Below are 57523 nucleotides of genomic sequence, written 5' to 3'. Positions count from 1 at the left end.
CCCGACCCAGGCCAAACCGCTACCCGAATCCGTGCACGCGCTGCGCTCGCTCGCCGCGCTGCCCGCGACCACCACGGCGGTGATCTCCGGTCGTGCGCTGCGCGACCTCGCCACCCTGTCCCGGTTGCCCGCCGAGGTCCACCTCGTCGGCAGCCACGGCTCGGAGTTCGACGTCGGCTTCGTGCACGGGCTCGAACCCGAGGCCACCCAGCTCCGGACCGAGTTGCAGGTCGCCGTGCAGGACATCGTGCGCGGCCAGACCGGCGTGACGCTGGAGGCCAAGCCGGCCAGCGTCGCCGTCCACGTCCGACGCGCCGAGCCCGACGTGGCCGAAACCGTCCTCGACGCCGTCCGCACCGGCCCCGCCCGGTGGGACGGCGTGCAGGTCACCGAGGGCAAGGCCGTCATCGAGCTGGCCGTGGTGCAGACCGACAAGGGCAACGCGCTCGACGCTCTGCGCCACCAGGTCGGCGCCACCGCCGCGATCTTCCTCGGCGACGACGTCACCGACGAGAAGGCCTTCGCCCGCCTCCAGGGCCCCGACCTGGGCATCAAGGTCGGCGAGGGCGAGTCGCTGGCCGCGCACCGGATCAGCAGCACGACCGACGTGGCCACCGTGCTCGCGTTCCTCATGGAGGAGCGGCGCACCTGGCTCTACGGCGAGCAGGCGCCGCCCATCGAGCGGCTGACCATGCTGTCCAACGAGCGCACGATCGCGCTGCTCACCCCGGACGCCCGGGTGACCTGGATGTGCCACCCCGGGCCGGACTCGGCCGCGGTGTTCGCCGACCTGCTCGGCGGCCCGACCGCCGGGCACTTCAGCATCCGCCCGCACGCCGTGGGCAACGGCGGTCAGCGCAGCCCGCTGCCGCTGGGCCAGCGCTACGTGCCCAACACCATGACCGTGGAGACCCGCTGGTCGCGGCTGCTGGTCACCGACTACCTGGCGCACGGCACCGACAGCCACCGCACCGACCTGGTGCGGGTGATCAACGGCAGCACGACGGTGTCGGTGGAGTTCGCGCCGCGGCCGGAGTTCGGCCAGGTGCCGGTGCGGATCACGCCCGAGGCCGGGGGCCTGCGCGTGCAGGGCACCTCCGAGCCGATGGTGCTGCACTCGCCCGGCGTGCAGTGGGAGATCACCTCCGACGGCATGCACCAGTCCGCCAAGGCCGTCCTCGAACTCACCGAGGGCGAGCCGGTGGTGCTGGAGATGCGCGGCGGCACCGAGGACCTCACGCCCACCGACGAGCCCGCCCGCCGGGCCGAGGCCGAGGCGTACTGGTCGGAGTGGATGAAGACGCTGTCGCTCCCGGAGGTCGAGCGCGACCTGGTGGCCCGCTCGGCGCTGACGCTGCGCGGCCTGGTGCACTCCGACACCGGCGCGATCATGGCCGCCGCCACCACCTCGCTCCCCGAGGAGATCGGCGGCGTCCGCAACTGGGACTACCGCTACTGCTGGCTGCGCGACGGCGCGATGACCGCCCAGGCGCTGGTCACGCTCGGCTCGAACGGCGAGGCGGAGGCGTTCCTGGACTGGCTGCACCGGGTGCTGGAGAGCGTGCCGGGGCCGGAGCGGCTGCACCCGCTGTACTCGCTGCAGGGCACCGGCCTCGGCCCGGAGGCCGTCATCGACAGCCTGCCCGGCTACGCCGGTTCGCGTCCGGTGCGCGTCGGCAACCTCGCCGACCAGCAGGTCCAGCTCGACGTGTTCGGTCCGGTCGTGGAGCTGATCGCGCACCTCGCGCAGGCCACCGGCACGGTCCGGGACAGCGACTGGGAGCTGGTCACGGCGATGGCAGACGCGGTCGGCAAGCGCTGGTTCGAGCCCGACCACGGCATCTGGGAGGAGCGCGACGCGCCGCGTCACCACGTCTACTCCAAGGTGATGTGCTGGGTGACGCTGGACCGCGCGGTCAAGATCGCCGAGACCTACGGCCGCGAGCTCGACGAGGCGTGGGTCCCGCTGCGCGACCAGATCGCCGAGGACGTCGTGAAGAACGGCTGGCACCCGGACGTGCAGGCGTTCACCACCGCCTACGAGGGCTCCGACCTCGACGCGGCCTCGCTCTACGTCGGCCTGTCGGGTCTGATCGACCCCTCCGACGAGCGGTTCCGCGCCACCGTCACCGCCATCGAGGCGGAGCTGCGCAGCGGCTCCACCGTCTACCGCTACCGGCGGGACGACGGCCTGCCCGGTGACGAGGGCGGGTTCCACCTGTGCGCGGCGTGGCTGATCGAGGCCTACCTGCTCACCGGTCGCCGCACCGAGGCGGAGGAGCTGTTCCAGCAGATCGTGGACACCGCCGGCCCGACGGGCCTGCTGTCGGAGGAGTACGACCCGATCGCGGAGCGCTCCCTCGGCAACCACCCGCAGGCGTACTCGCACCTGGGCCTGATCCGCTGCGCCCAGCTGCTGTCCGCCTGATCCACCTCCTCGAACGGGCCGCCCACCACCGGTGGGCGGCCCGTTCCGCGTTCCGGTTGGTCACGTTTCGGGTGTTTGGGCCACTCGGGTGATCTCCAGCGGTTAGCCTCAGCGCGACATCGCGTGGAAGGGGGCGTTCCGGAATGACAGCGCTGCTGGTCGTCCTGGTGCTGCTGCTGGTCGTGGTCGCGGTCGTCGCCGTGGTGCTCGGGGTGCGGGCGCGGCGAGGCGAGCGACCGGGGGAGTCGCGGGCGGGAGCGCCGCAGGACCCCTTCGGGACCGGCGACCAGGACTCGTTGCGCGGTGATCCCCGCGCGCTCAAGGCCGGGGACATCGTGGAGATCCGCTCGACCACCTACACCGTGCGCGGGAGCCTGCGCCTCGACGAGGGCGGCTGGAGCTGGTCGGAGCACCTGCTCGACGACTCCCGGGGCACCCAGGTGTGGCTGGCGGTCGAGGAGGACCCGGACCTGGTCCTGACCCTGTGGACGCCGGTGACCGGCGTCGGGGCCCCCGGTGCGCCGACGATCGAGCACGAGGGCCGCACCTACCGCTCGGGCGAGTCCGGTTCGGCGAACTTCCGCAGCGAGGCGACGACGGGCCTGGATGCCCAGGGCACCGTGCGCTACCACGACTACGAGTCCTCCGACGGCGCGCTGCTGGGCTTCGAGTCCTACGGCGGCGCCGCGTGGGAGGCCACCGCGGGCGAGAAGCTCGGCCGCTACGACGTGCTCATCTACCCGACGGCGGGCTGATCGATGAAACCCAGGTACTGGTTCGTCATCGCGGGTGTGACCGTGGTGATCGCGCTCATCGTCGGACTGGTGATGATCTTCGCCGGTGGCGGTGGGGCGCGCGGTTACGTCCAGCAGAACTACACCCGCGCCGCGCACCTCGACATCGCGGGCGACGACGACAACGCGGCCTACACGAGCCCGAAACCGCCGAGGGCCGTCGCCGCCGAGATCACCGCCAAGTGGCGTCCGCAGGCGCAGTCCACCGACGCCTCGGGCGTCTACCTGCGCTACTCCGACGACGCGGTGATCATCCAGCCGCACCGGGCCGGATCGGTCATCCACCTGATGAACGCCGATCGCGCCTACCGGCACTACCACAGCCACGTCGGGCACGTGTGGGGCTGGAGCTCCACGCGCGGCGAGACCTTCCGCGGCGGCGGACCGGGAGTCGGCAAGTGACCAGCGGTTCCGTCACCGCACCTCGACCTCCGCGAGCGGCTCAGGCCGGGCCGCCGCGCTGACGCACCACGACACGGAAGGCACACCACCTTGCTCAACGAACTGCTCGCCGGCCTGTTCGCCGCGGTCGCCTACGGGGTGATCGGCGTGGCGATGATGGCCCTCGGCTACGTGCTCGTCGACCTCGCGACCCCGGGCAAGCTGCGCGACCTGATCTGGGTCAACCGCAACCCGAACGCCGCGCTGCTGCTGGTCTCCGGTCTGCTCGGCGTCGGGATCATCCTCACCACCGCGATCATGGCCAGCGCCAACGACCTGCTGCTCGGCCTGATCGGCACGGTCGCCTACGGCCTGCTCGGGCTGATCCTGATGAGCCTGTCGTTCCTGCTCATCGACGCCATCACGCCCGGCAAGCTCGGCGACGAGCTGGCCTCCCCGGACATGCACCCGGCGACCTGGGTGTCGGCGTCCGCGCACCTGGTGCTCGCGGTGCTGATGGCTGCCGCGATCTACTGATGATCCGGTGACGACGACCGAAGCCGCTCCGGCGCAGGAGGACTCGCCCCCGGCACGGCGGAACCGCGCGGCGCGGTTCGCGGTGCTGGTGGCGGTGTTCGTCTGCGCCGCCTGCGGACTGGTCTACGAGCTCGCGCTGGTCGCGCTCGGCAGCTACCTGATCGGCGACACCATCGGGCAGGCCTCGATCGTGCTGTCGCTGATGGTGTTCGCGATGGGCGTCGGGGCGCTGGCCGCGAAACCGCTCCAGCCGTGGGCGGCGGCGTCCTTCGCCGGGATCGAGCTGCTGCTGGCGCTGCTCGGCGGGCTCAGCGTGCTCGGGCTCTACGCGGCGTTCGCGTGGCTGAGCCTGTACCTGCCCGCGCTGATCGCGACCGCGCTGGTGCTGGGACTGCTCATCGGCGCCGAGATCCCGCTGCTGATGGTGCTGCTGCAGCGCATCCGCAGCCAGGACGCGGGGTCGGCGGTCGCCGACCTGTTCGCCGCGGACTACGTCGGCGGCCTGGTGGGCGGCCTGGCGTTCCCGTTCCTGCTGCTGCCGCTGTTCGGGCAGGTGCAGGGCGCGCTGCTGGTCGGGATGGTCAACGCCGCCGCCGGGCTGGGCCTGGTGCTCACGGTGTTCCGCCGCGAGCTGTCCAAGCGGGCCCGGCTGCTGCTGATCGGCGCGTCGGCCCTGGTGGCGGGTCTGCTGCTGGGTGCCTACGCCTACGCCGACGACTTCGAGGTCACCGCGCGGCAGGCGCTGTACTCCGCCCCCGTGGTGCACGCCGAGCGCACGCCCTACCAGGACGTGGTGCTCACCGAGTCGGCGTCGCTGAGCGGCGTGCGGGACACGCGGCTGTTCCTCAACGGGGACCTGCAGTTCAGCTCGATCGACGAGTACCGGTACCACGAAGCGCTGGTGCACCCGGCGATGAGCGGCCCGCGCGGGCGGGTGCTGGTGCTCGGCGGCGGGGACGGCCTGGCGCTCCGGGAGGTCCTGCGCTACCCGGACGTGCGCGAGGTGACGCTGGTCGACCTCGACCCGGCCGTGCTGGAGCTGGCGCGCAGCGACGAGCGGGTGTCGTCGCTGAACCGCGACGCGTTCCGCGACCCGAGGGTGCGCGCGATCCCGGCGGACGCGTTCAGCTGGCTGCGGGAGAACCGGGACCGCTACGACGTGGTGTTCGTCGACATGCCGGACGCCGACTCGACGGCGACCGCGAAGCTGTACTCCGCCGAGTTCTACGGCCTGGTGGACCACGCCATGACCGACCGGGGGCGGATGGTCGTGCAGGCCGGGTCGCCGTACTTCGCGCCGAAGGCGTACTGGTGCGTCGAGGCGACGCTGCGCTCGCTGGGCCTGGCCACCACGCCCTACGAGGTCTCCGTCCCGGCCTTCGGCGAGTGGGGGTTCCACCTGGTCACCCGGGGTTCGGCGGCTCCGGAACCCCGGCTGCCCGACGACGCCCCGCCGCTGCGCTCCCTCGACGCGGCCACGCTCCGGGCGGCGCAGGCGTTCCCACCGGACCGCGCCCGCCTCCCGGACCTGCAGCCCTCGACGCTGATGCACCCGACGATCCTCGACTACGCCCAGGGCGAGTGGACCAACTACTGACCCGACCCGGTTCCAACGGAACTCGGGGACCCGATTCCCATTGAAATCGGGTCACCCCGGGTCACGGGCCGAACCAGAACTCCTCGCCGGAGCGGGGCGGTCCCGAGGTGGAGCCGGTGATGAGCTGGGTCTCCAGCTGGATGTGGCGGGGGCGGCTGGGCTCGGCGGTCTCCAGCAGGAGGCGACCGGCGGCGCGGCCCTTCTCCAGCCAGGGCTGGCGGACCGTGGTGAGCCCGGCGCGCTCGGCGTCCGGGATGCCGTCGAAGCCGGTGATGGTGAGGTCTTCCGGCACGCGCAGGCCGCGGTTGCGGGCCTCGCGCAGCGCGCCGAGCGCCAGGATGTCCGAGGTGCACACCAGCGCGGTGATCTCCGGGTCGATCTCCAGCGCCTGCGCGGCGGCGGAGGCGCCCGAGTCCAGCGTGTGGTCGAAGCGCTCCACGACCGGCACCGTCGTCCAGTCCACGCCGGCCTCGCTGAACTCCTCGGCGAGCGCGGTCAGGCGGGCCTTCTGCACGTGGAAGCTGGCGTTGGCCTGCCGCTGCACGGTGGCGGGGCCGTCGTTGCGGCCGCGCGCCAGGCGCATGCACAGCACGCCGATCCGCCGGTGGCCGAGCCCGATCAGGTGGTCGGCGACGGCCTTGATGGCCTTGCGGTCGTCCGGGCCGACCCAGTCGAGGTTGTCGAGGCGCGGCTGGTCGCACACCACGACCGGGACGGGCGCTCCAGCACGGCGGCCAGGTGCGGGTCGTCCTCGGGAACGGAGTAGACGACGAAGCCGTCGACGCCGGCGCGGTGCACCGAGGCGACGTCCTCGCGCTCGGGGCTGGCCGGGATGAGCGTCAGCCCCTGCCCGGCGTCCTCGCAGGCCAGCGCGAGTCCCTCCAGGAAGCCGACGGCTCCCGGGTCGCGGAACGCGTAGGAGAGGTTCTCGGTGAGCAGCAGGCCGACCGCACCCGCCTTGCGGGTGCGCAGCGAGCGTGCGACCGGGTCCGGTCCCGGGTACCCGAGCCGCCGCGCCGTCTCCAGGACGCGCTTGCGCAGCTCGGGGGACAGCTGATCCGGACGGTTGTAGGCGTTCGACACCGTCGTCCGGGAGACCCCGAGTTCCGCAGCGAGCGACGCGAGGGTCGCAGGCCGCCGGGCATTCGTTGACCGCGCCATGCAGGAACCGTAACGGTTCAGAACCCGAGGGTGAAGCGAGCATGACCTACGTCCCACTGATGTTCGAACGTCGAACACGGAACGATGTAGGCTGATCACTGTCCGAAATGGTTCCCTCGGGGGAGTGACGGAAACACTTTCGGCGGATAGCGTCCTCTGGACCATTTGTAGTGAAGGGTGTCACATATGGCTGAGGTCGCGTACGTCAACGCCTCGCGCGTCTACCCCGGCAGCCCGCCGGTCAAGGCGGTCGACCAGCTGGAGCTGGACGTCGCCGACGGTGAGTTCCTCGTTCTGGTGGGGCCCTCCGGGTCCGGGAAGTCCACGGCGTTGCGCATGCTGGCCGGGCTCGAGGACATCGACGAGGGCGGTATTTCCATCGGTGGCAGCGATGTCACCAACACCCCGCCGAAGGCGCGGGACATCGCGATGGTCTTCCAGTCCTACGCGCTCTACCCGCACATGACGGTCGCGGAGAACATGGGCTTCGCGCTCAAGCTGCGCAAGACGCCGAAGGCCGTCATCAACGAGAAGGTGACCGAGGCCGCGCGCATGCTCGACCTCGAGAAGTACCTGGACCGCAAGCCGAAGGCGCTGTCCGGCGGTCAGCGCCAGCGGGTCGCGATGGGTCGCGCGATCGTCCGCGAGCCCAGCGTGTTCCTGATGGACGAGCCGCTGTCCAACTTGGACGCCAAGCTGCGCGTGGAGACCCGCGCCAACATCGCCGCACTGCAGAAGCGGCTCGGCACCACGACCATCTACGTCACCCACGACCAGGTCGAGGCGATGACGATGGGCCACCGCGTGGCGGTGCTCAAGGACGGCCTGCTGCAGCAGGTGGCCTCGCCGCGCGAGCTCTACGAGAACCCGGCGAACGCGTTCGTCGCGGGCTTCATCGGCTCCCCGGCCATGAACCTCAAGACGGTGCCGCTGAGCAGCGAGGGCGCGGTGCTCGACGGCACCACGGTCCCGCTTTCCCGCGAGGCGCTGGCCGCTGCCGGCGACCTCAAGGAGGTCACCTTCGGCGTCCGCCCCGAGGCCCTGGAGCTGACCTCCAGCGACTCCGAGGGCCTGGACATGACCGTCGAGCTGGTCGAGGAGCTGGGTGCCGACGCGCTCATCCACGGCTCGATCACGGTCGGCGGCTCCTCGGAGCGCTTCGTCGTCCGCGCCGACGGCCGCACGCCCCCGGCGCTGGGCCAGAACGTCAAGGTCGCCCTCCGCGACGCCGGTGAGGTGCACCTGTTCCACCCCGAAACGGGCGTCCGCCTGGCCGCCTGATCGGTTTCGGTCGCCGCTGTCTCCTGCGGGGTCGGCGATCGCGCCAACGCCCTCGTCCGGTTTCCGGGCGGGGGCGTTGGCGCTGCTTGTGGGGCATGTCGCGTTCGGAAATACGACGGGCTCTAGTGCGTTTGGTTGAAGGGTGCTTAGACTGCAGTTGACAACGGTTTCCGTTACCGTTCGCATCTGGAGTCGCTCGACAGCGTCCTGACCTGATCACCCGGGAGTGCCATCCATGACCGTCCGCAGCCGCACCGCTGTGACCGCTTTAGCCGGATTGACCGTCGGCGCCATCGCGCTGAGCGGCTGCTCGGCGGGGGAGACCGCCGCGCCCGGGCCCGATGACAAGATCAAGATCGTCGCGTCGACAAGCGTCTGGGGCAGCGTCGCGCAGGCCGTCGGCGGCGACGCCGTCGAGGTCGAGTCGATCATCAGCGACGCCGGTGCCGACCCGCACTCGTACGAGAGCAGCCCGCAGGACGCCGCCAAGATCAGCGACGCGAACCTGGTGGTGCTCAACGGCGGTGGCTACGACGAGTTCATGACCCAGGTCCTGGGGCAGAACGCCAAGCCGACCGTGCAGGCCGTCGACTCCGAGCACCCCGAGCCCGCCCCGGCGGAGGGCGAGCACGCGGGCGAGCAGCACGCCGGTGAGCCGCACGCCGGTGAGCCGCACGCCGAGGAACCGCACGCCGGTGAGCCGCACGCGGAGGAGCCCGCCGGTGGTCACGAGGGTCATGACCACTCGGTCAACGAGCACGTCTGGTACGACCTGCACGTCGTGCACGAGGTCGCGGACAAGATCGCCGCGGAGCTCGGCAAGATCCAGCCGGGCAAGGCCCAGCAGTTCGAGGCCAACGCCGCCGGGTTCGAGCAGCAGGTCGCCGGGCTGGAGGGCCGGGTCGGCGAGATCGCCGCAGCGCACCAGGGCAAGCCGGTGATCGTCACCGAGCCGGTGGCGCACTACATGATCGAGTCCGCCAAGCTGAACGACGTGACCCCGCCGTCGTTCGTCAACGCCATCGAGTCCGAGACCGACCCCTCGGCGGCCGCCGTCGCCGACGTGCAGAACGCGATCAACGCGCGTCAGGCCGTCGCCGTCATCTACAACCCGCAGACCGAATCGCCGGTCACCCGCAACGTGCGCACCGCCGCCGACGCGCAGCGGATCCCGGTCGTGGAGATGACCGAGACGCTGCCGGAGGGCGCCGGTTACGTGCAGTGGATGGACGCGCAGATCACCGCATTGCAAGGTGCCCTCAACCGATGACCTCTGAACAGCTCGCGGACACCCCGGAACCGGTGGACGCAGAACCGGTGGACGCAGACCCGGCGGCGGCTCAGGCCGGCGCCGGGTCTCCGGCCGTCTCGCTGCGCGGCGCGACGCTGGCCTACGGCGAGCGGACCCTGTGGTCCGGCCTGGACCTCGACGTCGCGCCGGGCGAGTTCGTGGCCGTGCTCGGCCCGAACGGCTCGGGCAAGACCAGCCTGCTCCGGGTGCTGCTCGGGTTGCAGGAGCTCAACTCCGGGACCGTCCACATCGGAGGGGAATCGGCGCGGCGGGGCAGCGACCGGATCGGCTACATCCCGCAGCAGCGGGCGCTGGAGGCCAACGTCACGGTGCGCGGCAGCGACCTCGTCGGTCTCGGCCTCGACGGTCACCACTGGGGTCTGGGCTTCGGCGGGCGCCGCGAGCGCAAGCGCCGGGTCGCCGACGCGCTGCGCGCGGTCGAGGCCACCGAGTACGCGAGAATGCCGGTCGGCCTGCTCTCCGGCGGTGAGCAGCAGCGGCTGCGGGTGGCGCAGGCGCTGGTCAGCGACCCGTCGGTGCTGCTGTGCGACGAGCCGCTGCTGTCGCTGGACCTCTCGCACCAGCGCAAGGTCTCCCGGCTGATCGCCGAGCAGGCCCGCCGCACCGACGCGGGCGTGCTGTTCGTGACGCACGAGATCAACCCGGTGCTGCCGCTGGTGGACCGGGTGCTGTACCTGGTCGACGGCCGGTTCCGGATCGGCACGCCGGACGAGGTGATGAACTCCGAAACGCTCTCGGAGCTCTACCGGACCGACGTCGAGGTCGCCCGCGTGGGCGGCCGTCTCGTCGTGGCCGGGGCCGAGAACGACGAGCACCACGTGGTGGGGGCGGACGAAGCGTGAACGACGTCGTTGAGTCGCTGAGCAAGGTGCTCGACTTCGACACCATGATCAACCTGCTCGGCTACCCGTTCGTGCAGCAGGCGCTGCTGGCGGCCGCCGCGCTCGGCCTCGTGTCGGGTTGCCTGGCGCCGCTGGTGGTCGCGCGCAAGATGTCCTTCGCCGTGCACGGCACCGCCGAGCTGGCCTTCACCGGTGCCGCCGCGGCGCTGCTGGTCGGGGTGAGCGTCGGCGTCGGCGCGCTGGCCGGTGCGGTCGTGGCGGCGCTGCTGCTGGGCCTGCTGGGCCAGAAGCAGACCGAACGCGACTCGGTGATCGGCGCGATCCTGTCGTTCGGGCTGGGCGTCGGCGTGTTCCTGCTGTGGCTGAACCCGGAGCGCACCGCCAACAAGTTCAGCCTGCTGGTCGGGCAGATCGTCGGCGTGGACTCCTCCGACGTGCTGTTGCTCAGCGGCTGCGCGGTGGTGGTGCTGCTGGTGCTGGCCTTCGTGTACCGGCCACTGCTGTTCGCCAGCGTCGACCCCGACGTCGCCACCGCGCGCGGTGTGCCGACCCGCGTGCTGACCCCGCTGTTCGCGGTCCTGGTCGGCGTCGCCACGGCTCTCGGCGTCTACACCGTCGGTGCGCTGCTGGTGCTGGCCCTGATGGTCACGCCGGGCGCCGCCGCGGCGCGGGTGACCGCGAGCCCGGTCCGCGCGACGGTCCTGGCCGTGGTGTTCGCCGAAGTCGCCGTGCTGGGCGGCATCCTGCTGTCGCTGGCGCCGGGCGCGCCGGTGAGCGCCTTCGTCACGATCATCTCGTTCGTGATCTACCTGGTCTGCCGGGCCATCGGCAGCCGCCGCCTCGCTCGCGCCTCCCGGGCCCCGGTTCCGGCCTGAGGTCTCAGGCCAGTCCGAGGTAGCGGCGCTCGTTGAACGGCTCTCCGGAGCAGGAGGCGCCGAGGTCGTGGCCGATGCGCTCGATGACGTCGGCCAGTTCCAGGCGCGCCAGCCAGTTCCGGGGCAGGACGGCGGTGCCGTGGCGGGCGCCGAGGATGCTGCCGGTGACCGCCGCGGTGGAGTCGCTGTGCCCGGAGTGGTTGACCGCCAAGCGGATCGCGTCGGCGAACTGCTCGGGCTTGGGCAGCGCGAGCGCGCAGTAGACGCCGATGGCCAGCGCTTCCGGGCCGATCCAGCCCTGGCCCAGGCGTTCGACGTGACCGACGCTGGCGCCGAGCCGGGCCAGGGTCGCGGCTTCGGCGAGCGCGTTGGCGGTCTCGAAGTCCTCGCGCAGCACGCGTCCCGCGGCCTGGTCGACGGCCGCGGGCAACCGGCGCTGCTGCACGGCGACCAGGTGCACGATCAGCGCCAGCGCACCCGCCGAGGACCAGCCGCCGACTCCGCCGTGCGTGAGAGCCGCGCACTGGCAGGCCAGCTGGTAGGCCATCTCGGAGGTGGGGGAGAAGCCGATGGGGGTGCTGCGGTCCAGGCCGCCGCAGCCCTTGGAGGTGTTGCGCGGCCGGTCCGGCGTGCCGAGCTCGGGTTCCTCCAGCGCGCGCAGGCTGGTCAGGCCGGGCGCGCGGCTCACGTAGAGCTCGGGTTCGGCGAGCAGGCCGGTGGCGCCGGGCGCGGGCTTGTCCTCCTGCTGGGTCAGCAGCCAGCGGCGCAGCGCAGCGGCGGTGGATTCGACGGGCCGCCACTGGCCACCGCTGTTGCCCGTGGTCCACGCGTGCAGGTAGCCCTCGCCGGCGAACAGCGCCATCTGGGTGGCGTCGCCGAGCATCGCCTGCGGGGCGGGTTCGGTGAGTCCGTCCGGTCCGAACTCGGCGCGGATGTCCTCCAGCGGCGAGTACTCCACCAGGGTGCCGAGCGAGTCGCCGAGGGCGCCGCCCAGCAGGCAACCCACCGCCCGATCGACCACTGTGGACGTCGTCGGCACGGGTGGTGCTCCTTCCGCGGCGTCCTGCTGCGCCACTCGTTCGGGTGATCGACGTACTCAGACTTTACTTGCCCGCTCCGGCGGCCGGGAGACGTTCACCTGAGACGAAAGCGGAGACAGATGTTCCGCCTGGTGAATCGGGCATACTCCATTGGTGTGAGCGGTGTGAACGCCTCGGTCTCGACTCCGTCTCGGATCGCTACCGTGTGTCGGTCACGCCAGACGTAGGCCGGAAGTCGGATTTGGGTGAAGATGACGCCGCTGGGCAGCTTAGGGGGGACCGCGGGCTTCGAATTCCGCCTGCTCGGTCCTCTCGAGGTGCGCCTCGACGGCGTTCCGCTGGAAGTCGGTCGCACGCCGGTGCGCGCGCTGCTGGCCTGCCTGCTGCTGGAGCCCAACCAGGTCGTGCCGATGGACCGGCTGATCGACACCCTGTGGGACGACGAACCCCCGGCCAGCGCCCGCACCATCATCCAGGGCTACGTCTCCCGGCTGCGGAAGTTCTTCGGCACCAGCGGTCCTGAGATCATCACCCGCGCGCCCGGCTACCTGCTGCGCGTCGACGGGGAGCGCATCGACGCGCACCGCGCGCGCAGCCTCATCAGCCGGGCGCACGGACTCGAACCCGCCGAGCGATCGCGCCTGCTCACCGAGGCCCTGGAGCTGTGGAGCGGTTCGGTGCTCGCCGACATCGCGGGCAGCAGGCTGCACCGGATGGTCGCGCCCAACCTCGACGAGCTCCGGCTGCTGGCGCTGGAGGAGCGCATCGCCGCCGACCTCGAACTCGGCAGGCACCACCAGCTCATCGCCGAACTGTCCACACTGGTCGACCAGCACCCGATCCGGGAGCGGCTGGCCGGGCAGCTGATGCTGGCCAACTACCGCGCCGGGCACCGCGCCGAGGCGCAGGCCCGCTACCACGAGTTGCGGCACCGGCTGTCCCACGAGCTCGGCATCGACCCCGGCCCCGAACTGCGCGAGCTCTACGAGAAGCTGCTGCGCGACGACCCGGCGCTGCGCAACCACCCCAGCCGCGCCGAACCCGGCCTCGGCATCCGGCGCCCCGTCCCGGCCGAACTCCCGCCCGCACCGGCCGGTTTCGTCGGCCGGCGGCTGGAGTTCGCGACGCTGAACGCGATGCTGGAGACCCGCGAGAAGGGCTCCAGCCTGATCACCGTGCTCACCGGCACCGCCGGTGTCGGCAAGAGCGCACTGGCGCTGACCTGGTCGCACCGGGTCGCCGAGGAGTTCCCCGACGGCCAGCTCTACGCCTCGCTGCGCGGTTTCGACTCCGAGCACCAGCCGCTCACCCCCGGTGAGGCGCTGACCAGCATGCTCAAGACGCTCGGCGTCGCCTCCGACGCGATCCCGGTCGAGCTCGACGACCGCACCGCGCTCTACCGGTCGCTGCTGGCGAAGCGGAAGGTGCTGGTGCTGCTGGACAACGCCCGCGACTCCGACCAGGTGCTGCCGCTGCTGCCGGGCAGCGCGGCCTCGCTGGTCGTGGTCACCAGCAGGCGCAGGCTCGACGGGCTCGTGGTGCGCTCGGGCGCGCGGGTGCTGCCGCTGGAGACGCTGCCCACCGAGAGCGCCATCGAACTGCTCGACCGCGCAGGGGTTCCCGGCAAGTCCGCCGCCGAACCCGACGCGGCCGCCGAGCTCGCCGAGCTGTGCGGCGGGCTGCCGCTGGCGCTGCGCATCGCCGCCGCCCGGCTGGCCGCCAACCCGGCGCGCGGCGTCTCCGACCTGGTGCACGAGCTCACCGACGAGCGAAACCGGTTGCAGGCGCTGGACATCGACGACGACGCCGACACCAGCGTGCGCCGCGCCTTCGACATCTCCTACCGCAGCCTGCCGCCGGTGCACGCCGAGACCTTCCGGATGCTCGGCCTGATCCCCGGCCAGACCTTCACCGCTCACGCGGTGGCCGCGCTGTGCGACACCGATCCGGCCTCCGCGCAGCGCAGGCTGCGGGCGCTGGCCCTGGCGCACCTGGTCACCGAGCCGGAACCGGACCGGTTCGGCATGCACGACCTGCTGCGCGCCTACGCCCGCGAACTCCCCGCCGGGGCCGACGACTCCGCGGCGCTGCGCCGACTGCTGGGGCACTACCTGTGCGCCGCCGATCACGCCCGCCGCTTCCTGCGGCCGACCCGCGACGAGCTCGACTTCTGCGCGCAGGGCGACCACCGGCCGGAGGTCGGGTCCCGCTCGCAGGCCCTGGAGTGGTTCGACGCCGAGTGGCCGAACCTCGTCGCCGCGGTCCGCGCCGCCAAGCTCGCCGGGATGCACGACATGGCCTGGCCGTTGGCCCGGCTGCAGTTCAACTACCTCATGGTCCGCTGCCCGTGGGAGGACTGGCTCCGCGTCTACACCGACGGCGCCGAATCCGCCCGCGCCGTGGGAGATCCCGTCGGCAAGGTGCTCATGTCCGCGGGTCTCGGCGTCGCCTGCGCCCGCTCCGGCAAGCTCGACGAGGCGCTGGCGCACTACGAGGAGTCCTACCGGGTCGCCGTCCAGACCGGCGACTCCGAGCGGCTCGCGATGACCCAGGTCAACCTCTCCAGCGCGCTGTTCCGGCTGGGCCGCTACGAAGAGGCCAAGATCCACTCCAAGGACGCGCTCAAGGTCTACCGCTCGCTCGGCGACCGCTACTTCGTGGCCGGGGCGCTCAACAACCTCGCGATGGTCGAGCAGGTCAACGGCGAGCTGGAGGCCGCGCTGCGGCACCTGCGCGAGGCCGAGGGCCTCTACCGCGAGGCCGACGACCTGGAAACCCTGGCGATGGTGCTCAACAACTGCGGCGAGGTCAGCGTCGAGCTCGGCAACCTCGACGACGGTGAGCGCTTCCACCACGAGGCCCTCGAAGTGGCCCGGCAGTGCGGTTCGGCGGTCCGGCAGGCCTCGGCCAACCTCGGTCTCGGGGACGTCGCGCGGCTCCGCGGCGACGTCCCCGTCGCCTGCACCCGTTGGGAAACCGCGCTGTCGATCTTCGAGGCCGAGGGATCTCCGCAGGTCAGAGAGGTTCGACAGCGGCTCGACGAGGCCGGTTGAGGATCGTTTAGCGCGCGTTTAGCGGACGTGTAGGGCCGACTGGGAACTTGATCGTGCGGATCGATCCGTGCTTGATCCGCGCACGGGCGGCTCTGGGGGGAGTCCAAGGGGGGATTGTCGCCCCGGTCGTCCCGGTCGTTCGCGGCCGGGACGACCGCAGGGGGTGCAGGGCATCCGGGAAGCCGGGTGTGGGGGTGTGACGAGCGCTCGGACGGTTCGGGGGAGCCGCCCGAGCGCTCGTCTTTTCTATTGCTTTGTCCCTTGGTCCCCTTGCTCAGCGGTGCGGGTGGGGGAACCTGAGCGGCTCCGTGGACTCCGCGCGCCACTCCTGATGTATGCCAATACACGGCGTCGCGGCGTGCTCGCCACGAAGCCGCTCAGAACCCCCGGCGGTGCGGGCTGCTCAGGTGGTGAAAGAGCAAGCGCCTTCGGCGCTTACCCGCAGTTCGTGGGCATTTTTTCCAGGCAGGGGCGCTTGGCTGTGCGGCCGTCTCCGCTGGAGACTCCTCGGAGGCGGCGGCTGATCCAGGGGGCGAGGTACTCGCGGGCCCACTTGATGTCCTCGGCGGCCTGCTCCTGCCAGCTGCGCTCGTCCAGGTCCGGCCAGGGCTCGTTCCAGTCCTCGGTGGTGGGCACTCCCAGCGCCGAGCAGGCGCGCAGCGCGACGCGGCGGTGGCCGTCGGCGGACAGGTGCAGCCGGTCCTCGCACCAGGCGCGCGGGTCCTTGAGGACCTGCATCGACCACAGGTCCATGACGTAGCAGCCGTGCCGGTCGGCGATCGAGCGCAGGTGCGAGTTGTAGGTGCCGACCTTGCCGCGCACGTGCTTGAGGACCGGGGTGCGCGCGGTGTCGAAGCCGGTGCCGATGAGCACGTCGGCTCCGGTCGCGCGGATCCGGGCGACCGCGTCGTCGAAGAGCGCGGCCACCAGGTCCGGGTCGCTGCCCGGCCGGATGATGTCGTTGCCGCCCGCGGTCAGCGCGACCAGCGAGGGTTCGAGCGCGATGGCCTGCGGGACCTGGTCGGTGACGATCTGCCGGATCAGCTTGCCGCGCACCGCCAGGTTGGCGTAGCGCAGATCCGGGTTCTGCTCGGTGAGATGCGCGGCGAGCCGGTCGGCCCAGCCGCGGTAGACGTCGTGCTCCTCAGTGGCATCGGCCAGACCTTCGGTGAAGCTGTCTCCCAGCGCGACGAAGCTGTCCCAGCGCCCCGATCCCATGTCGACCCGTCCTCCCTGCTCTTCCCACCCTCGTGTTGGTGCGGAATCAACAGTGGCCCTCCGGAACGTACCTACGCCACCGAAGGTTCCCGGCGAGTGACTAACGGCACTGGGCAGTCTAGAAATTATGTCCGTTTGGTCGGTTGACTTGATCGAAACGATGCTCTTCCTTGACGTGCGGTGCATCAGCTCGTCCGGCGGCAGGGGGCGGGATCTTGGCGGGAAACACCGATACGGATGAACGTCAGCTGCTAATGTCCTTCGGCGGTAACAGAAGTGACAAGGGGGCTCACGATGACGCGATCGCTGCAGGTCACAGCTCGACGCGCGTCCGCTCGCAGGACGCCGGAGCAGCCGTTGCGCGCTCTCGCCGTCGTGGCCGGTTGATGGGGAACGACGACATGGGGCAGTGCGTCGATTCCGTTGTGGGCGTCGGTTCCGTTGTGGGCGTCGATCCCATTGTGGCCGCGATTCCGATCGCCGGTCTCCGCAACCGTCCTCTACAGCTGGGGGAATCGTGACGGCACCGCAGAATCCGGCGTCCGCGCCGGGGCCGGCGGGCTTCGAGGCGCCGAACCGGCGAGGTGGTCCCGAGACCGGTGGCCGGCGCCGAGCAGAACCACCGCTGCGCGGATCGCTCAGCGACGCCGGGCCCGCTGGCCCGCCGCCCGCACCTCCCGCGCGCCCGGGCCCGCCCGCGCCGCGCCCGGGACGCCTCGACGTGCGCGCCGAGCTGGCCGCGCTCGCCGGTGAGGCGCACCCGTTCGCCTTCTGGCAGCGCGCCGAACAGCTCCCGGATCGCTTCGAGCAGGAGCAGCGCGGAGCGGGTTCCGCTCCGCCGAACCGCCCCGCCGAGCCCTCGCGCCCGTCCACCGGCGGTCTCCCGTCGCTCTCCGGCGATCTCGGCGGAGGCGGTTCCGCGCCGCCGCCGGAGCCTCCGGTGGCCGAGCCCGCCGACTTACCCGGGCCCGCTGACCTGCCCGGTTCCGCCGACTTGCCTGGTTCTGCTGGACTGCCCGGATCTGCTGGATTGTCGGGTTCCCTGGCGGAGCCGGACGAACCGCGTCACGGGCGCCCGGAAGGCGCCAGCCTGAGCGGATCGCTGCTCCCACCGCCCGAAAACCGCCGCCCCGCACCGCCTTCGGAGCCTGGTCCGGCTCCGGCGCCCACGTCGACGCCCGCTCCGGTGCCCGCGCCGGAGAGCGGACCGCAGGTGCGCGACGGCGTGCTGCGCGGCCCGCTGGCGGACGGGCCCACGAGCGGGCCGATCCCGCAGGCGCCCGGTCCTCGGCCTTTGGACGCCGCACCTGCACCTGAACCCGACGTTCCGCCGGGTGGGGACGCCGTCACGAGGACTTCGCCACCACCGCAGAACAGGCCCCAGTCGGGCCCCCAGTCGGGCCCCCAGTCGGGCCCCCAGTCGGGTCCGCGACCGATGGGGCCTCCGCCGGGGCCGCCGAGCGGACCGATGCCGCAGGTCGGGCCGCCTCCCGGGGCGCCGAGTCAGCAGCCGTCGGGGCCCCAGCAGCCGTCGGGGCCGCAGCAGCCGCCCCCGTCCCCGCCCGCGGGCACCCCTGGGGTTCCGAACGGTGGTCCGCCCCGTCCGCAGGGGCCGCCGCCGATGGCGCCGCCTCCGCCGCGACCGGCCGGACCACCGATGCCGCCGCCGCAGGCGGAGCAGCCGGTGGAACCGCCGGTCGGCCCGCAGCCGCCCGCGCCCCAATCTCCGGCACCCCAGCCTCCGGCACCGCAACCCGCTGCCCAGCACTCGGCTGCACCCCAGCCGCCCGCGCCGCAGCCGCCGGGACCGCAGCAGCCCGCACCGCCGGTGCCGCAGGCGCCTGCCCAGCAGCCGCCCCCACCCCCGGCACCCGGACCGCAGCGACCTGCCCAGCCGCCCGCGCAGCAGCCGCCTCCCGCGCAGCCGCCGCCGCGGCCTGAGACGTCGCGGGCTCCGGAGGCTCCCGAGCAGCGGCCGGAGCAGCAGCGGCCGAAGACGCGGACGGTCCGGACGCCGAAGGTCACCGAGCGCCCCGACGGCGGGTTCGGCCCGATGGGCTCGGCAGGTTCCTGGTCGAGCGGCTCGGGTCGTCCCGGTTACGGGCGCAACACCTCGTGGTCGGCCGACGACTTCAAGGAGGAGCGCCGCGAGGGCGGTGACGACCTGCGCGCCGGGGCCGGCTACAAGCCGGGCGAGTCCGGCAGCGGAGCCGTGCCGCAGTTCCTCATCGAGGCCGACGAGCTGTGGGACGACGATGACGGCGGCCGGCTCGTGGCGCCGCCGGTGCTCGGTGAGTCCCCGGCGAGCTTCCGGGACTTCTGACGGGCCGGTGAACCCCGGGCGGGTCCCGCCCGGGTCGAAGCGCGCCCGAGAGAACCGACCACTGATAACACTGGGTACCGCCAACGCGAAATGTGAGCTGTGATGGTTGAGACGATCACCCTGTCGGCCCCCGCGGTCGACCTGCTCGGTGAGCAGCTGAACCTCGCCGTCCGGCAGTACCCGTTCGAGCTGCCGCGCATCGCCGAGCTGCCCGAGGACCGTAACCAGGTCGCCCAGCGCGTCTGGCAGGAGCTGGAGTCCACCGGCCTGGCGCGCAACGGCCGCCCGGAACCCGAGGTCGAGGACGCCCTCTACCTGCTGTGCAGCTCGGAGGTGTCGATCGCGGCGTCCGGTCTGCTCGACGTCCGCGCCGGTCACCGGCTCGCGGCCAGGGTGGTGGCGACCGGCGAGGTCGGGGTGCTCGGCGTCTTCGACGGCCGGGGGATGCGGATGACGTTCCTGTCGCCGAGCGCTCTGCCGCGCACCGCCGCCGACCTGCTCCCGGACGCGCCCGTCGGCGCCGGTCCGGCGCTGCGCGCGGTGGCCGACCGTCGCGGCGGAATGCCCGCCGACGCCGACATCGAGGGCCTTCCCGAGCTGCGCGCCGTCACCTCGCGGCCCAAGTTCCGCTTCGGCCACTTCGTCGTCGCGGGCGGCCGCCGGGCGCGGGTGCCCAACCTGATCTGGTTCGACACCGACCGGGGTCGCTACGCGATGCAGGGGGAGCGGGTCGATGGCCAGGACGCGGTCGCGTGCCAGCCCGCGGACAAGCCGACCATCGCCGCCGAGATCGCGACCCTGGTGGAACGCGCCCGCCAACTCGGGTAGAGCTGGAGACCGGGATCGGACATTTTGGTTCGGCCGGAACTTAGGGCAGGCTTAGTGTCGTGACGCAGGAGACGGACATCGAGCGGGACGACCGCGATTCGTTCATGCGGTTGCTCGGCGGCCGCGGGAGTGCGATCGACGCGAGCCTCCCGCCCATCGCCTTCGGCGCCGGCTGGTTCTTCGGCGGCGAGTCGATCGTGATCGGCAGCGCCGCCGCGGTTGTGGTCGGAGCCCTCATCGGCGGCTACCGCCTGCGCAAGGGCGCTCGGCCGCTGGCGGTCCTGATCAGCCTGCTGGCGGTGATGCTGGGCGCGCTCATCGCGATCCGCACCGGCGACGCCGCCGACTTCTTCCTGCCCCGCCTGGCCAGCAACGCGCTGAGCGCGCTGGCCTGGATGACCAGCATCGCGATCCGCTGGCCGCTGCTCGGCGTCGTCGTCGGCGTCGCCCTCGGACAAGGCCGCAAGTGGCGTCAGGACCCCGACCTGGTGCGCGGCTACAGCCGGGCCAGCTGGGTGTGGGTCGGGCAGTACGCGGTGCGGCTGGTGGTGTTCATCCCGCTGTGGCTGGCCGGGGCGACCGGGCCGTTGACGATCGCGCAGGTCGTGCTGACCTGGCCGCTGGTGGCGGTGTGCGTGGCGGTGAGCTGGTGGGTGCTGCGCCGGTCGCTGCCGGGGGATCACCCGGGCATGCGTCACCCGCGGGAACCCGCGACGTGACACCTCCGGGGCGCGGGCGCACAATGCGCACATGTCTCTCGGCAGCGTGATCACCGCGATCGTGACCCCGTTCGACGACCGGCAGAAGGTCGACGAAGAAGCCTTCCTGAACCTGTTCCGCCACCTGCTGGACAACGGCTCCGACGGTGTCGTCGTGTGCGGGACGACCGGCGAGGCGCCGACGCTGTCGGACGCCGAGCACCTGCGGCTGGTCGAGCTCGCCGTCGGCGAGCGTCCCGAGGGCGTCACGGTGATCGCCTCGACCGGTTCGAACAACACCGCGCACGCCTGCTGGATGACCGAGCGCGTCACCGAGATCGGCGCGGACGGGATCCTGTCGGTGACCCCGTACTACAACAAGCCGAACCGGCGCGGTCTGGTGCGGCACTTCACCGAGATCGGCAAGGCCACCGACAAGCCGGTGGTGCTCTACAACGTCCCGTCGCGGATCGGGTTGTCGCTGGACCACGACCTGCTGCGCGAGCTCGGCCAGGTCGACAACCTCGACTACGTCAAGCAGGCGGACAACGACGCGCTCGCCCAGATCGACGGCCTCGGTCTCTACGCGGGCAACGACGACGGCTTCGCCCAGGCCCTGGACCTCGGCGCGCTCGGCGGCATCCTGGTGGCCAGCCACCTGGTGGGGCCGCAGATGAAGCAGATGGTCACCGACCCGGCGCGCCGCGCCGAGATCGACGCGAGCCTCAAGCCCCTCTACTCGGCCCTCGGCGTCACCACGAACCCGATCCCGGTCAAGGCGGCCCTCAACCTCCTCGGTCACCACGTCGGCACGCCCCGTCTGCCCCTGGTCGAGGCGGACGAAGCCGAGCTCCAGGTCATCCGAGGCGCCCTCACCGAAGTCGGCCTCCTCTGACAACACCTGACCCAGCGTCGAAAACCGCTGTTTTCGCGCGACGAAAACCGCTGTTTTCAACGCGCGAAAACAGCGGTTTTCGTTCTGGGGTCAGGTGGAGCGGAGGATTCGGGCGAGGTCGGTGTGGCCGTCTCGTTCGGCGTGCTGGAGGGCGGTGACGCCGTCCCGGTCGGGGATCGAGGGGTCGGCGCCGCCGTCGAGGAGGGCTTGCACGGCCTGCTGGTGGCGGGGGCCTCCGTCGCCGAGGACGACGGCCTCCAGCAGCGCCGTCCAGCCCAGGTCGTTGACGTGGTCGACGTCGATGCCGGTGCGCACCGCGGCGCGGAGGTACTCGACGTGGGCGTGCTCGCCCGCGGGGATCAGCGCGGTGCCGCCGTAGCGGTTGGTGAGGGCGAGGTCGGGGTCGGCGGGCAGCAGGGTTTCGAGCATGCCGACGCTGCCGGTGACGCCGGTGACCAGGAACGGGGTGTCGCGGCGATCGTCCTGGGCGTCGGGGTCGGCCCCGGCGCGGACGAGTTCGCGGGCGACGTCGACGTGGTCACCGAGGGCGGCGAGCAGCAGCGGGGTGCGGCGGTGCTCGTCGCGGGCCTCGACGTTGGCCCCGGCGCCGAGCGCGGCGCGCACGGCGCCGATGTCACCGGCGTCCGCGGCGCGCAGGAGCTGGTGATCGGACACGGTCGTCTCCTGGGAGGGGCAGGAGCAGCCGCCGGGGGGAGCCGGCGGCTGCTCGGCGGGTGCGCAGGAAGCCAGCGCGAGGGCGGTGAAGATCCCGAGCGCGAGGCGTCGAGTGTGCATGGAACGTCCTTCCGCTCGGAGGGGGCAGACCGGTCCCCGGGGGCAACGGGAACCGGCCCGGTCGGGATCGCCCCAGTCCGCGGTCCAGGATTACGGCGGTAACCGGGTGCCGGATTACGGCCGCAATCGGGTCCCGGATTACGGCCGTAGTCGGGTGCCGGGGTACGGCCGTAGTCGGGTCCCGGATTACGGCCGTAATCGGGTGCCGGGGTACGGCCGTAGTCGAGTCGCGGATTACGGCCGTAATCGGGGTCAGCGCAGGTCGGCCTGGATGGCCTGCAGGCCGGCCTCGGCGAACTCCTCGTCCAGGTCGCCGCTGGGTGCGCCCGCGACGCCGATGCCGGCGATCGGGGTTCCGGCGCTGACCGGGACACCGCCCGCGAGGAAGAGGGTGTTCGGGATGTCGCGCAGCGTGGCGCCCTGACCACCGGCCTGCTTGCTGAGCTCGGAGGTGGTCTTGCCCCAGGCGACGGCGGTGTAGGCCTTGCGCTCGGCGGAGTCGAAGCTCTGCGGGCCCGCGCCGTCGCCGGTCAGCTGGACGCGCTCGTTGCCCGCGCGGTCGACGACGGAGACGGTGACGTGCTGGCCCTTGGCCTCGGCGGCGTCCAGGGCGGCCTGGGCGGCCTTGATCGCGGCGTCGGCGCTGAGGACCGGCTGCTGGGCGACGACGGCCGAGGGCTTCGGCGCCTGCTGCGCGGTGGGGTCGGCCTGGGCGACGGTGAGGCCGGTGGCTCCGCCGAGGAGGCCGATGCCGACGAGGGTTCCGACGAGGGCGCGGGTGCGGGTCTTCACGGGTGGTTCTCCCTGTTCGTTGGTGCGTTCCGGCGTTGTGCTCCCAGCTTCGGCGCTGAGGAGGCGCGGGACGTCGATCCAACGGCTCGTCCCCCGGCGTCGGCCGGTCGATCCCGGATCAACCGATCAGTTGATGCGGGATCGACCGCGTCAGCCCAGGAGCGTCTTGTGCAGGGAGTTCGGGTCCGGGGACAGCGGGAGCGCGGCCAGCCAGGCGGCACCGGCGGCACCGGAGCCCGCCGTGAGCGGCTCCGGCCAGGAGCGGGCCTCCAGCTCGGCGCGCAGGGCCTGGCCGATGCGGTCGTCGGGACCGAGCAGGCCACCGGCGAGCACCACCGGGGAGCTCTGGTCCGGCCGGGCGGTGGCCGCGGTGTCGGCCAGCAGCACGGCCGCGCGGTGCACGATGTCCTCCGCCGCGTCGTCCTCGGCCGCCGTGACCAGCGGCGCGAGCTCGGCGAGGCGGATCGGTTCACGCGCGTTCGCCGCGGTGATCAGCGCTTTGCGCTCCGGTGGCACGCCCAGGCGCGCGCAGACCTCCTCGGCCAGGCCCTCGATCACCGCGCCGCGCTCCAGCGCGCGCAGCGTCGCGCGGACGGCCTCGCGACCGAGCCAGTACGCCGAGCCCTCGTCGCCCAGCAGCCAGCCCCAGCCGCCGAGGGTGGCGACCACGCGGTGCTCCTCGACGCGCTCGGCGACCGCGCCGGTCCCGGCGATCAGCACCGTTCCCCGCGGCTCCGGCGTCCCGGCGGCGAAGGCGACGACACCGTCGCTGACCGGCGTCGTCCCGCAGCCAAGGCCCAGCCGCGACCACTCGTCGCGGAAGAACTCGCCGAATGCGGGATCGGCCATCTTGCTCACCCCGGCCATGCCGAGCACGCACCCGCGCACCGCGGCCGGGTCGTGGGCGCCCAGGGCCTGCCGCGCGGCGCTCGCCATCTGCGCGACGGCCTCGGGCGCGGGGTGCGAGTTCGGGTTGCCGCCCGCTGCCTCCCCGACGCCCAGCACGCGACCGGACAGGTCGCTGACCAGGGCGCGGCTGCTGGTGCCGCCGACGTCCAGCCCGAGGACGAGGGCCGTGGGGTCATCACCGTGCATGCGCTCTTTCTACTCCGGCGCGGCGAGCGGGGCGTGCGATACGACGGAAAGTGATCAATCCGGGGCCTGGTCTCGCGGACGGGGAGCGGCTATACATCGAGGCGTCGTGTCACCGTCGGGGAGAAGAGAGAACATGCGCGACGCCCACCCGAGCGCTCCGTCTGATGTGGACACCCGCGGAGGCGCTCGATGACCGTGGACACCCACCACCACCTGTGGGATCTCGACGTCCGCGACCAACCCTGGATGACCGGCCCGGAGATGGATCCGCTGCGCCGCGACTTCCGCCCGGCGGACCTGCAGGCCGCGCTGCGCGGCACCTCGGTCGAGGCCACCGTGCTGGTGCAGACGGTCGCCGACCCGGACGAGACGCCGGAGATGCTGGTGCTGGCCGAGACCGTCGACCGGATCGCCGCCGTCGTCGGCTGGGTCGACCTCACCGCCAAGGACACCCGCGAGCAGATCGGCCGGTTGCAGACCCACCCGTCGGGAGGCTGGCTGCGCGGCATCCGGCACCAGGTCGAGGACGAGGACGACCCGGACTGGCTGGTCCGGCCGGACGTGCTCGCCGGGCTCGGCGCGGTGGAGGACGCGGGACTGCTCTACGAGCTGCTGATCCGCCCGCACCAGCTGCCCGCCGCGATCAAGGCCGTCGGGCAGTTCCCGCAGCTGACGTTCGTGCTCGACCACTGCGCGAAACCGCCGGTGGCGACCGGGGAGTTGGAGCCCTGGGCGAGCCGGATCCGCGCGCTGGCGGCGCACCCGAACGTCGTCTGCAAGCTGTCCGGCCTGGTCACCGAGGACGAGTGGGCGGCCCAGCCGGACCCGTCGCGGCTGCGCGCCTGCGCCGACGTGGTCCTGGACGCCTTCGGCCCGGGTCGCGTCATGTTCGGCTCCGACTGGCCGGTCTGCCTCCTCGCGGCCTCCTACACCGAGGTCCTCGGCGTCGCCAAGGACCTCACCTCCGGCCTCAGCGACACCGAGCGCACCGCCGTCTTCGACACCACGGCCCGCGAGATCTACACCCTCTGACGGGAAGTTTTCATGAAAACTGTCCCGTCCCACGACGACGGAGACCTCCGTGGAGGCCTCCGTCGTGGGGAGGTGGGGAAGTTTTCATGAAAACTTCCCCGTCCCGGGGAGAGCGCAGTTCTCATGAAAACTGTCCCCGGGTCACGTGGTCTTGGTGATCTTCTGGAGGCCCCGGGGGTTATCGGGGTCGATGCCCCTGGCCAGGGCGAGGTCGAGGGCGAGTTGCTGGGCGGGCAGGATCTCCAGGATCGGGGCGACCTCCTCGGCCGTCTCCGGCAGCGGGATGCGGTGCGAGGCAGGGGTTTTCGACGCCGCGGAGCCGATGGCGCAGATCTCCGCGCCGCGCTTGTGCACCGCGTCGATCACCTCGCGGGTCGATTCGCCGCCCAGGCCCGCGCTGCAGACCGCGAGCACGGCGGTCTCGTTGTCGACGGCGGCGACCGGGCCGTGCAGCAGGTCGGCGCCGCTGTAGGAGCGGGCCGACAGGTAGCTGGTCTCGGCGAGCTTGAGCGCGGCCTCGTGCGCGGTGGCCAGCGAGTACCCGCGCCCGGTCGTCACCAGGCGGCCGGCGAACCGGTAGCGCTGCGCGGTCTCCTCGACGGGGTCGCGCGACTCGTCGAGCGCGGTGGCCGCCAGGTCCGGGAGGGCGCGGGCGTGCGCGCCGTCCCCGCCGCGAATGGCATCGATGAACAGGTACAACGCCAGCAGCGTGGCGCTGTAGGTCTTGGTCGCGGCGACCGCCCGCTCCGGGCCCGCGCAGATGTCCAGCGACAGCTCGGCGGCCGAGGCCAGCGGCGAGTCGGCGGTGTTGGTGACCGCGACGGTCAGCGCTCCGCGCGCCCGGCCGGACTCGGTGACCGCGACGAGGTCGGGCGAGCCGCCGCTCTGACTGACGGTCACCAGCAGCACGTCGGTCAGGTCCGGCCGGGCGCCGTAGAGCGTGGTCGTCGACGGCGAGGTGAGGCCGACGGGCAGTTGCAGCAGCACCTCGATCAGGTACTTCGCGTAGAGCGCGGCGTGGTCGCTGGAACCGCGCGCCGCGAGCAGCGCGAACCGCGGGCGCCGCTCGGCCACGGCCGCCGCGACCTCGGCGATCTGCTCGCGGGCGGCCAGCAGGTCCGCGAAGACCGCGGGCTGCTGGTCGATCTCGTCCTTCATGTGGGTGCCGGGGGTGGCGGACATGTCGGGCCCATCCCTTCCATAAGGTCCAGACCAATTCTACTCGGTCCGGAACCGGAGAGCACTGGCGTTCGTCCGATGGACGGCTTCACCGCGACCGCCGGGGCGTCACGGATTGTGGTGAGCGACACTCATTGTCAACAGGAATCGGCGTTAGTGTGCTCGCACACCAAAGACTGAATTGATCAGCACGCACGATCTGCGCCGGGTGCGTTCCGCGCGGCGGCGCGGTCGGGCATGCTCGATGGTCAGGCTGCGGCGGGTAGGAGGAACGATGCTCGACACGACCGTGTCCGGCGGGGCGGATCCGCAGGGTCGCGCGCCGCGGGAACCGAAGTACTGGGGTCTCAAGCAGCACCTGCTCGACCTGCTGCGGTCGATGCCCCCCGGTTCGCCGATCCCCACCGAGCGCTCGCTGGCCTCGGAGTTCGACGTCTCCCGCACCACGGTCCGCCAGGCCCTCGCGGAGCTGACCGTGGAAGGCCGGCTGCTGCGCGTGCAGGGCAAGGGCACCTTCGCCGCCAAGCCCAAGGTCGCCCAGCGGCTCCAGCTGTCCTCCTACACCGAGGACATGCGCGCCCAGGGCAGGCAGCCCACCTCCCGGCTGCTGGAGGTCGTCGAGGAGGCCGCCGACGAGGAGCTCGCCGTCCTGCTCGGCACCAAGGCCGGGTCCGCGGTGCTCCGCCTGCGCCGCCTGCGGCTGGCCGACGGCGAGCCGATGGCCATCGAGACCACCCACCTGCCGCTGGCCCGCTTCCGCGGCCTGACCGCGAGGCTGGAGTCCGGCGGCTCGCTGTACCAGGTGCTGCGGGAGACCTTCGAGGTCGAGCTCGGCCACGCCGAGGAGACCATCGAGACCGCGCTGGCCAGTCCCGAGGAAGCGGAGCTGCTCGGCTCCGACGTCGGCCTGCCGATGCTGCTGCTGTCCCGGCACTCCTTCGACACCGAGGGCCGCCCGGTGGAATGGGTGCGTTCGATCTACCGCGGTGATCGCTACAAGTTCGTCGCGCGCCTGAATCCGCCCGCCTGAATCTTCACGCTGCGCGCAATCGGAATTCCGGGCAGTGACACCGCTTTTCGTTACACGTCGTGGGAGTGCTCACGAAAGACGCGGGCGGGGAGAAAACCTCGCGGGCGTGCGCGTTGGGTGGGGCAGAGCGAAGGACTCCCATTGCGCGTGTGAGGGAAATGGTGAAGGGCGGCGCGGATTCGGCCGAAGAAGATCGGCCGGAGAAGCAGAGCGAGAAGAAGATGCAGGTCTCCCCGGCTCAGGTCGGCGGAGCGGCGCTGGCGTCGGCGACGGCGGCGTTCCTCGGTTCGCGGCTCGGCGTGGCCGGGACCGTGCTCGGCGCGGGCCTGACCAGCGTGATCATCACCGTCGGCGGAGCGCTGTACCAGCGGTCGTTCGAGAAGACCCGGGAGAAGGCCGCAGTCGCCGCCGCGAAGGCCGCCGAACTGCGGCAACGCCGCACCCAGCTGGGGCGGCCGAGGTCCGGCGAGACCGAGGAGGTGACGCGGAAGCTGGAGGTCACCGGCCTGCAGTGGCCCGGCGGCGAGGCCGTGGATGAACCCGCGACCGTCGAGAGGCCCGGGGCCGTCGAGAAGCCCGGGGCCGTCGAGGAACCCCGCACCTTGCTCTCGCCGCCGGTGCCCCGCCGCAGGTGGGGGCGTTGGGCGCTGGTCGGCGCGACCTGCGCGTTCGTGTTCGCGGTGAGCATGCTGCTGGTCACCGGCTTCGAGGGGATCACCGGTCGTCCGCTGTCCGGCGGTGATGGGACGACGCTCGGTCAGGTGCTGCAGCCCGCCCCCGTCGAGGCCGAGCGGACCGAGCCCACCACCGGCGAACCGGCTCCGACCAGCGAGGCGCCGTCGGCGGAACCCTCCGCTCCCTCCACCCCGCCGAGCAGCGAGGCCCCGATGCCCACGGCGCCGCCGACCGAATCCGGTTCTCCCACAACGCAACCCTCGACCACCGAATCCGCACCGGAGTCGACCGAACCCGCTCCGCAGTCGACGCTGCCGGGACTCCCGCTCGGATAAATGCGAAAAACGGTGAAACGCCGCCATTCTGTCGGTGATCTCCGATGAAAGGGGAGTTGTTTTGCGCACATTGCGCTAAAAGCTGGATGTGATTTCCCTGAGAGGATCTGATACTGGACCGGCGACGGGGCCTTGAGAGATCAGGTCACTACAAGGGAGACACGAGATGAAACGTAGACTCGCGGCTCGCATTGCCGGGACCGTTCTGGTCACCGCGGGCACGGTCGCCGCGCTCACCGTGCCGGCCACCGCCACCGCGCCGACCGCCGTTCCGGTGGCGGGCACGTTGCTGGAGGCCATGCAGCGCGACCTGGGCCTCACCGAGGCGCAGGCCCTCGACCGGCTCCACCTCGAATCCGCGGCCCAGCGCACCGAGAGCACCCTGCGCGGCGCGTTAGCCGACGCCTTCGGCGGCGCCTACTTCGACTCCGCGACCGGCAAGCTCGTCGTCGGCGTGACCGACGCGGCCCGCTCCGAGCAGGTCCGCGCCGCCGGGGCCGAGGTCCGCCAGGTCGCCTTCAGCGCCCAGCAGCTCACCGGCGTCATCGACGGCCTCAACGCGGGCAAGGCGCAGGCCCCGCAGAGCGTCACCGGCTGGTACACCAGCAACCGGCAGAACGCGGTCGTCGTCACGGTCAAGCCGGGTGCCGCCGCCGAGGCCGCGCAGTTCGCGCAGGCCGCGGGCGCTCCCGACGGCGCGGTGAAGATCGTCGAGTCGCAGGAGCAGCCGAAGACGCTGATGGACGTGGTCGGCGGCAACGCCTACTACATCGGCAGCGGTGCCCGCTGCTCCGTCGGCTTCGCCGTTGACGGCGGTTTCGTCTCGGCAGGCCACTGCGGTGGCGCCGGCGACACCACCACCGAGCCCAGCGGCACCTTCGAGGGCTCGTCCTTCCCGGGTGACGACTACTCCTACATCTCCGTCGGCGACGACGACACCCCGCAGCCCGCGGTGAACAACTACCAGGGCGGCACCCAGGCCGTCGCCGGGTCGTCCGAGGCCGCCGAGGGCGCCTCGATCTGCCGCTCGGGTTCCACCACCGGCTGGCACTGCGGCACCGTCGAGGCCAAGAACCAGTCCGTGCAGTACGAGCAGGGCACGGTCGAGGGCCTGACCCGCACCGACGTCTGCGCCGAGCCGGGCGACTCCGGTGGCTCGTTCATCTCGGGCGACCAGGCCCAGGGCATGACCTCGGGTGGTTCGGGCGACTGCAGCAGCGGTGGCACGACCTACTTCCAGCCGGTCGGCGAGGCCCTGTCCGCCTACGGCGTCTCCCTGCTGACCCAGTGATCTGAGACTTCCCCGCTCACGGCTTCTGTCGTGGGTGGGGGAAGTTCTCATGAAAACTGACACGACCCCCGGGACCAGTCCCGGGGGTCGTCGTGTCAGGGAAGTCGCGACCGCAGCTCGCGCGCCGCCGCGGCGGGGTCCTCGGCCTCGGTGATCGCGCGGACCACCACGATCCGCTCGGCACCGGCCTCGACGGCCTCGTCGACGTTGTCGAGCCCGATGCCGCCGATGGCGAACCACGGGCGACCGTGGCCGCGGTGCTCGGCCGCGTGCCGGACCAGGTCGATGCCCGCGGCCGGACGCCCGGGCTTCGTCGGCGTCGTCCACACCGGGCCGGTGCAGAAGTAGTCCACACCCGCCTCGGTGGCCGCCGAGTCCGCCTGCGCGATGTCGTGCGTGGAGCGGCCGATCACCACCTGGTCGCCGACGACGCGGCGGGCGAGCTCCACCGGCAGGTCGTCCTGGCCCAGGTGCAGCACGTCGGCCTCGGCCGCGAGCGCCACGTCGGCGCGGTCGTTGACCGCCAGCAGCGCCCCGTGCCGGACGCACGCCTCCGCCAGCACCTCCAGCGCCGCGAGCTCCTGGCGAGCCTCCAGCGGAGCGCCGTTCGGGCCCTTGTCCCGGAGCTGGATGATGTCCACCCCGCCCTCCAGGGCGGCGTCGACGAACTCCGCGAGATCACCCCGCTCGCTCCGAGCGCCGGTGCACAAGTACAACTTCGCCTCGGCGAGGCGAGCGCGAATCCCGAAGCCGTCCAAACCAGGCATGCCCCCAGCCTAGAGGAGGGCGGGCCCAACCAACCTCTGACGTCGTGATCTGCGGACGGGTAGTGTGGTGGGCGGTGAGCACGGGAGCCCGGCGGACCGGGCTGAGAGGGAGCGCAGGGCTCCGACCGTCGAACCTGATCCGGGTCATGCCGGCGCAGGGAGCGTGGAGTTGTCTGGGAAACGAACCGATCATGTCGTCGTGGTGGGCGGCGGAGTCGTCGGCCTGTCGGTGGCCTGGCGCGCCGCCGAGGCCGGGAACCGGGTGAGCCTGGTCGATCCGGCCCCCGCCTCCGGCGCATCGCACGTGGCGGGCGGGATGCTCGCCCCCTTGGCCGAGGCGTGGCCCGGCGAGGAGGAACTGCTCGAACTCGGCACGACGTCGCTGGACCGCTGGCCCGGCTTCGCCGACGAGCTCGCGCGCGCCGCCGGACTGCCGTCCGGGCTGCGCACCGAGGGCACGTTGATGATCGGCGTCGACGGCGCCGACCGCGGCGAGCTCGACACCGTCGCCGGGTACCTGGCCGGGCTCGGCCGCAGCGTCACCCGGCTGACCGGCCGCGAGCTCCGCAAGCGCGAACCCGCGCTGGGCCCCGCGGTGCGCGGCGGGCTGGAGATCCCCGGTGATCTCGCGGTGGACAACCGGCTCGCGCTGACCGCGCTGCAGGCGGCGGCGAAGGCGGCGGGCGTGGAGTTCGTCGCCGAGCGCGCCGAGCGGGTCCGGTCCGGTGCCGTGGAACTGGCCGACTCCGAGCTGGAGTGCGACGTCGCGGTGATCTCCGCGGGCGTGCGCTCCGGAGATCTGCACCCCGCGCTGTCCGGCAAGATCCGCCCGGTCAAGGGCGAGATCCTGCGGCTGCGGCGCCGCGCCACCGCGCTGCCGCCGCCGGTGCGCACCGTGCGCGGCCCGGTGCGCGGCAGGCCCTGCTACCTGGTGCCGCGCGACGACGGGGGAGTGGTGCTCGGCGCCACCCAGCACGAGGTCGGCTTCGACACCGAGGTCACCGTCGGCGGCGTCCGCGACCTGCTCTCCGACGCCGAGACCGTGATGCCGGGCATCGCCGAGTACGCGCTGGTCGAGGCCACCGCAGGGTTGCGCCCGAGCACCGCCGACAACCTGCCGCTCATCGGCTGGCTGGAACCCGGGGTGCTGGCCGCCACCGGACATCACCGGGGCGGGTTCCTGCTCACGCCGGTCACCGCCGACGCGGTGCTGGCGCTGCTGCGCGGGGACGAGCCCGGCGCGCTCATCAAGGCCACCGATCCGAGTCGTTTGGGAGGGCAGCAGTGAACGTCGTGATCAACGGCGAGGCGCGGGAGGTCGCCGCCGACGCCACGCTCGCGTCGGTTCTGGACGACTTCGGCGTGCCGGAACGAGGCGTGGCCGTGGCCCTGGACGGCGCGGTGGTGCCGCGCGCGTCCTGGCGGGGCACGGCGGTGCACGCCGACGCCAGCATCGAAGTCCTCACCGCAGTGCAAGGAGGGTGACCGTGGACGACCCATTGGTGATCGCCGGTCGTGAGTTCGGTTCGCGTCTGATCACCGGGACCGGCGGGGCCACCAACCTCGCGGTCCTGGAGCGCGCGCTGATCGCGTCCGGCACGGAGCTGACCACCGTCGCGATGCGTCGCGCCGACGCGGGCGGCGGCACCGGCGTGCTCGACCTGCTGCGCAAGCTGGGCATCGAGGCGCTGCCCAACACCGCGGGCTGCCGCACCGCGGCCGAAGCGGTGCTCACCGCCCAGCTGGCCCGCGAAGCGCTGGAGACCAACTGGGTCAAGCTGGAGGTGGTGGCCGACGAGGACACCCTCCTGCCCGACCCGGTGGAGCTCCTCGACGCCGCCGAGCAGCTGGTGGACCAGGGCTTCGTCGTCCTGGCCTACACCAACGACGACCCGGTGCTGGCGCTGAAGCTGGAGGAGGTCGGCTGCGCGGCGGTCATGCCGCTGGGCTCGCCGATCGGCACCGGCCTGGGCATCCGCAACCCGCACAACATCGAGATGATCGTCTCCCGGGCGAACGTCCCGATCGTCCTCGACGCGGGCATCGGCACGGCCTCCGACGCGGCTCTGGCGATGGAGCTCGGCTGCTCCGCGGTCCTCCTTGCCACCGCGGTCACCCGGGCCCAGGACCCGGAGCGGATGGCCACGGCCATGCGCTCGGCGGTCGAAGCGGGCCGCCTCGCCTCCCAAGCGGGCCGCATCCCCCAGCGCTTCTGGGCCCAAGCCTCCAGCCCCGGTACCCCGATGGGCTAGGGCAGAGGACGGTTCTAGCGAGAATCGCCCGGGGTTCGGACCACCGAATCCCGGGCGATTCTCACCGAAAACCCGTCCTTGCCCGAGCTCCGGGCGACCCGCCGCGGTTCGGCTCAGCGGATGTGGAGGCGTTCGGGGCGGACGAAGCTGATCGTGTAGCTCTTCCACGGGTTGTCGTAGCCGAAGGTGCGGTCGATGGCCTGGCGGGCGTGCAGGGCGTTCTCCACCAGGGAGCTCGCCAGCAGCTCGGAGGCCGGGGCGCCGCCCGCCGGGATGTCGGGGATCTTCGCCGTGGACTTGCCGCCCAGCAGGTCGTCGACCGAGCGCAGCGCGGGGACCGCGACCTTGCGCTCCTCGGCGGGCCGGAAGGCCAGCGTGGAGACGTCCTGGCGCAGCGCGTCCAGGGCGATCGCGGCGGCGCGGGTGGCGTGGTTGTCGTCGGTCTCCTCGCCGGTGCCGTCCAGCAGAGCCGGCATCCCCAGCAGGTCCTGGGTGCGGCGCAGCGCGAGCACGTTCGCGGCCTGCAGCGCCTTCGGCAGGTCCGCGCCCTGACCGGAGGCGCGGACGCTGCGCAGCAGTTCCGAGACCGACCAGACGGTGGAGCGGACCGCGCCCCGCACGTCCGGGACGATGCTGCTGGGCAGCACCAGGTAGCTCACGTAGCCGACGATCAGCGCGATCGCCGCGCCGACCGCGGTGTTGGCGGCGAAGCTGATGCCGACGTTGACCAGCGGTCGGTCCAGCGTCATCGCCTGGTCCACGACGGTGATCACGATCAGGCAGCCCAGCACCACCTGGTACTCGGCGCGCAGCCGCGGCATGTTCAGCAGCATCCCGCCGATGACCAGCGGAACCAGCAGGTAGGCCCCGGGCAGCAGGGTGATCAGGATGGCCAGGGCGGTCACGCCCAGCACCGCGCCGCCGGTGCGCTCCAGGGCACCGGTCATGCTGTCGCGCGCGGCCGGCGCCAGCACCACGTAGAGCGCGAGCAGCAGGCTCGACGCCGACGGGTCGCGCATCAGCAGCACGATCACCATGCCGACCGCGACGGCCAGCGTGCAGCGCAGCGCGTGCCGGAACAGCGAGGACCGGAACGACAGGTGCGCGCGGACCGCGCCCATCAGCCGCTCCTTCAGCGCACCCTCCTCGGCGGGCGGCACCGGGGTCTCGTCCCGGTTGACGACGGCCGCGCGGATCCGGTCCAGGCCCTGGTTCACGCCCGCGACCGCGTCGGGCAGGTCCTGCCTGCCGCCCCGGGCGACGACCATCTGCGCCGGGTCGCGGCGGGCCGCCATCGGCAGGCCGGTGCAGGCGCGGGAGCGGACGGCGCGGGCGAGCTCGGCGGCGACCTTGTCGGCTTCGGCGACGATCTCGCGCAGCCGCTCGGCCTCGATCCGGTCGCTCTGCTGGGCCTGCGCGAGCAGCGTCTCGCGGGCCGCCCGGAACCGGGCCGAACCCGCCAGCACCTGTCCGAGCCAGGTGCTGGAACCGTCGGCGCGCCACGCGGCCGCGGCCCCTTCGAGCACGCCGGGACCGGGGGTGAGCAGGGTGCGCGCCACGGCGACGCGGGTCGCGTGGCCGGGGTCGCCGAGCCCGACGATCACCCGCAGCAGCAGCGCGAACAGCCCGCCCGCGAGGGTGGAGGCCAGCAGCACCAGGAACGGCTGATCGTTGCCGATGCCGGTCGTGGTGGTCACCAGCGTCGCCGCCGCGAAGATCTGCCCGCCGATCCGGTAGTGCTCGCCGAGCGCGGGCAGCATCCCGGTGCCGAACACCACGAGGGCGACGGCGAGCCCGGCCAGCACCGGCACCTTGGTCAGCATCGGGCCGACGGCCATCATCAGCACCAGCGCGGGCGTGAGCCACATGAACCGGCGCAGGTCGGAGCGCAGCGCCTGACCGCTGGTGGCGGTCAGCGCCAGCACGGTCGTCAGCGCCCCGAGCAGCATCGGGGTCTGCACCTCGAAGAACCACCCGGCGACGGTTCCGGCGAGGACGGCGAGCACCACCAGCAGCGCGTACTGGCGCTGCCGGGGATCCGGCGCCCCCGCCTCGGTGGCCAGCCATCCCCGCGCTCGTGTCAACACCGCTTTAGCCACGCTCTCGCAAACCCCTGTCATCCCTCGCCGCGCTCCAGGTTCCGGGCCCTGGGATTACGCGTCTCTCGAACATATGTCGACGAGTAGCACCTATCGGGTTACAGGGTGGGGGCGAGAATCACCCTATTGATTGGTCAGTACGAGCGAGGGCTGATGCGCCAGAAGGTCGACACGGGTCCCACGCCCGACCCCAGCGGGTAGGCGTCGGCGACGCTGCGGGTGACGAACCGCTTGCCGCCGCGCACCGCGTCGGGCATCGAGGCGCCCTTGGCCAGCGCGGCGGTGATCGCCGAGGCGAACACGTCGCCGGCGCCGTGGGTGTGCTCGGTGGCGTAGCGCGGTCCGGGGAGCGCGAGGGCCTCGGTGCCGTCGAAGAGGAGGTCGACGCACTCGGGGTCGTCGGGCAGGTGACCGCTCTTGATCAGCACCCACTCGGGGCCGAAGTCGTGGACCGCCTTCGCCGCGTCCAGCAGGTCGTCGCGGGTGCGCGCGTCGATGCCGGTCAGCAGCCGCACCTCGTCGAGGTTCGGGGTGACCAGGGTGGCCCGGGGGAACGCCCGGTACCGCAGCGCGTCGAGCGCGTCGGGCCGCAGCAGCGGTTCACCGCTGCGCGAGGCGGCCACCGGGTCGACGACGAACGGCGTCCGCCCGCCCTTCCCGATGCCGTGGCGGTCGCAGGCCTCCAGGACGGCGTCGATGGTGGCGGCCGAGGCCAGCACCCCGGTCTTCGCCGCGCCCACCCCGATGTCCGAGGCGACCGCGTCGACCTGTGCCGCCACCGTCTCCGGCGGCACCTCCACCAGCCCGGTCACACCCACGGTGTTCTGCACGGTCACCGCCGTCACGGCGGTCATCCCGTGCACCCCGCAGGCGAAGAAGGTCCGCAGATCCGCGTGCATCCCGGCACTACCACCGGAATCCGACCCGGCGATCGTCAACGCAGTGGCCGGAGCAGTGCTTTCTTGCATTCCCGAGATGCTACGTGTCACCGATGATCTGGAATCGCCTAGCTGCTGACGGTGTGAAGGATTCCGGATAGGCTCATGACCAGGCAGATCGCAAGATTGTCAGAGGCGGTGAGTACTGTGCGTGAGGGCAACAACACAGGAGGTGACCGCGCTATGACTGCTGCTCCGGCACCGTCGTACTCGACGTGGGACGAGTTGGTGCAGACCTGGCAGCACCTGGACCTGCCGAACAAGGCTTGGCGCGCGGAGATCATCGAGGAGTCGATCGTCATGTCCCCGCCGCCGGCGCCCGCGCACAACATGATCGCTGACGTCGTCCATCGCGAACTGGTTGGTGCTCTTCCCAGAGAACTGGGCATCTTTCAAACGCTCGGCATCGCGGTTCCGCTGCGCAGAAGCCTCTTCATCCCGGATGTGGTCGTGGTCCCGCGCGCCGAGATACCCGGGCGTGAGGATCCACAGCCGGTTCCCGCGGAACGTGCCCTGCTGGTCGTGGAGATCACGTCGAAGAGCAATGCGGATGTGGATCGCAAGCAGAAGCTCTGGACCTACGCGCACGCAGAGGTTCCGCTGTACGTCCTGATCGACGAGTTCGCGGAGGAAGGCCCGACAGTCTTCCTGCACTCCGATCCGCAGGACGGCAGCTATGGCAAGCGTGAGCAGGTCTCCTTCGGCAAGCCGATCGAGCTTCCCGAGCCTTTCGGCCTGGCCATCCCCACGGACGAGTTCTGAGGTTGCTGGGGCGGCTTGCGAAGCCGCCCCAGCAACCGGTCAGTCGTTGGCCGCGATCGGCAAGTAGACCTCGCCTCCGGTTCGGGTGAACTCCTCGGACTTCTCGGCCATGCCCGCTTCGATGGCTTCGACGCTGGTGAGGCCGTGCTCCTCGGCGTAGGCGCGGACGTCCTGGGTGATCTTCATGGAGCAGAACTTCGGGCCGCACATCGAGCAGAAGTGGGCCGTCTTCGCCGGTTCGGCGGGCAGCGTCTCGTCGTGGAAGGCGCGGGCCGTGTCCGGGTCCAGCGACAGGTTGAACTGGTCGGTCCAGCGGAACTCGAAGCGGGCCTGCGACAGCGCGTCGTCGCGCTCCTGGGCTCGCGGATGCCCCTTGGCCAGGTCGGCGGCGTGGGCGGCGATCTTGTAGGTGATCACGCCGGTCTTCACGTCGTCGCGGTTCGGCAGGCCCAGGTGCTCCTTCGGCGTGACGTAGCAGAGCATCGCGGTACCGGCCTGGGCGATCATCGCCGCGCCGATCCCGGAGGTGATGTGGTCGTAGGCGGGCGCGATGTCGGTGGTCAGCGGGCCGAGCGTGTAGAACGGCGCCTCACCGCACAGCTCCTCCTCCAGCCGCACGTTCTCCGCGATCTTGTGCATCGGCACGTGACCCGGGCCCTCGATCATCACCTGCACGTCGTGCTCGCGGGCGATGTGGGTGAGCTCGCCGAGGGTCTCCAGCTCGGCGAACTGGGCGCGGTCGTTGGCGTCGGCGATCGAACCCGGCCGCAGGCCGTCACCCAGCGAGAACGTCACGTCGTAGGCGCGCAGGATCTCGCACAGCTCGCTGTAGTGCGTGTAGAGGAAGCTCTCCTGGTGGTGCGCCAGGCACCAGGCGGCCATGATCGACCCGCCGCGGGAGACGATGCCGGTGACGCGCTGGGCGGTCAGCGGCACGTAGCGCAGCAGCACCCCGGCGTGCACGGTCATGTAGTCCACGCCCTGCTCGCACTGCTCGATCACGGTGTCCCGGTAGATCTCCCAGGTCAGCGAGGCCGGGTCGCCGTTGACCTTCTCCAGCGCCTGGTAGATCGGCACGGTCCCGATCGGCACCGGCGAGTTGCGCAGGATGCGCTCGCGGGTCTCGTGGATGCGCTTGCCGGTGGACAGGTCCATCACGGTGTCGGCGCCCCAGCGGGTCGCCCACACCATCTTCTCCACCTCCTCCTCGACCGAGGAGGTGACGGCGGAGTTGCCGATGTTGGCGTTGACCTTGACCAGGAAGTTCTTGCCGATGATCATCGGCTCGCTCTCCGGGTGGCACCGGTTCGCCGGGATCACCGCGCGGCCCGAGGCGACCTCGTCGCGGACGAACTCCGCCGAGACGCCCTCGCGGTGCGCGATGTACTCCATCTCGCGGGTGATCGCGCCCGCCTTCGCCCAGCCCAGCTGGGTGTTGTGCTCCCGTCCGTCCCGCCATCCCGCGCGCGTCGGAGCCAGACCACTGTGGACGTCCACGGTGGCGGTGTCATCGGTGTACGGCCCCGACGTGTCGTAGACGTCGAGGTGCTCACCGTTGGTCAGCTCGATGCGGCGGAACGGCACGCGCAGCCCGGATTCGGTGCTGCTGAAGACCTTTCGGGATCCCTCGATGGGTCCCGTGGTGATTCCGGATGCGTTCGGATACACGTCGGCCACTGCCGTTCACTCCCTACGCCGGCATTACCCGGTCAGGTTCTGCGGTCGGCGGCCCCGGAGTTGCTCCAGCCACCCTCTCAGCCCGCTTTCGGTGCGAGCTCCCGCGGATTGATTTGTGCAGTGCCCGAGGCTACGGCCAGGAGCCCCCGGAGACAACAGTCGGATCCGGAGGCTCAGCCATCCGGATCAGTCGTCGGCGAACGGGTCGCCCATCTCGGCCGGGTCCCAGCTGAGCCCGGGAACGCCCCACTCGTTGCGCTTGATCATCTTCTTGGCGGCGCGGGCGTGCCTGCCGGTGAGCCGGTCCAGGTAGACGTAGCCGTCGAGGTGATCGGTCTCGTGCTGCAGGCAGCGCGCGAAGAAACCGGTGCCCTCGACCTCGACCGGCTCACCGTCCACATCGGACCCGGTGACCTTCGCCCAGCTCGCCCGGCCCGTCGGGTAGGACTCGCCGGGAACCGACAGGCAGCCCTCCCAGTCCTCGTCCGGGTCCGGCATCGTCTCCGGGATCTCCGAGGTCGTCAGCTCGGGGTTCACCACCAGGCCGCGGTGCTGCACGCCCTCGTCGTCGGGGCAGTCGTAGACGAACAACCGCAGGTCGACGCCGATCTGGTTGGCAGCCAGCCCGACCCCGTTCGCCGCCGCCATCGTCTCGAACATGTCCTCGACGAGCGTGCGCAACTCCTCGTCGAAGTTCTCCACGCGGCGGGTCGGGTGGTGCAGCACGGGGTCGCCGTAGACGCGGATGGGGTGAACAGCCATGCGCGGACCCTATCGGTTGCGCAGGTGAGGCACCCGGGCCGCTCTTGCGCGTGAAACCGGTGTGTGATCGGCTCCCCGTCCGGATCACGGCATGGTTCAATTGGTGCGGGAATGACAGCCGTGTGATTCTCCGCGACCGATCGCGAGGCGAGGAGCCGGATGGACGCCGCCCAGATGCTGACCGCGAAGGAGATCGCCCGTCAGTGCGAGCAGCTCGCGCGGACGCACGGGCAGCAGGCTCCGGCGCGTCGGCGGCTGCAGGTGGCGGAACCGATCACCCAGCCCATCGAGCGGATCGTCGAGCCGGAACCCGTTCCCGCGGAACGGGAACCAGCCGATCGGGAGCTGACCGATCGCGAGCTGACCGACCGGGAGCGCGGGATCCTCGCCTTCGAAGCGCAGTGGTGGAAGCGCTCGGGCAAGAAGGACGTCGCGATCCGCGAGCTGTTCGACATGTCCGCGTCGCGCTACTACCAACTTCTCAACACGCTGCTGGATTCTCCCGCGGCGTTCCGCGCGGACCCTATGCTGATCAAGAGACTGCGCAAGGCACGGGCGGCGCGGCAGCGCGCCAGGGCCGCTCAACGACTGGGAATCGAGTTGCACTGATGAGTGTTGGGGAACCGTCCGGCGGGCCCGGCGGGGCCAAGCTGATCGGCCTGGGTCTGATCGGAGTCGGCGTGCTCGCCGCCGTGTTCGGGACCGTGACCCTGATGTCGGGCGAGTCCTCGGACACCGCCCAACCCCTCCCGCCGGAACCCTCCTCGCAGGTGCAGCCGCCGCTGAAACCCGCGCCGTCCACCGTCACCCCGCCCGTCCAGCCGCCGCCGGTCGCGCCCCCGCCGGTGACCGAGCCGCCGCAGGCCACGCAGCCGGGCTCGGGCCAGGCACCGGGCTCCGGCCAGTCGACGGGTTCGGGTCAGTCGACGGGATCCGGGCAGGCGCAGGACGTCCCGGTCGGGTCCGGCAAGGGCAGCGAGCAGATCATCGTCCGGGTCTACAACAACTCGACGATCTCCGGTCTCGCGCACCGCGCCGCCGAGGACCTCCGCAAGGCCGGCTACGACGTGCCCGAGGTCGGCAACTACGCGGCGGGGAAGATCCCGACCACCACGGTCTACTTCCGGCCCGGCACCGACGAGGAGCGGCAGGCCGAGGAGCTCGCCGCCCGCATCGGCGCCCGCGCCGACGCCCGCTTCGACGGGATACAGGACGCCACCCCCGGTCTGATCGCCATCATCACCAACGACTACAAGGGCCCTTCCACCGGGAAATGACCCGCGGTCTCCTCGCTTGGCGGTGCGGCACCTTCGGTGCTTGACCGGCCGGTCATCCTCGCTGGTCGTCGGCGTAGGAGGCGAGGGCTTCGAGCTGGGCCGGGTCCAGGGACGGGCGGACCGCCCCGCGCGCCGTGCGCAGGTGGCTCGCCGTGACCTCGGCCGCCGTGAGGGATTCGCGCATCGCCGTGAGCGCCGCTTCGCGGATCAGGGCCGTGCAGTCGGCCGCCGAGTAGCCGTCGAGCGCGGCGGCCAGGTCCGCGAGGTCGACGTCGTCGGCGAGCGGCGTGTTCTTCGCCGCCGCCGCGAGGATCGCTTCGCGGGCGTCGGCGTCCGGCGGCGGGACGTAGACGAGGCGCTCCAGCCGACCCGGGCGCAGCAGGGCGGGGTCGATCAGCTCCGGCCGGTTGGTGGCCGCCAGCACCACCACGTCGCGCATCGGCTCGACGCCGTCGAGCTCGGTGAGCAGGGCCGCGACCACGCGGTCGGCGACGCCGGAGTCCGACGACTGGCCGCGTCGCGGGGCCAGCGCGTCCACCTCGTCGAGGAACACCAGCGCGGGCGCGGCGCCCCGGGCGCGCAGGAACAGCTCCCGCACGGCGCGCTCGGACTCGCCGACCCACTTGTCCATCAGCTCCGCGCCCTTGACCGCGAGCACGTTGAGCCTGCCGCTGCCCGCGAGCGCCCGCACCAGGTGGGTCTTGCCGCAGCCCGGCGGGCCGTAGAGCAGCACGCCGCGCGGCGGCTCGACTCCCAGCCGGGTGAACGAGTCCGGGTACTGCAGCGGCCACAGCACCGTCTCGGTGAGGGCCTGCTTGACCTCGGTCATGTCGCCGACGTCGTCGAGGGTGAGCCCACCGGTCTGCAGGTTGTCCGAAGTGGACATCGAGATCGGCCGGACCGAGGACAGCGCGTCGAGCAGGTCCTGGTGGCTCAGGCGCGGGTCGGCGGGGTCGTCGGAATACCGCAGCGCGGCGCCCAGCGCGGCCTCCCGGCACAGCGCCAGCAGGTCGGCGACGACGAAACCCGGTGTGCGACCGGCGATGTCGTCGAGCCGCACGTCCTCGTCGAGCGGGGTGCCGCGCAGCAGCACGCCCAGCAGGTCGGCGCGGGTGGTGTCGTCGGGCAGCCCGACGGTCAGCTCGCGATCGACCAGGCCGGGCTCGCGCAGCCGCGGATCGACCGACTGCGGGTTCGCGCTGGTGACGACCACTGCGAGCCGGTCGCGGCCGAGTGCGTCGCGCAGCGCGTCGAGCGCGACGGTGGCCAGCGGCGGCGGGTCGGACTCGGGCAGCAGCGCCTCGACGTCGGTGATCAGCAGGACCCGGTCACCGGAGGCGGCCGTGGCGCGGTCGACGGCCTGCTGCAGCCGCGCGGCGGCGGTGCGGGCCTCCAGCGCGGCGATGCTGGGCGCGGCGACCTCGACGAGCTCGGCGCCCGTCTCGGCGCACACCGCGCGCACCAGCGTGGCCTTGCCGACGCCGGGCGGGCCGCTGATCAGCGCTCCGAGGCGGGGTTCGGCGCCGAGCCTGCGCAGCAGGTCGGGCTGGTCGAAGGCCAGCCGCAGCCACTCGGTGAGCCTGCGCGCGGTGTCCCGCGAGCCCACCAGGTCGGCCACCGGCACGGCCGGGTGCTCCTCGGCGGCGGGTGCTTCCCGCGGCGCGGCAGGGGTTCCGGCGGGCTCGGGCGGCGTTCCGGTGACGCCGTCCTGCCACTCGACGACTGTGGACGGTTGGACGGCCACGGCGCCGGCGGGATCAGCGGAGGCGATCGTGATGAGCTCGTTGGTCCAGGTCAGGCCGATCGCGGCGGACATCTGCCTGCGCACCTCGCCGGCGCGCGAGGAGGAGGCGGGGGAGAGGTCCTGCGGCAGCAGCGACACCGCGTCGCCGGGGGAGAAGACCTTGCCGGTCAGCGCCAGCCGCGCGGTCTCCGGCGACACCGTCGCCCGCGCCATCCGGGAACCGGTGATGCCGACCCGCTTGGCGACCTCCACCTGGGCCGGGGCGACCGCGACGGAGGTTCCCTCGGTGACCCCGAGGTTGAGCAGCGCGACGTCGTCGAGCAGCAGGAACCCGGTGGGGGAGGTGCGCTCGGCCGCGGCGGCCAGCGCCACGGTCTCCCGGGCCCCGGTCAACCGCACCGCGCTCCACGGCCGGAGCCCCAGCGCGTCCATCACCTCGGGGTGCAGCCGCACCACCCCGCGCCGGGTGTCGCGAGCGGAGGTGGACGCGCGAGCGGTCAAGCTGATCGAAGCCACCCCGCCGACCTTAGCCGCCGAGAGCCCCTGAGGTGCCGAGAGCCGTGGTCGCGGTGATCACGAGGGTGGGCAGGGGACAGTTTTTCCTCGAATCACCCATGATCAATGTCCGAAATGTCGGGACAGTTTTCACTAAAACTGTCCGCTGCCTCAGTAGTCGTCGCGGTTGCGCCGGAGCTCCAGGCGACGCCAGCTCCGGCGGGGGTGGCCCGGACCCGTGGGGCGGCGGGGGAGGCGGACGCGGCGCGCGGCGCCCGCCACGCTGCGGCGCAGCGGCGGGCGGAGTCCCAGGCGGCGCTGGTTGCGGCGGCGGATGTCGCGGCGCTCGCGCGGCGCGGCGTCCCAGGCCTCGGGGTGCTGCGACAGCCACCGGTAGCGGTAGACCGCGTAGGGGATGTGCAGCAGGTAGAGCACCATCGCGATGGCCAGCGAGATCAGCGGGAACACCACGACCAGCGCGGCCAGCAGCGCCACGCCCACCAGCAGCGGGGCCACCAGCTTCGGCGGCACCTTGACGGTCTTCAGCGACAGTGTGGGCACCCGGCTGACCGCGAGCGCGGCGATGAGCACCATCCAGACCATCACCACGGTCTGGTTCGCCCACCAGCCCGGGTAGCCGAAGTGCGCGGTCAGCGCGAGCGGCAGCAGCGCCAGCAGACCGGCGGCCGGGGCGGGCACGCCGACGAAGAACTCCTTGGCGAACGCGGGCTGCTCGGCGTCGTCGAGCAGCGTGTTGAACCGCGCGAGCCGCAGCACCATGCAGACCGCGAAGATCAGCGAGACCACCCAGCCGGCCCGGTTGTCCTGCATGTGCCAGGCGTAGAGGGTCAGCGCCGGGGCTACGCCGAAGGACATCGCGTCGGCCAGCGAGTCCAGCTCCGCGCCCATCTTGGAGGTGGCGTCGAGGAGTCGGGCTATCCGCCCGTCGAGGCCGTCGAGCACGGCGGCGACGGCGACGGACCCGATCGCGAAGTCCAGCTGCCCGTTGAGGGCGAACTGGATCGCGGACAGGCCGGCGCACATCGCCAGCACGGTGATCGCATTGGGCAGCAGCCGGACGCCGGGGGTGGTCCGCATGCTCATCGTTCGCGCTTCCCCCTGGGCAGTTCGGCCAGCGGCGTCTCGCCGCCGATGGTGCGCTGGCCGGGCTCGACCAGGACCTCGCTGTCGGCGGGCACGTAGAGGTCGACGCGGGAGCCGAAGCGGATGAGCCCGTAGGTGGAGCCCGCCGCGACGACGTCGCCCTCGGCGACCTCGCAGACGATGCGGCGGGCGACCAGGCCGGCGATCTGCACGACCGCGACGCGGGTGCCGTCCTCGGTGCGCAGCGCCATCGAGTTGCGCTCGTTGTCCTCGCTGGCCTTGTCCAGGTCGGCGGAGAGGAACTTGCCCGGCCGGTAGACGATCTTGTCGATCCGGCCGCTGACCGGTGCGCGCTGGACGTGCACGTCGAAGATCGTCAGGAAGGTGCTGATGCGGGTCATCGGCTCGTCGCCGAGCCCGAGCTCGGCCGGCGGGACGGCGCTCTCGACGTGCGCGACGGCGCCGTCGGCGGCGGCCACGGCCAGGCCCTCGCGGGTCGGGGTCGTGCGCACCGGCTCGCGGAAGAACCACGCGCACCAGGCGGTGAGCACCGCGCCGACGGCGCCCAGCGGACGCCAGATGCGGCGCAGCACCAGCGTGGCGACGGCGGCGCCGATGACGAACGGCCTGCCTGCCGGGTGCATCGGCGGAACGGTGTCCTTGGCCAGCGCGATCAGGTGCGCCAGCGGGCTCTCTTGGGTGCTGCTCATCGAGGTAGTCGCGCCCCTGCGTCGGAGGTCATGTCAGCGCGGCGCGGTAGTCCAGCCTGCGCCGTAGACGTACAGCATCGCCGACGTCCGATCGGCTCCGTCGCCAGGGGCCGCAGTCGATCAAGGACGAACCGCCTGACCTGCACGTATTTCGGGCGAGATGCTACCGCCCCGCACGCACGAAGTCACACGGACGGGTGAACGGTCACGCGCAGCCTCCTTGCCGGTGCAACCAACCGCCGGGGTCCTTCCGTCCCTGGAGTGACCGCATCCGGTCGTGGAGATAACAGTGGCTTCGTTGACGCGGAGTCACCAAACGAGTCGCCAACGTCCTCCGATAGCGGCTACGGACGAGCTGTGAACTCAATTACACTAACCGCGTCACGAAACGTTGATCAGTTCATCTCCTTCGTGTCCGCGAACGGCACCTTCGCTTGCCAGGTGCTGCGGACCGCGAAAAGAGGGCCGTGCGCCGTCGGGGGGCGCACGGACCCGAAAAACAAAGAGGCCGTTCGGCACCTACGGGGAGGTTCCGAACGGCCTCTTTGTCCGTCTGCGGCGGCTCAGCCCAGCGACGGGCGTCAGTCCAGCGACAGGGCGGGCTCGTCCAGCTCCATCCGGGCCCCCATTAGCTCGGACAGGCCGTGGTACGGCTCGCCGTGCTCGACGCCGTCGGCGGTGCTGCGCAGCGTGAGCACCGAGACGCCCTCGTCGCGGCCGGGGACCACGCGGACGTCGTCCAGCGCCGACATCGCGTACTCGTCGAGGTAGAGGTCCAGCTCCAGCGACCAGCCGGTCTTGTCCTGGTCGAGGCGGGCGCTGGCCACGTCGCGGCTGTCCACCCACTGCGCGCCGGAACGCTCCCGCAGCTCGGCGATCGGGCGCGAGGCGAGCTCGCTGAGCTGCTCCTCCTCGGCCTCGCGCAGCATCGCCAGGGTGCCCGCGAGCAGCCGCTTCGCGGCGCTGGCGTCGCTGGGCAGCAGGAGCAGCCCCCGGTCGGTGACCAGCAGGTCGTAGGACTCGCCGGAGCACAGCACCGGGCTGACGATGCCCGACAGCACGGGCTCGGGCTCCTCGGCGGGCTCGCGCGTGTGGCGCAGCGGGACGCCCAGGTCGACCAGGACCCGGTGCAGGCCGGGGATGAGCCGCGGGTCGGCGACGGCGGGGCGGACCAGGCGGTCCGGGTCGATCGGGCGGCCGTTGGCCAGCCGGATCCCGGGCGGGCCGCCCCAGTCGAGCTCGTGGTGGGCGCGCCCGGCGCAGACCAGCGCGTCGACGACGGTGCATCCCAGCAGGTCGGTGAGGGTGTCCTCGGCGGCCTGGTCGATCGTCGACGGGTGCAGGCCCGGGTTGAGCACGGGGTTGACCAGGTCGCGGCCGTGACCGCGGTGGATGGCCACCAGGACGCCCTGGATCGTCGGGTCCACGCCGAGCCCGCACTGGTGGGCGGCGGCGCTGAGCTGCGCGGCCTTCTCGGCGGACTGCGCCGCACCGGCCTTCCGCACCACGTCCGGCCACGGCATCCGCGGGCCGAGCGAGTCCACCAGCAGGTGGTCCTCCAGCTCGGGCACGGCGTTGCGGGGCTTGCGCAGGATCGCGAACGCCGGGCGCTCGTCGACCTCCTTGTCGGCGGACTTGAGTCGTTTCATCATCTCGACCCGCGTGCGCACCGGAAGCTCGCCGGTCTCCTCGGCGATGGCCACCTTGGCGCGCTCGGCCAGCGCGGGCTTGCGCGTCGGGTGGTCCATGAAGCTGCGGAAGCCCAGCAGCACGTCCGGCGCGTGGCCGATCGTGGCCGCCATGCTCAGGTACTCGTCGGTGTAGTCCTGCCAGCCGAGCTCCACCGCCACCGACTTGCGCAGCGCCATCACCGCGGTCCGCTTGCCGGCGACCCGCACGGCGGCGGCGTCACCGGCCAGCACCAGCTCCTTGGTGGTGGTCACGGCGATCGCGGTGAACACCCGCGCGTACCCGGCGAAAAGCCACTTCACCGGCCCGGCGGTGAGGCCGTCGCGAGTCCGCCGCACGCTCGCCAGCACCCGGTGCGCGGTGACCGCGAGCCTGCTGCGCCCGGTGAGCCTGCCGACGGCGTGCGCCAGCAGCGCTCCGAGCTCGGACGTGGTCAGCGCCGCCAGCATCGGCAGCCCGATCTCCAGGTAGCGGGTGCGGGTGCGCAGGCCGAGGAGGGCGGTGTCCTCGCGGACGGTGACGCTCGGCTCGGAGGTGATGCGGATTTCGTCGGGCAGCGGGGAGTCGGTCGCGTCGACGAGCTGGTCGATGGTCCGCCACAGGTTGGGCTGGTTCACGCGGTCCAGCGGCACGCCGCGCGGCCGGACCTTGTTGCGCAGCACCGCGCGCAGGCAGAAGAGCAGGGTCGCGCCGACGACGAGGGCGGCGAAGGCGACCTTGAGCCCTCCGACGGTGTCCCGGCGGAACGTCATGCCCGCCATCATCAGCAGGCCTGCGACCAGGCCGAGGGACACGACGAAGAAACCGATGTGCAACGCCAGCGCCAAGGCGGCGCGCCAGGGGCCACGCACGTGCAAAACTCCGGAGGGGAAGCGGAAGGTCGGGCCCGCAGTCTTGGGGACCGCGCATCGACCCGTCAACAACGGTGTGACAAGCGATATCGACTTGAACTAGTCCAGCAACACCACGTCCACTGTGGACCCGGCGCTCAGGTCCGTCACGTCCTCGGGGATCGACAGCAGGCAGTCCGCCTTCGCCAAACTGCCCAGCAGGTGCGAACCGGACGCCCCCTGCAGGCCGACCTCGCCGGTCGCCGGGTCGAACACCCCGCGCCGGAACTGCCGCTTGCCCGCGGGCGCGGTCAGCGACTCGGTGAGCACCGCCTGCCGCTCGTGCCGCGACGTCCTCGCGTGCCCGGCCGCGGCGAGGATGGCCGGGCGCACGAACACCTCGAACGAGACCATCGAGCTCACCGGGTTGCCCGGCAGCGTGACCACCGCGAACGCGTCCCGGTAGCGGCCGCAGCCCTGCGGCGTGCCCGGCTGCATCGCGACCTTGGTGAACTCCACGCCGTTGCCCGACAGCGCGTCCTTGACCACCTCGTAGGCGCCTGCGCTGACCCCGCCCGAGGTCAGCAGCAGGTCGGCCGAGTCCAGGTGCTCGGCCAGCGCGGCGTGGAAGGCCGCGACGTCGTCGGGCACGAACCGCAGCACCGTCGCCTCGCCACCGGCCTCGCGGACCGCGGCGGCGAGCATCAGCCCGTTGGACTCGTAGATCTGACCGCGCTGCAGCTCCTCGCCGGGCGCGACCAGCTCCGAGCCGGTGGACAGCACCAGCACCCGAACCGGCCGGTGCACCGGCAGCTCGGCGATGCCGACGGCCGCGGCCACGCCCAGCTGCGCGGCGCCCAACCGGGTCCCGGCGGTGAGCACGGTGGTGCCTTCGGTGACGTCGTCGCCCGCGCGGCGCACGCTCGCGCCCGGCTGCACCGAGGCGAACAGCGCCACGGTCTCGGTGCCGGCGTCGGTGCGCTCCACCGGGATCACCGAGTCGGCGCCCGGCGGCAGCTGCGCGCCGGTCATGATCCGGTGCGCGGTGCCCGGCTGCAGCGGCGGCACGTCGACCCGGCCGGCCGGGATGTCCTCGGCGACCGGCAGCGTCACCGGCGAGTCGGGGGTGGCCTCGGTCAGGTCGACCGAGCGCACCGCGTAGCCGTCCATCGCGGAGTTGCTGAAGGGAGGCAGCGAGATCGGCGCGACCAGGTCGGCGGCCAGCGCCAGGCCCAGGCAGTTCTCCAGCGGCCGCGTCTCGACCGGCGTGCGGGTCAGCAGCGAGGCGACCTTCGCGCGGTGATCGGTGACCGACCTCAGCTCGGGAGCGGTGTTGTTGGACGACACGCACGCATCATCTGTCATCGGGCACGCCGTGTCGCCATCGGCGTGGGGTCGGCCGCGCGCGGCGGGATGGCACAATGGCGCGCTCTCACGTCAGCGGGGACGCGTTTTCACGTCGGCCGAGCGGACTTTCCGCGAGCCGGGGGCGGTCTTCGTAGAATCGCCGTGCCCCGGGTCGCGGGGCGCTCGAAGGGGGTTCGCCGTGCAGGTCCGCACTCGTCACACGCCGTCCTACGGGGTCGCCCGGCTCATGCTGGCTCCGGGGGAGCCGGTGCGGGTGGAGTCCGGTTCGATGCTGGCAACCAGCTACGGCGTGGGCGTCGAGTCGCGCGCGCAGGGCGGTTTCTTCAAGTCGCTGGCCCGCTCGGCGCTGGGCGGCGAGTCGTTCTACGTCTCGACCTACACCGCGCCGCAGCAGGGCGGCTGGGTCGACGTGGCGCCGACGCTGCCCGGCGACCTCAACGTGCTGGAGCTCGACGGCCGGGTCGGCTGGTGCGTGACCAGGGGGAACTGGCTGGCCTCGGCGAGCACGGTGCAGGTGGAGACGCAGTGGGGCGGTTTCCAGAACCTCTTCGGCGGTGAGAGCGGGTTCCTCACCCGGCTGAGCGGGCACGGCTCGGCGGTGGTGGCCTGCTACGGCGCGCTGGACGTGGTGACGCTGCAGCCCGGCGAGTACGTCACGATCGACACCGGTCACGTGGTCGCCTACGCCGACACGGTGCAGAGCCAGCTGCGGCAGATGAACCAGGGCGTGGCGCAGTCGCTCAAGAGCGGCGAGGGGCTGGTCTTCGACTTCGCCGGTCCGGGGCAGGTGCTGACCCAGACGCGGAATCCGCGGGGACTGGTCGGCTGGCTCAAGTCGAATGGTCTCGGACCGCGTTCCTGACGCCGTTGTCGGCGCACAATCGCGAATGGTCTCCGGATCCCGAATGGTCTGACGTATCCGTTCGGCGTTGCTCGCGCGTTTCACCCGGGGAAGCTTCGTTACCGTTTTTCGCCACGAGTGGAGAACGATTGCGACACTCGGGGGAATTAGCTCCGTTCGATAACGCAACGTGGCTGCGTCGGCCACCCGTTCGGCCCAGCGTTTAACGGAAAAGTCGTATTGCCGAACCCGCGACGAGCCAGATTTTCCGGAGTAGTGTGGCCGATGCTCCAGCGACGCTAGCGTCGTGCATCACATTTTCTTGAGGAGGACGCCGTGGCGGTCGGCACGGTCAAATGGTTCAACTCGGAGAAGGGCTACGGATTCATCGCGACGGACGGTGGTTCCGATGTGTTCGTCCATTACTCCGCGATCAACATGTCTGGTTTCCGCACCCTTTCCGAGGGAGATCGGGTCGAATTCGAGGTGAAAGCCGGCCGTGATGGCCGAACTCAAGCCGACGGCGTTCGCAAAGTCTGACAAGAACTGCGCACCAGGTCGTCGTGCGGCCCGGTTCTCCTGGTCGGGGGGCCGGGCCGCAGCGCGCGGAACGGCAGGCGCAGCGCTGGGTCCGCTGAACCTGCACCCGTCCGACGCCTCCGACGACTACGCTGCCGAGCGTGTCCTCGGATGATTTGACCGGTCGCAAGCTCGGCCACTACAAGATCGACGGTGTGCTCGGTCGCGGCGGGATGAGCGTGATGTACCGCGCCACCGACGTCCGGCTCGGTCGCAAGGTCGCGCTGAAGGTGATGGGGGAGCACATCACCGGCGACTCCGAGTTCCGCGAGCGCTTCGTCGACGAGGCCCGCAACACCTCGGCCATCGACCACGCCAACATCGTGCCGCTGTACGACTTCGGCGAGGTCGACGGCATGCTCTACATCGCGATGCGGCTGGTCGAGGGCACCGACCTGGCCGGGCTGATCTCCGACGGCCCGATCTCGCCGAAGCGGACCCTGGAGCTGCTCGGGCAGATCGCCGAGGCGCTGGACATGCTGCACGAGCGCGGCCTGGTGCACCTCGACCTCAAACCGGCGAACGTGCTGGTCACCTCGCGCGAATCGGTGCACGAGCACGTCTACCTCGCCGACTTCGGGCTGACCCGGCGCGGCGCCACCGGTCACCGCACGTCCTCCGGGGACTTCCTGGGCTCGCCCACCTTCGCCGCGCCCGAGCACCTGCGCGGCGAGCCGGTCGACGGCCGCACCGACCAGTACGCGCTGGCCTGCGTGCTCTTCGCCTGCCTGACCGGGCGCCCGCCGTTCGGCGGCTCGGTGCAGGAGGTCATCCAGGGCCACCTGGGCGCCGAACCGCCGACGCCGGGATCGCTGGTGCTGCTGCCGCCGCCGATCGACGACGTGCTCCGCCGGGGCATGGCCAAGCGCGCCGACCAGCGCTACGCGACCTGCCAGGACCTCGTCGCCGCCGCTCGCGCCGCGCTCGGCCCGGCGGCGGGGGAGGCCCCGGCGCCGCCGCGCATCGCCCAGCAGCCGGTGCCGCAGGCCGCCGCGCCCCAGCCGGTGCATCAGCAGCCGGTGCACGGGCAGTCCGGTCCCCACCCGCAGCCGGTGCACCAGCAGTCCGGTCCCTACCCGCAGCCCTACGCGGCCGGGTACCAGCAGCCGGTGCGGGTGCGGCCGCCGATGCCCGCCGGGTCATCGGCGTTCACCAAGACCTCGTCGGGCGGCGCGGCGAAGTGGATCGTGCCGGTCCTGGTGGTCGTGGCGCTGCTGGTGATCGTGCTGCTGTTCGTGGCGATGGCCACCTCGGGCGGCGGCTCGGGCTCGACGTCCACGCCCACCTCGGGGCGGCTGCCCACCTCGGTGCCGACCGCCGGCGGGTGAGTCCCGGACGGGTCGCTTGCACTCGCCCCCTGTGAGTGCTAAACACGGTACTGGCACTCATCAGGGTTGAGTGCCAGGTCGGGACGGTGAGGTCGTTCCGGTGGCGCCACATGACGGTGCCGCCGCGCGATCGTCCGTCGCGGGCACCGAGCCTGGCCGAGCAGAGTCCTGCCGTCGTGCACGCACCAGTGTGCACCGACGGCGTCCTGATAGGTGGAGGACCACACCGCAATGGCCAAGATGATCGCGTTCGACGAGGACGCCCGCCGCGGTCTTGAGCGCGGCATGAACACCCTCGCCGACGCCGTCAAGGTGACGCTCGGCCCCAAGGGCCGGAATGTCGTGCTCGAGAAGAAGTGGGGCGCGCCGACCATCACCAACGACGGCGTCTCGATCGCCAAGGAGATCGAGCTCGAGGACCCGTGGGAGAAGATCGGGGCCGAGCTGGTCAAGGAGGTCGCGAAGAAGACCGACGACGTCGCGGGTGACGGCACCACCACCGCCACCGTGCTCGCCCAGGCCCTGGTTCGCGAGGGTCTGCGCAACGTCGCGGCCGGCGCCTCCCCGATCGCTCTGAAGAAGGGCATCGAGAAGGCTACCGAGGCGATCGCCGAGCAGCTGCTCAAGAACGCCAAGGAGATCGAGACCAAGGACCAGATCGCCGCCACCGCCGCGATCTCCGCCGGCGACCGCCAGATCGGCGAGCTCATCGCCGAGGCGATGGACAAGGTCGGCAAGGAAGGCGTCATCACCGTCGAGGAGAGCAACACCTTCGGGCTCGAGCTCGAGCTCACCGAGGGCATGCGCTTCGACAAGGGCCTCATCTCGATGTACTTCGTGACCGACACGGAGCGCATGGAGGCCGTCCTCGACGACCCGTACATCCTGCTGCTGAGCAGCAAGATCTCCAACGTCAAGGACCTCCTCCCGCTGCTGGAGAAGGTCATGCAGGCCAACAAGCCGCTGCTGATCATCGCCGAGGACGTCGAGGGCGAGGCCCTGTCGACCCTGGTGGTCAACAAGATCCGCGGCACCTTCAAGTCCGTCGCCGTCAAGGCCCCGGGCTTCGGCGACCGCCGCAAGGCGATGCTGCAGGACATGGCCATCCTCACCGGTGGTCAGGTCATCAGCGAAGAGGTCGGCCTCAAGCTGGACACCGCTGACCTGAGCCTGCTGGGCCAGGCCCGCAAGGTCGTGGTGACCAAGGACGAGACCACCATCGTCGAGGGTGCGGGCGACGACGAGCAGATCGCCGGCCGGGTCAACGAGATCCGCGCCGAGATCGAGCGCTCGGACTCCGACTACGACCGCGAGAAGCTGCAGGAGCGCCTGGCCAAGCTGGCCGGTGGCGTCGCCGTCATCAAGGCGGGTGCGGCCACCGAGGTCGAGCTCAAGGAGCGCAAGCACCGCATCGAGGACGCGGTCCGCAACGCGAAGGCCGCCGTCGAGGAGGGCATCGTCGCCGGTGGTGGCGTGGCCCTGCTGCAGGCCGCGCAGACCGCGTTCGACGGTCTCAAGCTCGAGGGCGACGAGGCCACCGGCGCCAACAGCGTCAAGCTGGCCGTCGAGGCCCCGCTCAAGCAGATCGCGGTCAACGCCGGTCTCGAGGGCGGCGTCGTCGCGGAGAAGGTCAAGAACCTGACCTCGGGTCACGGCCTCAACGCCGCGACCGGCGAGTACGAGGACCTGGTTCAGGCCGGCGTCATCGACCCGGCCAAGGTCACCCGCTCGGCGCTGCAGAACGCCGCGTCGATCGCCGCGCTGTTCCTGACCACCGAAGCCGTGGTCGCGGACAAGCCGGAGAAGGGCGGGGACGCGGCCGCGGCCGCCGACCCGACCGGCGGCATGGGTGGCATGGGCTTCTGAGCCCGACCCGCAGCTGACGAGGGCCGTCCCCACCAGGGGGCGGCCCTTCGTCTTTGCGTCAGGCGGGTAGGTGACCCGTTCGGGGCACACCCGGGTGTGTTGGACTGGGGCGTCGACGTTGGATGGGATGGGGAGCTCGATGCGCGGTTTTGCCAGGTCGTTCGCGGTGTGCGCGGCCGGGGTGATGGCTCTGGCGGGGTGCACGAACTCCGCGCCACCCGAGCAGCCCGCGCCGCAGAGCTCCGACGCGCTGCCCGGTCAGGGCCTGCCGTCGGTCGTGCCGCAGCCCGAGGGCATCGACCGGATCGGCGACGACGTCGCGGTCCGCGGCAAGGTCGAGATCGTGGTGGACCCGCTGGTCGACAAGCCGACCCAGGACCTCGCCAAGCAGGTCTTCGAGCTCGCCGGTGCCGACGACGTCGTGATCCGCGAGCCGGGCCAACCCGCCGACGACGCCGCGCTGCGGGTGCGGATCGGTGAGCGCACCGCGCCGACCGTGGTCAAGGGGCTGCAGGAAGCCGGGATGGGCGCCCCGGTGCCGATGGCGAACGAGGGCTACGTGCTGGCGGTGCGCCCGGACGTCGACGCCGAGGTCTTCGTCGGCGCCTCCGACCCCGCCGGGGCCTACTACGGCGTGCAGACGCTGCGGCAGCTCGTCTCGCCGGGCCGCATCGCCGGGGTCGGCGTGCTGGACCGCCCGGCGATGCCGCTGCGCGGTGCGATCGAGGGCTTCTACGGCCCGCCGTGGACGCACGAGGAGCGGATGGACCAGCTGGCGTTCTACGGCGACGTCAAGCTCAACACCTACGTCTACGCGCCCAAGGACGACCCGTACCACCGGGAGAAGTGGCGCGAGCCGTACCCGGAGCGGGAGATCGGCGAGGTCCGCGAGCTGATCGGGCAGGCCCAGGCGCACCACGTGAAGTTCACCTTCGCGCTCTCGCCGGGCAACTCCATCTGCTACAGCGATCCGCGCGATTTCCAGGCGCTGCAGGCGAAGCTGCAGGCCATGTACGACGAGGGCGTCCGCGACTTCTCGCTGCCGCTGGACGACATCTCCTACACCCGCTGGAACTGCGACGGCGACGAGCGCGCCTACGGCAGCCCTTCGGAGGGCTCGGCCGGTCGCGCGCAGGCCGACCTGCTCAACCGGGTGCAGCGGGAGTTCGTCGACACCCACCAGGGCGTCGCGCCGCTCCAGTTCGTGCCGACCGAGTACTCCGACGTCGAGGATTCCGAGTACAAGACCGCGATCCGCGAGGTCCTGGACCCGCGGGTGCTGGTGATGTGGACCGGCGACGGCGTGATCCCGCGCCAGATCACCGTGTCCGACGCGCAGCAGGCCGAGCGGGTGTGGGGCCGCAAGGTCTTCCTGTGGGACAACTACCCGGTCAACGACTTCAACGGCTCGCGCGGCCGGATCATGCTGGGCTCCTACGACAAGCGCGAGCGCGGGCTCGGCGGGCAGCTGGCCGGGGACGTGGTGAACCCGATGAACCAGGCCGCGGCGAGCAAGGTCGTGGAGATGGGTGCGGCCGACTTCTCCTGGAACGACGAGGACTTCGACCCGCAGCGGTCGTGGCGGGCCGCCGCCGAGTACCTGGCGGGCAAGCGGTTCGCCGGGGAGGACCCGGGCGTGCGGGGCGATCCGGCGACGGTGGAGGCGCTGCTGGCGTTCTTCGACCTGGAGCACATGGCCCCGGTCGCGAACGGCTCGGCCTGGCTGCCGCCGGCCCCGGAGCTGTCCCGTCGTCTCGACGCGTTCCGCGCGGGGTGGTCCGGCGGTGACCGGCGCGCGGCGGTCCGCGACCTGCGGGCCTACGCCGAGGTCATCGCCGCGGCTCCGGAGCGCATCCGGGCCGGGGCGCCGAGGGACTTCGTCGCCGACACCGACCACTGGCTGGCGGCCACCGACCAGTGGGGTCAGGCGCTGCTCGCCACGGCCGACGGGCTCCAGGCCCGCGCCTCGGGAGATGAGGCGATGGCCAAGGCCCGCTTCGACGAGGCCCGTTGGGCCGTCGACGCGGCCCAGCGCATCCGCACCACGACCGCCGAGGTCCGCCCCGCGGGCCAGGTCCTCGTGGCCGACGGGGTCCTGGACACTTTCATCGCCCAGGCCCCCGGTCTGCGGTGACTCGGCAGGGGACAGTTTTTCCTCGAACCACCCGTGATCAATGTCCGAAATGTCCGGACAGTTTTCACTAGAACTGTCCCTTGCCCACATCCGCGCGGAAGATGTCGACGAGGTCGGTCTCCGACGCCTCCCACCGGTCGTAGAGCGCGTCGCGGCCGAAGCGGGCGACCAGCTGCGACTCCGCCCGGGTGATCGGGATGAGCGTGATCAGCTGCAGCACCGGTTCCCCGTCGTCGAGCAGCACGTCGAACTCGTCCCCGAGGTAGGGGTGCGGCGCGGCCAGGGCGCCCGCGATGTCGGTGTCGGGCAGCAGCACCCGGTCGTTCATGATCAGCGCGCCGTAGCCCACCCGCGCTTGCGACTCGGTGAGCAGCTCGGCGATCACGCCCACCAGGTGCTTGGCGTAGACCTCCTGGTCGCGGTGCAGCGTGCACAGCAGCTCCTGCGGCAGCGGCGCACCGGCCGTGTGCTCGCGGAGTCCGCTGGTCAGCACGGTCACGTGGGCGTCGTCGGCGTGATCGCAGTAGACGAGGTTGTAGGCGCGCTCGCGACCTCCGGCGCTCCGGCTGTCCGCGCCGCGCACCCGCCCGACGTGCTTCTCCACGTGCGCCGGGAACCCCTGGAACCTGCTCATGCACCCACCTCGTGATCGTGACCGACGCGCATCCTATGGGGTGATGCCGTGCGGTCGAATAGGCTCGGGGGGTGGCTGACGCTCTCGAGATGACATCACCGGCCGAGGTCGCGGCGGCGCTGGACGAAACCGGTTACCTGCCCGACGACGGGATCGCGACCGCGGCCTTCCTGGCGATGCGGATGCGGCGACCGCTGCTCACCGAAGGCGAACCGGGCACCGGCAAGACCGCGCTCGCCCAGGCCCTGTCGGCGGCGCTCGGGGTGGACCTGATCCGCCTGCAGTGCCACGAGGGCATCGACGCCGCCCAGGCGCTCTACGACTGGGACTTCCCCCGGCAGCTGCTGCACCTGCGCACCCTGGAGGCGGCCTCCGGCGGTGAGCTGGACGCCGACGCCGCCGAATCCTCCCTCTACACGCCGCGATTCCTGCTGGCGAGGCCGCTGCTGCGGGCACTGCAGGAAGCGCCGTGCGTGCTGCTGGTCGACGAGATCGACCGCGCCGACGACGAGTTCGAGGCGTTCCTGCTGGAGGTGCTCTCGGAGTACGCGGTGAGCATCCCGGAGTACGGCGAGGTGCGCGCTGCCGAGCCGCCGATCGTCATCCTCACCTCCAACCGCACCCGCGAGGTCCACGACGCCCTCAAGCGCCGCTGCCTCTACCACTGGCTGGAGCACCCGGGCCTGGAGCGCGAGGTCGCGATCCTGCGCCGGCGCCTCCCCGGCGTCGACGTCCGCCTCGCCGAGCAGGTCGCCGGTGCCCTCCAGCGGATGCGCCAGATGGAACTCCTCAAACCCCCGGGCGTGGCCGAGGCCCTCGACTGGACCCAAGCCCTCCAAGCCCTCGGCGCGGGCTCCCTGGACACGGAAACCGCCGCCACCACCCTCGGCGCGGTCCTCAAGTACCGGGAAGACGCGGACCGAGTCCGCTCAGCAGGAGTCCTCACCGCCCCCTGACGACACCCCGCGTCAAAAACCGCTGCATTCGCGCGACGAAAACCGCGGTTTTCGTCGCGCGAAAACCGGGGTTTTCGACGGGAGGACCGGGTCGGGTCGGTGTGTTGGGAGGTGTGGTGATGGTGGAGACCGTGACCGGGTTGGTGGGGTTCGCCCGGGCTCTCCGGCACTCGGGGATGGCCGTGGGGCCGAACCGGGTGCAGAGCTTCCTGGACGCCGTGGAGCAGGTCGGGGTGACCGACCGGGACGGGGTGTACTGGGCCGGGCGGTTGACCCTGTGCTCCGAGCCCGACGACGTCGCGCGGTACGACGCGGCGTTCGCGACGTGGTTCAGCGGTGAGCCGATGCCCGTGGAGCAGCCGGGGCAGCCGGTGGTCCGGCAGGCCAAGATCGCGGCGCTGACCGCCGAGGGCGCCGACGGCGAGGGGGAGGGCGAGAACCCCCTGGCCGCAGCGGCCAGCGACGCCGAGGTGCTGCGCAACCGGGACGTCACCGAGCTCAGCGCCGCCGAGCGCGAGCACCTCCGCCGGATGCTGGCGATGCTGCGGCCCGAGCCCCCGACGCGCCCGGCGCTGCGCCGCGAGCCGGGCAAGCGCGGGGCGTTGAGCCCGAGGGCGACGCTGCGGGCGATGCTGCGCTCCGGTGGGGAGCCGGTGCGCCTGCCCCGCCAGCACCGCTCGCGCCGGGCGCGCCGGGTGGTGCTGCTCATCGACGTCTCGGGCTCGATGAGCCCCTACTCCGACGCGCTGCTGCGCTTCGCCCACGTCGTGGTGCGCCGGGCCCCGGCGAGCACCGAGGTCTTCACGCTCGGGACCCGGATGACCCGGGTGAGCAGGCAGTTGCGCCAGCGCGACGCGGAGTCGGCGCTGCAGGCGGCGTCCCGAGCGGTCCCCGACTTCTCCGGGGGCACACGACTGGGTGACACTCTCCGGGTGTTCCTGGACAGGTGGGGTCAGCGCGGCATGGCGCGCGGCTCCGTGGTGGTGCTCTTCTCCGACGGTTGGGAGCGCGGCGACGCGTCCGACCTGGCCGAGCAGATGCGCAGGCTGCACCGCCTGGCCCGGGGCGTGATCTGGGCGAACCCGCACGCCGGGCACGACGGATATCAACCCGTGCAATCCGGAATTGTGGCGGCACTCCCGCACGTTGACCGAATGGTGGCCGGTCACAGCCTGCGGTCGCTGGAAGACATCTGGTCATGGGTTCGCAGACTTTCCCAGTCCG

The 57523-nt window shown here is 71.8% G+C and carries 48 protein-coding genes, 1 pseudogene and 2 riboswitches (2 of these 51 running past the window's edge); of the genes and pseudogenes, 31 read left to right on the top strand and 18 right to left on the bottom strand.

From position 1 onward, the window contains the following. The 5 genes from otsB to REH65_RS15685 all read left to right on the top strand — a co-directional run. Nucleotides 1–2428, top strand: the 3' portion of a protein-coding gene (gene otsB / locus REH65_RS15705) for a trehalose-phosphatase (RefSeq protein WP_406692977.1). Its footprint begins 122 nt before the window's first position; only the last 2428 of its 2550 coding nucleotides appear in the window; the start codon falls outside the window, past its left edge; the stop codon is at nt 2426–2428. A gap of 143 nt (nt 2429–2571) precedes the next feature. Then, nucleotides 2572–3183 carry a DUF4178 domain-containing protein gene (locus tag REH65_RS15700; protein ID WP_281457018.1) on the top strand — a complete coding sequence of 204 codons (612 nt, stop codon included), beginning with the start codon at nt 2572–2574 and terminating at the stop codon, nt 3181–3183. Nucleotides 3184–3186: 3 nt separating this feature from the next. Beyond that, nucleotides 3187–3624, top strand: coding sequence for a DUF4247 domain-containing protein (locus REH65_RS15695; protein WP_406692976.1), 438 nt, complete (start codon nt 3187–3189; stop codon nt 3622–3624). 90 nt (nt 3625–3714) lie between these two features. Next, a complete protein-coding gene (locus REH65_RS15690; RefSeq protein WP_281457016.1) occupies nt 3715–4140 on the top strand; it encodes a DUF350 domain-containing protein in 426 nt (141 codons plus the stop codon). A 7-nt stretch (nt 4141–4147) separates the two neighbouring features. After that, nucleotides 4148–5737, top strand: a complete 1590-nt coding sequence (locus tag REH65_RS15685; protein ID WP_406692975.1) for a polyamine aminopropyltransferase — start codon at nt 4148–4150, stop codon at nt 5735–5737. A gap of 61 nt (nt 5738–5798) precedes the next feature. Here REH65_RS15685 and REH65_RS15680 read toward each other — a convergent pair. Beyond that, nucleotides 5799–6898: pseudogene (locus tag REH65_RS15680) on the bottom strand (LacI family DNA-binding transcriptional regulator). Between the two features lie 186 nt (nt 6899–7084). On the opposite strand from REH65_RS15680, the gene REH65_RS15675 reads away from it, so the two are divergent. The 4 genes from REH65_RS15675 to REH65_RS15660 all read left to right on the top strand — a co-directional run bounded on the left by REH65_RS15675 (nt 7085) and on the right by REH65_RS15660 (nt 11208). After that, nucleotides 7085–8179, top strand: a complete 1095-nt coding sequence (locus REH65_RS15675) for an ABC transporter ATP-binding protein (RefSeq protein WP_406692974.1) — start codon at nt 7085–7087, stop codon at nt 8177–8179. A gap of 235 nt (nt 8180–8414) precedes the next feature. Further along, entirely contained in the window at nt 8415–9449 is a 1035-nt protein-coding gene (locus REH65_RS15670; RefSeq protein ID WP_406692973.1) for a metal ABC transporter solute-binding protein, Zn/Mn family, read from the top strand. Further along, nucleotides 9446–10333, top strand: a complete 888-nt coding sequence (locus tag REH65_RS15665; protein ID WP_406692972.1) for a metal ABC transporter ATP-binding protein — start codon at nt 9446–9448, stop codon at nt 10331–10333. Before REH65_RS15670 ends, REH65_RS15665 begins: the two co-directional genes overlap by 4 nt. Before the next feature lie 44 nt (nt 10334–10377). Next, complete coding sequence (locus REH65_RS15660; protein ID WP_281457080.1) at nt 10378–11208, top strand: metal ABC transporter permease; 831 nt, start codon at nt 10378–10380, stop codon at nt 11206–11208. Between the two features lie 4 nt (nt 11209–11212). On the opposite strand, the gene REH65_RS15655 is transcribed toward REH65_RS15660, so the two are convergent. Next, the gene (locus REH65_RS15655; protein ID WP_281457011.1) at nt 11213–12247 is read right to left on the bottom strand and encodes an ADP-ribosylglycohydrolase family protein; all 1035 of its coding nucleotides are present in this window, start codon (nt 12245–12247) and stop codon (nt 11213–11215) included. Nucleotides 12248–12499: 252 nt separating this feature from the next. Here REH65_RS15655 and REH65_RS15650 point away from each other — a divergent pair, with 252 nt between their 5' ends. Continuing rightward, the gene (locus REH65_RS15650) at nt 12500–15301 is read left to right on the top strand and encodes a BTAD domain-containing putative transcriptional regulator (protein WP_406693176.1); all 2802 of its coding nucleotides are present in this window, start codon (nt 12500–12502) and stop codon (nt 15299–15301) included. 435 nt (nt 15302–15736) lie between these two features. Here the strand turns inward: REH65_RS15650 and REH65_RS15645 are convergent, their stop codons facing one another. Further along, nucleotides 15737–16519: an SGNH/GDSL hydrolase family protein gene (locus REH65_RS15645; protein WP_281457010.1), complete on the bottom strand. Its 783-nt coding sequence runs from the start codon at nt 16517–16519 to the stop codon at nt 15737–15739. Nucleotides 16520–17036: 517 nt separating this feature from the next. On the opposite strand from REH65_RS15645, the gene REH65_RS15640 reads away from it, so the two are divergent. The 4 genes from REH65_RS15640 to dapA all read left to right on the top strand — a co-directional run bounded on the left by REH65_RS15640 (nt 17037) and on the right by dapA (nt 21263). Continuing rightward, nucleotides 17037–18842, top strand: a complete 1806-nt coding sequence (locus REH65_RS15640; RefSeq protein ID WP_406692971.1) for a hypothetical protein — start codon at nt 17037–17039, stop codon at nt 18840–18842. Between the two features lie 102 nt (nt 18843–18944). Beyond that, nucleotides 18945–19670, top strand: coding sequence for an ESX secretion-associated protein EspG (locus REH65_RS15635; RefSeq protein WP_406692970.1), 726 nt, complete (start codon nt 18945–18947; stop codon nt 19668–19670). 104 nt (nt 19671–19774) lie between these two features. Next, entirely contained in the window at nt 19775–20389 is a 615-nt protein-coding gene (locus REH65_RS15630; RefSeq protein WP_406693175.1) for a DUF3159 domain-containing protein, read from the top strand. 31 nt (nt 20390–20420) lie between these two features. Continuing rightward, the gene (gene dapA, locus REH65_RS15625) at nt 20421–21263 is read left to right on the top strand and encodes a 4-hydroxy-tetrahydrodipicolinate synthase (protein ID WP_406692969.1); all 843 of its coding nucleotides are present in this window, start codon (nt 20421–20423) and stop codon (nt 21261–21263) included. 90 nt (nt 21264–21353) lie between these two features. On the opposite strand, the gene REH65_RS15620 is transcribed toward dapA, so the two are convergent. The 3 genes from REH65_RS15620 to REH65_RS15610 form a co-directional block, all read right to left on the bottom strand. Then, on the bottom strand, nt 21354–22058 hold the full coding sequence (locus tag REH65_RS15620) for an ankyrin repeat domain-containing protein (RefSeq protein ID WP_406692968.1): 705 nt from the start codon (nt 22056–22058) through the stop codon (nt 21354–21356). Nucleotides 22059–22310: 252 nt separating this feature from the next. After that, a complete protein-coding gene (locus tag REH65_RS15615; protein WP_406692967.1) occupies nt 22311–22850 on the bottom strand; it encodes a GlcG/HbpS family heme-binding protein in 540 nt (179 codons plus the stop codon). A 150-nt stretch (nt 22851–23000) separates the two neighbouring features. Then, nucleotides 23001–23945: an N-acetylglucosamine kinase gene (locus tag REH65_RS15610; RefSeq protein WP_281457003.1), complete on the bottom strand. Its 945-nt coding sequence runs from the start codon at nt 23943–23945 to the stop codon at nt 23001–23003. A gap of 189 nt (nt 23946–24134) precedes the next feature. On the opposite strand from REH65_RS15610, the gene REH65_RS15605 reads away from it, so the two are divergent. Continuing rightward, complete coding sequence (locus tag REH65_RS15605; RefSeq protein WP_406692966.1) at nt 24135–24977, top strand: amidohydrolase family protein; 843 nt, start codon at nt 24135–24137, stop codon at nt 24975–24977. Between the two features lie 141 nt (nt 24978–25118). On the opposite strand, the gene REH65_RS15600 is transcribed toward REH65_RS15605, so the two are convergent. After that, nucleotides 25119–26159 (bottom strand): SIS domain-containing protein, encoded by a 1041-nt coding sequence (locus REH65_RS15600; protein ID WP_406692965.1) that lies wholly within the window; start codon nt 26157–26159, stop codon nt 25119–25121. A gap of 271 nt (nt 26160–26430) precedes the next feature. On the opposite strand from REH65_RS15600, the gene REH65_RS15595 reads away from it, so the two are divergent. From REH65_RS15595 to REH65_RS15585, 3 genes are all read left to right on the top strand, one after another. After that, complete coding sequence (locus tag REH65_RS15595) at nt 26431–27186, top strand: GntR family transcriptional regulator (RefSeq protein ID WP_281457000.1); 756 nt, start codon at nt 26431–26433, stop codon at nt 27184–27186. A gap of 149 nt (nt 27187–27335) precedes the next feature. After that, the gene (locus tag REH65_RS15590) at nt 27336–28196 is read left to right on the top strand and encodes a hypothetical protein (protein WP_406692964.1); all 861 of its coding nucleotides are present in this window, start codon (nt 27336–27338) and stop codon (nt 28194–28196) included. A gap of 166 nt (nt 28197–28362) precedes the next feature. Continuing rightward, nucleotides 28363–29487, top strand: coding sequence for an alpha-lytic protease prodomain-containing protein (locus REH65_RS15585; protein WP_406692963.1), 1125 nt, complete (start codon nt 28363–28365; stop codon nt 29485–29487). Nucleotides 29488–29582: 95 nt separating this feature from the next. On the opposite strand, the gene thiE is transcribed toward REH65_RS15585, so the two are convergent. Beyond that, entirely contained in the window at nt 29583–30254 is a 672-nt protein-coding gene (thiE, locus tag REH65_RS15580; protein WP_406692962.1) for a thiamine phosphate synthase, read from the bottom strand. A gap of 70 nt (nt 30255–30324) precedes the next feature. After that, nucleotides 30325–30432, top strand: a riboswitch (TPP riboswitch). On the opposite strand from thiE, the gene thiO reads away from it, so the two are divergent. The 3 genes from thiO (at nt 30424) to REH65_RS15565 (ending at nt 32506) form a co-directional block, all read left to right on the top strand. Continuing rightward, nucleotides 30424–31542: a glycine oxidase ThiO gene (thiO, locus tag REH65_RS15575; RefSeq protein ID WP_406692961.1), complete on the top strand. Its 1119-nt coding sequence runs from the start codon at nt 30424–30426 to the stop codon at nt 31540–31542. Its footprint overlaps the riboswitch before it by 9 nt. Then, on the top strand, nt 31539–31739 hold the full coding sequence (thiS, locus tag REH65_RS15570) for a sulfur carrier protein ThiS (RefSeq protein WP_406692960.1): 201 nt from the start codon (nt 31539–31541) through the stop codon (nt 31737–31739). The genes thiO and thiS overlap by 4 nt, the downstream gene beginning before the upstream one ends. Nucleotides 31740–31741: 2 nt before the next feature. After that, nucleotides 31742–32506: a thiazole synthase gene (locus REH65_RS15565; RefSeq protein WP_281456995.1), complete on the top strand. Its 765-nt coding sequence runs from the start codon at nt 31742–31744 to the stop codon at nt 32504–32506. Nucleotides 32507–32619: 113 nt separating this feature from the next. Here REH65_RS15565 and REH65_RS15560 read toward each other — a convergent pair whose 3' ends face one another. Together REH65_RS15560 and thiD are read right to left on the bottom strand one after the other, a co-directional pair. Then, complete coding sequence (locus REH65_RS15560; protein WP_406692959.1) at nt 32620–34593, bottom strand: FUSC family protein; 1974 nt, start codon at nt 34591–34593, stop codon at nt 32620–32622. A gap of 146 nt (nt 34594–34739) precedes the next feature. Further along, nucleotides 34740–35573, bottom strand: coding sequence for a bifunctional hydroxymethylpyrimidine kinase/phosphomethylpyrimidine kinase (thiD, locus tag REH65_RS15555; RefSeq protein ID WP_406692958.1), 834 nt, complete (start codon nt 35571–35573; stop codon nt 34740–34742). A 153-nt stretch (nt 35574–35726) separates the two neighbouring features. Between thiD and REH65_RS15550 the strand changes: the two genes are divergently transcribed. Beyond that, a complete protein-coding gene (locus REH65_RS15550; protein WP_406692957.1) occupies nt 35727–36305 on the top strand; it encodes a Uma2 family endonuclease in 579 nt (192 codons plus the stop codon). Nucleotides 36306–36344: 39 nt separating this feature from the next. Here the strand turns inward: REH65_RS15550 and thiC are convergent, their stop codons facing one another. Next, nucleotides 36345–37982, bottom strand: a complete 1638-nt coding sequence (thiC, locus tag REH65_RS15545; RefSeq protein ID WP_281456991.1) for a phosphomethylpyrimidine synthase ThiC — start codon at nt 37980–37982, stop codon at nt 36345–36347. Next, a riboswitch (TPP riboswitch) is annotated at nt 37975–38097 on the bottom strand. Its footprint overlaps the gene before it by 8 nt. Nucleotides 38098–38168: 71 nt before the next feature. Further along, nucleotides 38169–38744, bottom strand: coding sequence for a peptide deformylase (locus tag REH65_RS15540; protein WP_281456990.1), 576 nt, complete (start codon nt 38742–38744; stop codon nt 38169–38171). 345 nt (nt 38745–39089) lie between these two features. On the opposite strand from REH65_RS15540, the gene REH65_RS15535 reads away from it, so the two are divergent. Continuing rightward, nucleotides 39090–39353, top strand: a complete 264-nt coding sequence (locus tag REH65_RS15535; protein ID WP_406693174.1) for a DUF3263 domain-containing protein — start codon at nt 39090–39092, stop codon at nt 39351–39353. Continuing rightward, entirely contained in the window at nt 39353–40021 is a 669-nt protein-coding gene (locus REH65_RS15530) for a LytR C-terminal domain-containing protein (RefSeq protein ID WP_406692956.1), read from the top strand. The genes REH65_RS15535 and REH65_RS15530 overlap by 1 nt, the downstream gene beginning before the upstream one ends. A 52-nt stretch (nt 40022–40073) precedes the next feature. Here REH65_RS15530 and REH65_RS15525 read toward each other — a convergent pair whose 3' ends face one another. From REH65_RS15525 to glp, 5 genes are all read right to left on the bottom strand, one after another. Then, a complete protein-coding gene (locus REH65_RS15525; protein WP_406692955.1) occupies nt 40074–42281 on the bottom strand; it encodes an AAA family ATPase in 2208 nt (735 codons plus the stop codon). A gap of 150 nt (nt 42282–42431) precedes the next feature. Beyond that, nucleotides 42432–43364 carry a CDP-diacylglycerol--serine O-phosphatidyltransferase gene (pssA, locus tag REH65_RS15520; RefSeq protein ID WP_281456987.1) on the bottom strand — a complete coding sequence of 311 codons (933 nt, stop codon included), beginning with the start codon at nt 43362–43364 and terminating at the stop codon, nt 42432–42434. Beyond that, entirely contained in the window at nt 43361–44074 is a 714-nt protein-coding gene (locus REH65_RS15515) for a phosphatidylserine decarboxylase (RefSeq protein WP_406692954.1), read from the bottom strand. Before REH65_RS15515 ends, pssA begins: the two co-directional genes overlap by 4 nt. A gap of 581 nt (nt 44075–44655) precedes the next feature. Beyond that, complete coding sequence (locus tag REH65_RS15510) at nt 44656–46614, bottom strand: M48 family metallopeptidase (protein WP_406692953.1); 1959 nt, start codon at nt 46612–46614, stop codon at nt 44656–44658. 99 nt (nt 46615–46713) lie between these two features. Beyond that, nucleotides 46714–47958 (bottom strand): gephyrin-like molybdotransferase Glp, encoded by a 1245-nt coding sequence (gene glp, locus REH65_RS15505; protein WP_406692952.1) that lies wholly within the window; start codon nt 47956–47958, stop codon nt 46714–46716. A 181-nt stretch (nt 47959–48139) separates the two neighbouring features. Here glp and REH65_RS15500 point away from each other — a divergent pair, with 181 nt between their 5' ends. From REH65_RS15500 to REH65_RS15480, 5 genes are all read left to right on the top strand, one after another. Beyond that, entirely contained in the window at nt 48140–48823 is a 684-nt protein-coding gene (locus REH65_RS15500) for a TIGR00266 family protein (protein ID WP_406692951.1), read from the top strand. Nucleotides 48824–49138: 315 nt separating this feature from the next. Next, nucleotides 49139–49342: a cold-shock protein gene (locus REH65_RS15495; protein ID WP_093268692.1), complete on the top strand. Its 204-nt coding sequence runs from the start codon at nt 49139–49141 to the stop codon at nt 49340–49342. A 131-nt stretch (nt 49343–49473) separates the two neighbouring features. After that, on the top strand, nt 49474–50709 hold the full coding sequence (locus REH65_RS15490; RefSeq protein ID WP_406693173.1) for a protein kinase domain-containing protein: 1236 nt from the start codon (nt 49474–49476) through the stop codon (nt 50707–50709). A gap of 231 nt (nt 50710–50940) precedes the next feature. After that, entirely contained in the window at nt 50941–52575 is a 1635-nt protein-coding gene (gene groL / locus REH65_RS15485; protein ID WP_132623251.1) for a chaperonin GroEL, read from the top strand. Nucleotides 52576–52714: 139 nt separating this feature from the next. After that, nucleotides 52715–54709, top strand: a complete 1995-nt coding sequence (locus tag REH65_RS15480) for a beta-N-acetylhexosaminidase family protein (RefSeq protein WP_406692950.1) — start codon at nt 52715–52717, stop codon at nt 54707–54709. A gap of 67 nt (nt 54710–54776) precedes the next feature. Here REH65_RS15480 and REH65_RS15475 read toward each other — a convergent pair whose 3' ends face one another. Next, the gene (locus REH65_RS15475; protein WP_406692949.1) at nt 54777–55343 is read right to left on the bottom strand and encodes a suppressor of fused domain protein; all 567 of its coding nucleotides are present in this window, start codon (nt 55341–55343) and stop codon (nt 54777–54779) included. Between the two features lie 89 nt (nt 55344–55432). Here REH65_RS15475 and REH65_RS15470 point away from each other — a divergent pair, with 89 nt between their 5' ends. Both REH65_RS15470 and REH65_RS15465 read left to right on the top strand, forming a co-directional pair. Beyond that, complete coding sequence (locus REH65_RS15470; RefSeq protein WP_406693172.1) at nt 55433–56299, top strand: AAA family ATPase; 867 nt, start codon at nt 55433–55435, stop codon at nt 56297–56299. Between the two features lie 119 nt (nt 56300–56418). After that, nucleotides 56419–57523: the 5' portion of a vWA domain-containing protein gene (locus REH65_RS15465; RefSeq protein ID WP_406692948.1), read on the top strand. 38 nt of this gene lie beyond the right edge of the window; the window shows 1105 of its 1143 coding nt (coding positions 1–1105); it begins with the start codon at nt 56419–56421; the stop codon falls past the right edge of the window.

Origin of the sequence: Saccharopolyspora sp. ID03-671 (assembly GCF_045278815.1) — a bacterium.
GTDB classification, from domain to species: domain Bacteria; phylum Actinomycetota; class Actinomycetes; order Mycobacteriales; family Pseudonocardiaceae; genus Saccharopolyspora; species Saccharopolyspora ipomoeae.
Note: the sequence above shows the minus strand (reverse complement) of the source record. Positions and strands in the feature narration are given on the sequence as shown.

Excerpts from the sequence above, each read along its gene's own strand:
- REH65_RS15700 (WP_281457018.1), top strand. The coding sequence starts at position 2,572 with ATGACAGCGCTGCTGGTCGTCCTGGTGCTGCTGCTGGTCGTGGTCGCG.
- REH65_RS15695 (WP_406692976.1), top strand. The coding sequence starts at position 3,187 with ATGAAACCCAGGTACTGGTTCGTCATCGCGGGTGTGACCGTGGTGATC.
- REH65_RS15675 (WP_406692974.1), top strand. The coding sequence starts at position 7,085 with ATGGCTGAGGTCGCGTACGTCAACGCCTCGCGCGTCTACCCCGGCAGC.
- REH65_RS15670 (WP_406692973.1), top strand. The coding sequence starts at position 8,415 with ATGACCGTCCGCAGCCGCACCGCTGTGACCGCTTTAGCCGGATTGACC.
- REH65_RS15665 (WP_406692972.1), top strand. The coding sequence starts at position 9,446 with ATGACCTCTGAACAGCTCGCGGACACCCCGGAACCGGTGGACGCAGAA.
- REH65_RS15660 (WP_281457080.1), top strand. The coding sequence starts at position 10,378 with ATGATCAACCTGCTCGGCTACCCGTTCGTGCAGCAGGCGCTGCTGGCG.
- REH65_RS15650 (WP_406693176.1), top strand. The coding sequence starts at position 12,500 with ATGACGCCGCTGGGCAGCTTAGGGGGGACCGCGGGCTTCGAATTCCGC.
- REH65_RS15645 (WP_281457010.1), bottom strand. The coding sequence starts at position 16,519 with ATGGGATCGGGGCGCTGGGACAGCTTCGTCGCGCTGGGAGACAGCTTC.
- REH65_RS15635 (WP_406692970.1), top strand. The coding sequence starts at position 18,945 with ATGGTTGAGACGATCACCCTGTCGGCCCCCGCGGTCGACCTGCTCGGT.
- REH65_RS15630 (WP_406693175.1), top strand. The coding sequence starts at position 19,775 with ATGCGGTTGCTCGGCGGCCGCGGGAGTGCGATCGACGCGAGCCTCCCG.
- dapA (WP_406692969.1), top strand. The coding sequence starts at position 20,421 with ATGTCTCTCGGCAGCGTGATCACCGCGATCGTGACCCCGTTCGACGAC.
- REH65_RS15620 (WP_406692968.1), bottom strand. The coding sequence starts at position 22,058 with ATGCACACTCGACGCCTCGCGCTCGGGATCTTCACCGCCCTCGCGCTG.
- REH65_RS15610 (WP_281457003.1), bottom strand. The coding sequence starts at position 23,945 with ATGCACGGTGATGACCCCACGGCCCTCGTCCTCGGGCTGGACGTCGGC.
- REH65_RS15605 (WP_406692966.1), top strand. The coding sequence starts at position 24,135 with ATGACCGTGGACACCCACCACCACCTGTGGGATCTCGACGTCCGCGAC.
- REH65_RS15600 (WP_406692965.1), bottom strand. The coding sequence starts at position 26,159 with ATGTCCGCCACCCCCGGCACCCACATGAAGGACGAGATCGACCAGCAG.
- REH65_RS15595 (WP_281457000.1), top strand. The coding sequence starts at position 26,431 with ATGCTCGACACGACCGTGTCCGGCGGGGCGGATCCGCAGGGTCGCGCG.
- REH65_RS15585 (WP_406692963.1), top strand. The coding sequence starts at position 28,363 with ATGAAACGTAGACTCGCGGCTCGCATTGCCGGGACCGTTCTGGTCACC.
- thiE (WP_406692962.1), bottom strand. The coding sequence starts at position 30,254 with ATGCCTGGTTTGGACGGCTTCGGGATTCGCGCTCGCCTCGCCGAGGCG.
- thiD (WP_406692958.1), bottom strand. The coding sequence starts at position 35,573 with ATGCAAGAAAGCACTGCTCCGGCCACTGCGTTGACGATCGCCGGGTCG.
- REH65_RS15550 (WP_406692957.1), top strand. The coding sequence starts at position 35,727 with ATGACTGCTGCTCCGGCACCGTCGTACTCGACGTGGGACGAGTTGGTG.
- REH65_RS15540 (WP_281456990.1), bottom strand. The coding sequence starts at position 38,744 with ATGGCTGTTCACCCCATCCGCGTCTACGGCGACCCCGTGCTGCACCAC.
- REH65_RS15530 (WP_406692956.1), top strand. The coding sequence starts at position 39,353 with ATGAGTGTTGGGGAACCGTCCGGCGGGCCCGGCGGGGCCAAGCTGATC.
- pssA (WP_281456987.1), bottom strand. The coding sequence starts at position 43,364 with ATGAGCATGCGGACCACCCCCGGCGTCCGGCTGCTGCCCAATGCGATC.
- REH65_RS15515 (WP_406692954.1), bottom strand. The coding sequence starts at position 44,074 with ATGAGCAGCACCCAAGAGAGCCCGCTGGCGCACCTGATCGCGCTGGCC.
- glp (WP_406692952.1), bottom strand. The coding sequence starts at position 47,958 with ATGACAGATGATGCGTGCGTGTCGTCCAACAACACCGCTCCCGAGCTG.
- groL (WP_132623251.1), top strand. The coding sequence starts at position 50,941 with ATGGCCAAGATGATCGCGTTCGACGAGGACGCCCGCCGCGGTCTTGAG.
- REH65_RS15480 (WP_406692950.1), top strand. The coding sequence starts at position 52,715 with ATGCGCGGTTTTGCCAGGTCGTTCGCGGTGTGCGCGGCCGGGGTGATG.
- REH65_RS15475 (WP_406692949.1), bottom strand. The coding sequence starts at position 55,343 with ATGAGCAGGTTCCAGGGGTTCCCGGCGCACGTGGAGAAGCACGTCGGG.
- REH65_RS15470 (WP_406693172.1), top strand. The coding sequence starts at position 55,433 with ATGACATCACCGGCCGAGGTCGCGGCGGCGCTGGACGAAACCGGTTAC.